The organism is Streptomyces sp. NPDC059002, from assembly GCF_042740435.1.
In the GTDB taxonomy this organism is placed as follows: domain Bacteria; phylum Actinomycetota; class Actinomycetes; order Streptomycetales; family Streptomycetaceae; genus Streptomyces.
Genome location: NZ_JBHYJI010000001.1, coordinates 67,245 through 123,972, shown reverse-complemented (window position 1 = coordinate 123,972; position 56,728 = coordinate 67,245). Strand labels below are relative to the sequence as shown.

Genomic DNA, 56,728 nt, shown 5'->3' with positions numbered 1-56,728 from the left:
CTGACCTCCCTCGCCACCGACGAGCAGAAGCGGCGCTGGCTGCCCGGCTTCTGTTCCGGCGAGACCATCACGGCCATCGCGATGACCGAGCCGGGCGCGGGCTCCGACCTCCAGGGCATCCGCACCAGCGCCGAGGACCGGGGCGACCACTGGGTCCTGAACGGATCCAAGACGTTCATCTCGAACGGCATCCTCGCCGACCTCGTCATCGTCGTCGCCAAGACGTCCCCCGAGGGCGGCGCGCACGGCCTGTCCCTGCTGGTCGTCGAGCGCGGCATGGCGGGCTTCGAGCGCGGCCGCAACCTCGACAAGATCGGCCAGAAGTCCCAGGACACCGCCGAGTTGTTCTTCAACGACGTACGCGTCCCCAAGGAGAATCTGCTCGGCGAGCTCAACGGCGCCTTCATCCACCTGATGACGAACCTCGCGCAGGAGCGCATGGGCATCGCCGTCGCGGGGATCGCCGCCGCCGAGCACCTCCTGGAGATCACCACGACGTATGTGAAGGAGCGTGAGGCCTTCGGGCGGCCGCTCGCCAAGCTGCAGCACGTCCGGTTCGAGATCGCGGAGATGGCCACCGAGTGCGCCGTCACCCGCACGTTCCTCGACCGGTGCATCGTCGATCACTCGAACGGGGAACTCGACGCGGCGCACGCGTCGATGGCGAAGTGGTGGGCCACGGAGCTGCAGAAGCGGGTCGCCGACCGGTGTCTCCAACTGCACGGGGGCTACGGCTACATGAGTGAGTACCGCGTGGCCAGGGCCTTCACCGACGGACGCATCCAGACCATCTACGGAGGCACGACCGAGATCATGAAGGAGATCATCGGTCGTTCCCTCCTCGGCTGACCCTCCAGAACCCCGCGGAATCCCGCTGAACCCGCTGAACCCGCAGAACCCGCTGAACCCGCTGAACCCGCTGAACCCGCTGAAGACTCCGAAAGGCTCACGCGTGACCACCGAAGCGTACGTATACGACGCGATCCGCACCCCGCGCGGACGCGGCAAGGCCAATGGGGCCCTGCACGGCACCAAGCCGATCGACCTCGTCGTCGGCCTGATCCACGAGATCCAGGCCCGCTTCCCCGGCCTCGACCCGGCCGCCATCGACGACATCGTCCTCGGTGTGGTCGGTCCCGTCGGCGACCAGGGCTCCGACATCGCGCGCATCGCCGCCATCGCCGCCGGACTGCCGGACACGGTCGCGGGCGTCCAGGAGAACCGCTTCTGTGCCTCGGGCCTGGAGGCCGTCAACCTGGCCGCGATGAAGGTCCGTTCGGGCTGGGAGGACCTCGTGCTCGCGGGCGGCGTCGAGTCGATGTCGCGGGTGCCGATGGCCTCCGACGGCGGCGCCTGGTTCAACGACCCGATGACCAACTGGGACACCGACTTCGCGCCCCAGGGCATCGGCGCCGACCTGATCGCCACCATCGGGGGCTTCAGCCGCCGTGACGTCGACGAGTACGCGGCGCTCTCCCAGGAGCGCGCGGCCGCCGCCTGGAAGGACGGGCGCTTCGACCGGTCCGTCGTCCCGGTCAAGGACCGCAACGGCCTGGTCGTCCTCGACCACGACGAGCACATGCGGCCCGGCACCACCGCGGACTCCCTCGCGAAGCTGAAGCCGTCCTTCAAGGACATCGGCGACATGGGCGGCTTCGACGCGGTCGCGCTGCAGAAGTACCACTGGGTCGAGCAGATCGACCACGTCCACCACGCGGGCAACTCCTCCGGCATCGTCGACGGCGCCTCGCTGGTCGCCGTCGGCACGAAGGAGGTCGGCGAGCGCTACGGCCTCACCCCGCGCGCGCGGATCGTCTCCGTGGCCGTCTCCGGATCCGAGCCGCTGATCATGCTCACCGGGCCCGCGCCCGCCACGCGCAAGGCGCTCGCCAAGGCGGGGCTCACCATCGACGACATCGACCTCGTCGAGATCAACGAGGCGTTCGCCGCGGTCGTCCTGCGCTTCGTCAAGGACATGGGGCTGTCCCTGGACAAGGTCAACGTCAACGGCGGCGCGATTGCGTTGGGGCATCCGCTGGGCGCGACCGGGGCGATGATCCTGGGCACGCTCGTCGATGAGCTGGAGCGGCGGGACCTCCGGTACGGGCTGGCCACGTTGTGCGTGGGCGGGGGCATGGGCATCGCGACGATCGTGGAACGGCTGTAGGGCTTCTCGCCGTAGGGGTCCGGGGTGCGTCGCCGACCGCGGGTGCGTCGTGGTTGCTCGCGCAGTTCCCCGCGCCCCTGAAGGGCGCACTCCGTGCGCCTCATGAGGCGCGGCGCAGCCGCATGCCTCAGGGGCGCGGGGAACTGCGCGACCAGCCCCCACCGGCGGTCAACCGGCGATGAGACCCCGCCGCCCTCCCCAGCTTCCGCCTGCCACAGACTTCACGGAGACACAGACATGACCGAGAGCACGACCATCCGATGGGAACAGGACGCCACCGGCGTCGTCACCCTCGTCCTCGACGACCCCAACCAGTCCGCGAACACCATGAACCAGGCGTTCAAGGACTCCATCGCGGCGATCGCCGACCGCGCGGAGGCCGAACAGGGCTCGATCCGCGGCATCATCTACACGTCCGCCAAGAAGACCTTCTTCGCGGGCGGCGACCTCAAGGACATGATCAAGGTCGGCCCGGAGAACGCCCAGGAGGCGTTCGACACCGGCACCGCGATCAAGAACTCGCTGCGCCGCATCGAGACCCTCGGCAAGCCGGTCGTCGCGGCCATCAACGGCGCGGCGCTCGGCGGCGGTTACGAGATCGCCCTCGCCTCGCACCACCGCGTCGCCCTCGACGCCCCGGGCTCCAAGATCGGCCTGCCCGAGGTCACCCTGGGCCTGCTGCCCGCGGGCGGCGGCGTCACCCGCACCGTACGCCTCATGGGCATCACGGACGCGCTCCTGAAGGTGCTCCTCCAGGGCACCCAGTACAACCCGAAGCGCGCCCTGGAGAACGGCCTGGTCCATGAACTGGCCGCGACGCCCGAGGAGATGATCGAGAAGGCCCGCGCCTTCATCGACGCCAACCCCGAGTCGCAGCAGCCCTGGGACAAGCCCGGCTACCGCATCCCGGGCGGCACCCCGGCCCACCCGAAGTTCGCGGCGAACCTGCCCGCCTTCCCCGCCAACCTCAAGAAGCAGACGGCGGGCGCCCCCTACCCGGCCCCGCGCAACATCATGGCGGCGGCCGTCGAGGGCTCCCAGGTCGACTTCGAGACCGCGCTGACCATCGAGGCCCGGTACTTCACCGAGCTGGTCACGGGCCAGATCGCCAAGAACATGATCCAGGCGTTCTTCTTCGACCTCCAGGCCGTCAACTCCGGCGCCAACCGCCCCAAGGGCATCGAGCCCAAAACCGTACGCAAGGTCGCCGTGCTCGGCGCGGGCATGATGGGCGCGGGCATCGCGTACTCCTGCGCGCGCGCGGGCATCGAGGTCGTCCTCAAGGACGTCTCCGCCGAGGCCGCGGCCAAGGGCAAGGGCTACTCCGAGAAGCTCTGCGCCAAGGCGGTCGCCAAGGGGCGTACGAGCCAGGAGAAGGCGGACGCGCTGCTCGCCCGCATCACGCCCACCGCGGACCCGCAGGCGCTCGCGGGCTGTGACGCAGTGATCGAGGCGGTCTTCGAGGACACCTCGCTCAAGCACAAGGTGTTCCAGGAGATCCAGCACGTCATCGAGCCGGACGCGCTGCTCTGCTCCAACACCTCGACGCTGCCGATCACCCTGCTCGCGGAGGGCGTCGAGCGTCCGGTCGACTTCATCGGACTGCACTTCTTCTCGCCCGTCGACAAGATGCCGCTCGTCGAGATCATCAAGGGCGAGCGGACCGGGGACGAGGCGCTTGCCCGCGCCTTCGACCTGGTGCGCCAGATCAACAAGACGCCGATCGTCGTCAACGACTCGCGCGGCTTCTTCACCTCGCGCGTCATCGGGCACTTCATCAACGAGGGTGTCGCGATGGTCGGCGAGGGCATCGAGCCCGCGTCCGTCGAGCAGGCGGCGGCCCAGGCAGGTTACCCGGCGAAGGTCCTCTCGCTGATGGACGAGCTGACGCTCACACTGCCCCGGAAGATCCGCAACGAGACGAAGAAGGCCGTCGAGGAGGCGGGCGGCAGCTGGCCGGGCCACCCCTCGGACGTCGTCATCGACCGCATGGTCGACGAGTTCGAGCGTCCCGGCAGGAGCGGGGGAGCGGGCTTCTACGAGTACGTGGACGGCAGGCGCGCCGGTCTCTGGCCGGGCCTGCGCGAGCACTTCACCAAGCCCGGGCACGAGATCCCGTTCAAGGACATGCAGGAGCGGATGCTCTTCTCCGAGGCGCTCGACACCGTGCGCCTGATCGAGGAGGGCGTCCTGACGTCGGTGGCCGACGCGAACATCGGCTCCATCTTCGGCATCGGCTTCCCCGGCTGGACCGGCGGTGTGCTCCAGTACATCAATGGCTACGAGGGCGGCCTGCCCGGCTTCGTGGCACGCGCGCGTGAGCTCGCCGAGCGCTACGGCGACCGGTTCCTGCCGACCGCGCTGCTGGTCGAAAAGGCCGAGAAGGGCGAGAAGTTCAGCGACGCCTGATCCGTGCTGGGGCCTTCGGTTCTGCCTGGTCAGGGGTGGAACCGGAGGCTCTTCCACCGCGTCGTATTCTGCCGTACGGCATGATCACGACAAGTGGAAGGTGGCCGCAGTGCGGTTCACGACTGGGGGAACGACGCGGGCAGTCGGCGTCGGAGTGCTGGTTCTCTCGCTGGCCCTGACGGGCTGCGGGGGCAAGAAGGACAAGAAGAAGCACAAGCGCGGCTCGTCGAGTTCGCACAGCCGCACCATCGGCGGCACGACGGGCGGCGGCACGAGCAGCGGATCCGCGGGCAAGGGGAAGGGCGCGGGTTCCCTGAGCGGCGCCCAGGAGGCCGAGGCCATCCTGCCGCCCCGCGACACCATGCCCGCCGCCCTGCGCGACGTCGGCACGGAGCTGCACAGCCGCGCCAAGGCGCCCTCGGTGTGCAAGGACCCGGGCGGCAAGTGCAAGGGCGCCGTCGCCAACGGACAGGTCGGCTACCGCAGCAACGACAAGGCCGAGGGTGCCAGTTACGACCTGATCGTGTACCGCAACGACCGCGCCGCGCAGCGCGCCTTCACCGCCTGGGACAGCTACGTGCGCAACAACAAGCACGAGCTCACGATCCTGGCCGGGCCCCACCGGGGCGCCGACAGCGTCGCCTACACGTACAAGACGCCCGCCAAGAAGAACACGCAGACGATCGTGATCTTCCAGGGGCGCTACGTCGGCACGCTGGAGGTCCGGGACACCGCCGCCAAGGCCTCGACGCAAGGGGACCTGAAGAAGCTCTCCGAGGTGTTCGCCGTGCGGCTCGCGCAGGCCACGAAGGGGCAGGAGCCGACTGCCTCCGGTGCCGACATCACGGTGGCGTAAGGCGGTTGAGGGGGTGGCTCACCCCTCCTTGAGCCACCCCCGCAGCTCCTCCTTGAGCGAGCGCTGGAACGCGGTCACCAGCGCCTGCACCACCATCGGCTGCATATGGGCCGAGAGCGACCGCATCGCCGCCACGTGCTCCGGGTCCGACTCGCGGTCCCGGTAGGGGCCCCACACCTCGTCGCGGAAGAGCCGGGACAGCTCGTGCGCGGCCGAGCGCGTGTGCTCCATCAAGACCGTGCGGGCCGCCAGGATCGTCTCGTGCGCGATGGGTACGTCGAGGAGCTGCACCCCGAGGCGCAGCAGGCCCGGATCCACGCGGTACGTCCCCGGGGCCGGGGTCCGCGCGGTCACGCCCATCGCCGTGAGCCGGTCCAGATCCGCCTCGTCCAGCGCCCGGCCCGCCCTGCGCTCCAGCTCGGCCCGCGAGACGTCCTCGGCCGCGTCCGGCGCCCAACTCGCCACCAGGGCGCGGTGGATGGCCAGATCGTGCGCGCTCAGATCCGCGGGCAGCTGCTCCAGATAGCGCTCGATCGCGGCGAGCGTCATGCCCTGGTGCTGCAGCTCCTCGATGAGCGCGAGCCGGGACAGGTGCTCCGGGCCGTAGTGCCCCACGCGGCGCGGGCCGATCACCGGCGGCGGCAACAGGCCCTTGGTGCTGTAGAAGCGGATCGTGCGGACCGTGACGCCCGCGCGCGCGGCCAGTTCGTCGACCGTGAACGTCGGCTCATCGGCGTTCGCCGGCACGCTCTCGGTGCCCGTCGTCATGGCGGCGCCCTCCCTCCCCGGTCGGCTCCGGACGTCTCCCCGTTGGCGCGCGATCCGGTGCCTCCCCGGCTGTGCACCAATCCGGTGCAACAGTATTGCTGGCACACCAGTGTTGTGAAACCCTCCGGGCCAGTCACTTGCTCCTCACGCACGCATCCGCTCACGCTCAGCCGATGGCGCCAGGAGGCGGTCATGACCACGATCCCGCGACTTCCCGGGGACCTCACCGACGTCACGCTCCCCGCTCTGCTGCTCCGCAATGCCGAGGACCACGGAGATCTTCCCGCTCTTTCCTGGCGGTCGGGGGAGGAGTGGACGACGCTCACCTGGCGCGAGGTGCGGCGCAAGGTCGGCGTCCTCGCCGCGGGTTACCAGGCGCTGGGCGTCGAACGCGGCGAGCACGTCCTGATGATGATGGGCAACCGCCCCGAGCACTGGCTGAGCGACCTCGCCCTGACCCATCTCGGTGCCGTCCCCGTGACCGTCTACGGCACCGCGGCTCCCGAACAGGTCGCGCACATCGTCCGGCACAGCCGCGCCCGTTTCGCGATCGTCGAGGGCGCCGCCGAACTGCCGCGCTGGGAGCCCCTGTTGGCCGACGCCACGGCCCCCCTGGAGCGGCTCGTCGTGGTGGAGGCGGCCGCGGCGGGCACCCACCGTACGTACGGCTCCCCGCACGCCACCGGCGGCCGCCTGTTCAACCCCGACGCCTTCGAGAAGGCATGGCGCTCGATCCGCGCCACCGACCCGCTCACCGTCGTCTACACCTCCGGCACCACAGGCGACCCCAAGGGCGTCCAGCTCACCCACCGCAACATCGTCCTCGACGGCGTCGCCCTGGACGCCGTCGCCCAGTTCCCCGAGCACGCGGGCCACATCTGCTACCTGCCCTTCGCGCACATCGCGGAGCGCATGCTCGGCATCTACCTGCCGGTGCTCCGGGCCGCGCACGCCTACCTGTGCGCGGACCCCGCCCAGGTGGCCGCCACCGTGCGCGAGCTGCACCCCTTCCAGTTCTTCGGGGTCCCGCGCGTGTGGGAGAAGCTCTCCGCATCCGTGAAGGCCGTGCTCGCCGGGCTGCCCGAGGAGCAGCGGCGGACCATCGAGGCGGCGAACGAGACGGCACGCGCGCGTGTCGCCTGCCGCGAGCGGGGCGAGGAACCGTCGGCCGAGCTCGCGGCGGCGTACCAGGAGGCCAAGGAGAAGGTGCTCGACCCGCTGCTCACGCTCGCCGGGTTCGACCGCCTGGTGTGGGCCGCGAGCGCGTCCGCGCCGATGCCGGTGGACGTCGCCCGCTTCTGGGCGGGCTTCGGCCTGGTGATCATGGATGCGTGGGGCCTGACCGAGACCGCGGGTGTCGTCACGTCCAACGGCCCCGACGCGTTCCGCCTCGGCTCGGTGGGCCGCCCCGTCGAAGGCCTTGAGGTGCGCATCGCCGAGGACGGCGAGATCCTCGTGCGCGGTGCGACGGTCTTCGACGGCTATCTGCGGCCCGACGGCGGCGTCGACGGCGCCTGTGACGCGGAGGGCTGGTTCGCCACCGGCGACATCGGGCGGATCGACGAGGACGGCTTCCTCTGGCTGACCGACCGCAAGAAGGAAATGATCGTGACCTCGACGGGCAAGAACGTCTCACCCGCCCTCGTCGAGAACACGCTCAAGGAGCACCCCTTGATCGGCCAGGCCCTCGTGCACGGCGACGGCCGCTCCTATCTGGTCGCGCTGCTCGTCCTGGACCCGGAGATGGCGCCCGTCTGGGCCGCCGCGCGCGGGATCACCGGCGATCTGACGGCCAGCGCGGCCGTACAGGAAGAGGTGGCCCGCGCCGTCGAGGCGGCCAACGCGCGCCTGAACCGCACCGAGCAGATCAAGCGCTACCGCCTCCTCGACGAGGAGTGGGGACCGGCGACCGGCGAGCTGACACCGTCCCTGAAACTGCGCCGCCGCGTCATCCGCGCAAAGTACGAGCAGGTCATCAATTCCCTGTACACCCCTTGACCACCATGTGAGAAGTGCCGCTATGTGACGTGCGCCACCGCGTGCGAGGTGATCTCTGGGGGAAGGTGTCCCGTCGGTCCGCGCGCGTCAGGGGTGTCGCGGGCCGGAGCACATCCGGACCCCGGAGCTCTTCCGGGCACCAGAGAGTAGATCCACCACGTGAGCAAGGAAGCCGTAGATTCGGCCGCCCTGGACGCATCCCGCACGGATGCGTCGCAGGCCCCCGCGGACGCGGGAGACGCCGGATACAGCAAGGACCTCAAGGCCCGCCACGTCAACATGATCGCGATCGGTGGCGCGATCGGTACCGGCCTCTTCCTCGGGGCCGGCGGGCGCCTCAACTCGGCGGGCCCCGCACTCGCCGTCGCGTACCTCGTGTGCGGAATCTTCGCGTTCTTCGTCGTCAGGGCGCTCGGCGAGATGGTGCTCTACCGTCCGTCGTCGGGTTCCTTCGTCTCGTACGCGCGTGAGTTCCTCGGGGAGAAGGGCGCGTTCTTCGCCGGTTGGATGTACTTCCTCAACTGGTCGACCACGTGCATCGCCGACATCACGGCGATCGCCCTGTACACCCACTACTGGAGCTTCTTCACCGACATCCCGCAGTGGCTGCTCGCGCTGATCGCCCTCGGAGTGGTCCTCGCGGTGAACCTCATCTCGGTGAAGTACTTCGGCGAGATGGAGTTCTGGTTCGCGATCATCAAGGTGGCCGCGCTGACCGCCTTCATGATCATCGGTATCTTCCTGCTGGCCAGCCAGCACAAGGTGGGCGGCGAGACGCCGGGTCTGAACATGATCACCGACCACGGCGGCTTCATGCCGAACGGCATCATGCCGGTCGTGATCGTGATGCAGGGCGTCGTCTTCGCGTACGCCTCCCTCGAGCTCGTCGGTGTCGCGGCGGGCGAGACCAAGGACCCGCAGAAGGTCGTCCCGCGCGCGGTGAACTCGATCATGTGGCGCGTGGGCCTCTTCTACGTCGGCTCCGTCGTGCTGCTCGCGCTGCTGCTGCCCGGCTCGCTGTACTCGGCCGACCAGAGCCCGTTCGTGACGGTCCTCTCCAAGATCGGCGTTCCGGCCGCCGGTGACGTGATGAACTTCGTGGTGCTCACCGCGGCCATGTCGTCGCTGAACTCCGGTCTGTACTCCACCGGACGCATCCTGCGCTCCATGGCGATGTCGGGCTCCGCCCCGAAGTTCACCGCCAAGATGAACCGCAGCCAGGTGCCCTACGGCGGCATCCTGCTCACCGCCTCGATCGGCGTGCTCGGCGTCGGCCTGAACCGCATCGTGCCGGACCAGGCCTTCGAGATCGTCCTGAACGTGGCATCGCTCGGCATCATCGGCACCTGGATCATGATCATGGTCTGCCACCTGGCCTTCGTGCGCCGCGCGAAGGAGGGCGTGATCACCCGGCCGAAGTTCCGCCTCCCCGGCAGCGGCGTCACGGAGTACGTGACGATCGCGTTCCTGCTCGCCGTCCTCTGCCTGATGTGGAAGGACGCCGAGGTCGGCCGCAAGACGCTCTTCCTGATCCCGATCGTGGGCGCGGCGCTCGTCGCCGGCTGGTACGCGAGCCGGCGCAAGGTCGACCGCGAGACGCAGGACCTCATGAAGAGCGGACCCGACGCGAAGTAGCGGGTCCAGAGCCACTGTCAGTGGCAGCGCCTACGGTGGCGTCATGTCGGAGATCACATATGTCCGGGGTGACGCCACCGCGCCGTTCGGCAAGGGCGTCAAGCTGATCGCCCATGTCTGCAACGACCTCGGGGGCTGGGGCAAGGGCTTCGTCCTCGCCGTCTCACGCCGCTGGCCCGAGCCGGAGAAGGCGTACCGAACGTGGCACCGTGAGCGTGCACAGAACGACTTCGGCCTCGGCGCCGTCCAGTTCGTGGACGTCGGCCGCGGCCTGTGGGTGGCCAACATGATCGGCCAGCGCGGCATGCGGACGGGCAGCAAGGGGGTCCCCGTCCGGTACGAGGCGATCGACACCGCCCTGAGGGCCCTCGCCGACAAAGCCGTTGAACTCGGCGCCTCCGTGCACATGCCCCGCATCGGCTGCGGCCTCGCGGGCGGCAAGTGGTCCCGAATAGAGCCGCTGATAACCGAGCGCCTCACGGCACGCGGGATCGCCGTGACGGTGTACGACTTCGGGGACTGAGCTCCCGGCGTCAGCCCCTGAGGCTTTCAGGAGGATGCTCGTGATGTGCTTGGCGACGGCCGCGTCGGTGACGGCCAGGGCGCGGGCGATCGCGGAGTTCGAGCGGCCCTCCGCCATCAGCCCGAGCACCTCGCGCTCGCGCGGTGTGAGGCGCTCCAGAGGGTCCCTTCGGCGGGCGAGGAGCTGACGCACCACCTCGGGGTCGACGACCGTCCCGCCGTCCGCGACGCGCGCCACCGCCGCCATGAACTCCTCGACGTCGCCCACCCGGTCCTTGAGCGGATAGCCGGTGCCCGCGCGGCTCGCGCTGCGGGGCGGGTCCTGTGGGGTGCGGGCGTGACCGGGCCCACTCAACTGCCGTGCAGATGTGCGTTGTTGTGCACGGATGAGCGGGTAGGGCTCTGGCATGCAGCTCATTCCCATGAAACTCGGACCGCTCAACCCCGAGATCGAGCAACTGGCGGTCGCCGCCGTCCTGTTGGGCGTCGTCCACGTCTTCATCGGACGGCTCCTGCCCCGTATCGACCGCGTCCTCGAGGAGCGGGCGATACTCATCGGGGGCGTCACCGGAGGCCCCGCCGCCGAGCTCAGACGAGCGGCCGAGCAGGTCCGCGGCGAGCACGAGGCGCTGCTCGCCGAGGCCCGCCGCGAGGCCGCGCGCGTGCGCCAGACCGCCCGCGAGAAGGGCGCCGGGCTGATCGTTGCGGCCCGCGACGACGGCCTGCGCGAGCGCGCCGAACTCGTCGCCACCGGGCAGGCCAGGGTGGAGGCGGAGCGGGCCGAGGCCGAGGCCGAACTGCGCGGCCGGGTCTCCGAGGCGGCCTCCGAGCTGGCGAGCAGGATCGTCGGCGAGCCGATCCCGGCACCCGCCACGAACCCGGGGCTGCTCGCGGGGCCGGACGCCAGGGGCAACCCCGGGGGAGACACCGCACCCGGCACGGGGCCGACGGGTTCCGGCCGCTAGGGCCTGTCCGGCGGATCAGGTCGCGTGCGGGTGGCGCCCACCCTGCGCCGCAGATGTGCGTGCAAGACCCCGCGACGTCGCCCGTGCACCCCAAGGCCGCGCCATCAGGCACGCCCCGCGCCCGCGCCGTCCCCACGCTCCGGTGCGCTGCGGCGCATGCGCGGCTTCGTCGGAATCCACCCTGGCGGCGCCGCCCGAGCCCCTGGAGACTCGGGGCATGGACGTCATGGTGTCGGTGAAGGACGGCGAAGTGTGGGCGCAGGACTCGGGCGCCCCGGACGGCACGGGCGGCGACGCGCTCCCGCTGGTGCTGCTGCATCCCGGGGTCGGCGACTCCCGGATCTGGGACGGCATCCTGCCGCGCCTCACGGAGCGGCACCGGGTGATCCGCTTCGACGCGCGCGGCTACGGCAGGTCGCCCGCCCCGACCGCGTCGTTCTCCCTGGTGGAGGACCTGATCGCGGTCCTCGACCACTTCGGCGTCGCCCGCGCGGTCCTTGCCGGGTCGAGCATGGGCGGCGCGACGGCCATCAGTCTCGCGCTGCGCGACCCCGCGAGGGTGGCGGGCCTCGCCCTGGTGGTCCCGACCGTCACCGGCGCCGACGAGCCGCTCACGCCGGAGTTCATGGCCGAGGTCGGCAGGCTCGGGCAGGCCGGTGACATGGAGGGCATCGTGTCCTTGCTGAAGAGCGCCTCCGCCACGATGGGCACCGGGGACGACCCCGAGGTGACGGCGTATCTCAGGGCGGTGGTCCCCGTGTGGTTCGCCGTCGTCCCGCACCAGGTGCCCGACCCGCCCGCCTACGACCGGCTCGGGGAGCTGGACGTGCCGTGCGTCCTCGCCGTCGCGGAGCACGACCAGCCCGGAGTGATCAGGGTGTGCGAGACGATGGCGGAACGCATCCCGGGCTGCCGTCTGGTGCGTCTCGCGCACAGCGACCACTTCCCGACGGTGCGCGAACCGGACGCGGTGGTGGACGTCATCCTGGACGCGTACGCGGCCGCACGCTGACGGGCCGGCCACCCCGACACCGCGGTGTTCCCTAAAGCCCGAAACTCTTCCCGATGATGTCCCGTTGGATCTCGCTCGTGCCGCCGTACACCGTCGACACCACGGCGGCCCGCAGATGCCGTTCCATGTCGTACTCGGTGGCGTAGCCGTAGCCGCCCATCATCTGCATGCCTTCCAGCGCGGCCCGCTTCGCGGTCTCGGTGGCCTTCAGTTTGGCCATCGACGCCTCGCGTGGGAACAGCCGCTCCGGCTCGGCGTCGCACCGCGCGGCGACGTCGAAGACGAGCAGCCGTGCGCACTCGATCTCGGTGGCGAGGTCGGCGATCCGGTGCCGCAGCGCCTGGAAGGAGCCCACCGGGCGGCCGAACTGCTCACGTCCGCGCACATAGGTGACGGTGTCGTCCAGGATCCGCTCCGAGAGCCCCAGCATGTTCGCCGCGAGGAACAGCCGCTCCGCGTTGAGCCCCGCCATCAGCTGCGGCCACGCCCGCCCCGCGGCGCCCACCACCGCGTCCGCGGGCAGCCGTACGTCCGTGAAGTGCACGTCGTTGACCTCGCGGCCGCCCATCGTGTCGATGCCCCGCACCTCGATCCCCGGTGTGTCCGCGGGCACATGGAACATCGTCAGGCCCTCGTGCCTGGGCCCGCTCGCGTCGGTGCGGGCGACCAGCAGGATGTACGAGGCCAGGTGCGCGTTGGAGATCCAGGTCTTGTGGCCGTTGATCAACCAGGCGCCGTCCGGGGCCCGTTCGGCCCGGCAGCGCAGTGCCGCCACGTCCGAACCCGCGTCCGGCTCCGACATCGCGATCGACAGGACCTGCCCCGCGACGGCGCCGCCCACCGCGGCCTTCTTCTGCGCCGCCGAGCCGAACCTGTCGTACGCCTTCGCGGTGATGACGGAGGTGACGAAGCCGCCCGCGGGGACGAGTCCGCGCGCCGTCCCGCGCAGGAACAGGCAGGCGTCCGTCATGCCGCCGCCCGCCCCGCCGTACTCCTCGGGCAGACACACCCCCAGCCAGCCGAGCGCGGCGAGCTTCGCGTACAGGGCGGGGGAGTGGCGGCCCGCCGACCCGGCGGTCAGGGCGTCGCGCTGCTCGCGCGTGCCGCACTCGCGCTGGGCGAAGTCCCGCAGCGCCGTCTCGAAATCACGCTGCTCCGGGGTGAGGCCGACCGTCATGAAACCCTCCTGGACTGGGCGTAGTTACAAAGTGATTGAGTTAGTGTCTGTGTAGCCGCGGCGGTGGCTGTGGTTGAGTGGGCGGGACGAGGGGGAGGGCCCATGGATTCGATGATGGAGCGCGCGCTGGACCCGGCGGCGCCGGCCGACGCCCTGACCGAGCAGATACTGGACGCGGCGCGCGAGCAGTTCACGACGTTCGGGCTGCGCCGCTCGACCGTCGACGACGTCGCCAAGCGCGCCCGGGTCTCCCGCGTCACGGTGTACCGCCGCATCGGCAACAAGGACGCCCTGGTCTCCGCCTGCCTGCTGCGCGAGTACCGCCGCTTCGTGGCCGAGGTCGACGAGGCCGTCGCCCCGCTGCCCTCGATGGAGGACCGCATCGTCGAGGGTTTCGTGGTCGTCCTGCGGCACATCCGCGAACACCCGCTCATCGGCGGCCTGATGCGGCTCGAACCGGAGACGATGCTGCCGTTCCTGACCCTGGAGAGCGGCCCCGCCTTCCTCGCGATGCGCGGATATCTGACCGACCGGCTGCGCCGCGCCCGGCGCGCGGAGGGCAGGGCGACGGGCGACCCGACGCCGGTCGCCGAGCTGATGGTGCGGATCACGGTCTCCTTCCTGCTCAACCCCGTGAGCTGCTTCGAGCTCGAAGAGGAGGCGCACGTACGGGACTTCGCACGGCGCTATCTGGTGCCGCTGCTCGACAGCTGAGCCCGCGCCCGTCCGGCGGGCGGCGCCTCAGAACCTGGCGTGCAGCCTGCGCGCCAGCTCCACCGCCCGCGCCGCCCGCGCCGGATCCGTGGCGAACGACGTCAGATCGGCGTACGGCGCGAACCGCTTGACCGTCACCGCGCGCGGCACCGCGAACGCCCGCAGCCCCTCCGCACCGTGGATCCGCCCGTACCCCGACTCGCCCGTGCCGCCGAACGGCAGCGAAGGAACGGCCGCGAAGCCGAGGACGGAACCCACCGACACCGCACCGGAGTCGAGCCGCTGCGCCACCGCGCGGCCGACGGCGCGCGAGCGGGTGAAGACCGCCGCGCCCAGCGCGTACGGTGACGCGTTGGCCCGCTCCACCGCCTCGTCCAGGTCCCGCACCCGGTTCACCGCCACGACGGGGCCGAAGGTCTCCTCCGTCATCGCGGGCGAGTCCTCCGGCACGTCCACCAGGACCACCGGATGCACGAACGGCGCCGCGACGGACTCGGGGCCGCCGAGCGGTGCCCGCGCACCGGCCGACAGGGCCTCCTTCATATGGCGTTCCACGACGCCGAGTTGGGTGGGCAGCGTCATCGGGCCGTAGGTCTGCCCCGCGGTCAGGTTCCGGGCCTTGGCGACGATCAGCTCGCACAGCCGCTCGTGCACCGACGCCACCGCGTACACCCGCTCCACGCCCGCGCAGGTCTGGCCCGCGTTCGCCATCGCGCCCCACACGACCGCCTCCGCCGCCGCGTCCAGGTCCGCGCCCTCGCCCACGAGCACCGCGTCCTTGCCGCCGCACTCGGCGAGCAGGGGCGTGAGCGAGCGTGCACAGACCTCGGCGACCTTGCGCGCCGTCCGGGGCGACCCGGTGAAGGCCAGCTTGTCGACCCCGGACTCCGCGAGCGCCCGCCCCGTCGAACCGGGACCGGTCACCGTGCGCAGCAGCCCCGCGCAGTCCGGCACGGCGTCGGCGAACGTCGAAGCGAGCAACTCACCGGTTCCCGGCGTCAGTTCGGACGGCTTGAAGACGACGGCGTTCCCGGCGGCGAGCGCGTATCCGATCGAGCCCATGGGTGTGTAGACGGGGTAGTTCCACGGCCCGATGACGCCGACGACGCCCAGGGGACGGTGGCCGAGCAGCGCGCGCTGATGGACGGCGAGCGGCCCGGACGGCACCCGGCGCACCCGGAGGACCCGGCGGGCGTTGCGCGCGGCCCAGTCCAAGTGGACCAGGGCGAGCAGCACTTCGGACCGCGCGTCGGGCATCGGCTTGCCGGTCTCCGCCGCGACGGCGTCGGCCACCTCGTCCATGCGCCGCGCGAGCGACCGCTTCCACGCGAGCAGCCGGGTCCGCCGCCCCGCCCAGCCGACGCGCGCCCAGTCGGCGGCCGCCGCCCTGCCGTGCGCGACCGCGTCGGCCACCTCTTCGGGGCCGTGCACCGGATGCTCGCCGAGCAGGTCGCCGGTGGCGGGGGAACGTACGGCGAACGTGGCCATGAGTCAGCTCTCCAGGGGTACTTCGTCGGGCAGCGGCCGCACCGGCCGGCTCCGGGCCCAGTGCGGACCCAGGTCGTCGAGGGTGTAACCGAAGGGATACGACCGGGGCTTGGGCAGCGCGGGCCACCGGTGGGGCCGCGCGGGCAGCAGTCGTACGAAGGCCGAGCGGGCCCGGATCGCCCGCCCGGCGGCGGCCCGCACCCAGCGGGGCTGCGCCCGGAACCCCAGCGCGTCGAGCAGGGGCCCGTCGAGCAGCGCGAGGGAGAGCCGGGCCACGAGGGGACGCAGGGGGCGCGGGTACCAGGAGGCCATCACGCGGAACGTCGCCGTGGCGACCCGGCGGTTGGCCGGGTCGTAGGCGAACATCTGCGCCTCGTAGTCGTCGAGGAGCTTCTCGAACCCGGCGTACGTCGACGGGGCGCCGTCGATCGCCAGCATCCCCGCCATCTTGTGCCCCACCAGCGCGAGCGCCTCCGCCTCGGTGGCGCACAGCGGACGCCAGCCGAAGCGGTCGATCCAGCGCTTCGGCCCGACGACGGTGGTGGCGAGGACGTACAGGAAGTCCTCGTTCGGTATCGGGTACTTGTCGTGGATGCGGTTGAGGTGGCGGGCGGCGGCCCGGCCCCGCTCGGAGTCGAAGCCGTCCTGCGCCATCTCGAACCCGAACAGGAGCGTGTCGTCGTACCGCTTCTGTCCGGCCCGCTCGAACTCCTGGGTGCGGTCGAGGAGTTGGGAGATGCGCGGCACGCCGTAGTCGCGCAGGAAGGCGATGCTGACGCCCTGTGCGTAGTCCCACGGGAACTCGTACTGCGAGATCAGTTTGTGGATGTGCTCGTAGTCGCGGGCGGGATCCATCCGGCGGATCTCGCGGAGCCTGCTGTAGCGGCCCATGGACGCCTCCTAACGGCGTGGCGCGCTGCTGAGAACGGTGTAGCGCACATCGGCGGCGTCGACGAGGACCTGACCGGCCGTCACCGGCGCCATGGTCAGCTCGGGGAGCCGGACGGCGACCGGCAGATTGGCGGGCACGACATCCGCGCCGACGCAGATCTTCGGGGTCTTGACCTTGAGGAACGGGATCTCGACGGCGCCCGACAGATACGTCGCGTAGACGTCGACGTTCCGGATGTCGAGCTGTACGTCCAGGACGTGCGTCGACCCGTCGGGGCCCGTCACCTCGAAGTGGTAGTCGCGGGCCACGATGCGCTCCGCGTGCACCCACAGCACCTTGATCCGCCCGCCGCCGACCGTCGGCAGATACGTCGCGCCGTGGATGACCGCGTCGGTGGCGGTGAGCCGCGTGGCGCCGACGGTCGGGTGGTACGGGGTGACCGGGTACGTCGCCCTGCCGGGGCCCGGCTGGTCGCCGACGACGAGCGGGGGCCTGAGCGCGGTGAGATCGTCCGGCTCGCCGACCTCACCGGGCTTCGCCGACTCGGAGGGCGGCTTCCCGGTGGGCGGCGGATTGTCGGCACCGCCGGTGTCGATGCCGGAGAGGCAGCGGGAGGTGACGGGGGCTGAGGGATCTGAGGGATCTGAGAGGTCTGAGGTGTCTGAAGGGGCAGAAGGGGGCGAAGGGTCCGCGGGGCCGTCGTCGGCGCGCTCGCCGGTACGCCGCCCCGCATCCGGCCCCGTGTCCGTACCGGGCTCCGTCACCCCACCGGATCCCCCCGGCCCCGCCCCACCCTCAGCGCAGTGCACCCCCGCGGAAACCCACGGCAGCTCGACCCTCCCCAACCACCCCAACGGCCAAGGCAGTTCACCGCCTTCCGACCCCACGCACCGGTCCGCGGCCACGCTCCGTTCCGGTGCGCCGACGGTCAGCGCCGCCGTGAGCACGAGGACGAGGGTGAGAGCCGCACCCGTACCGGCCCGGGCGGCCGCACGGCTCTCACGCGCTTTTGGGCGGGCCTCCCGCACCGGCTCGCCCGCGCGGTCCCGCGCCGCATGGGGAAGCCAGCCGAACGCCATCGACGAGCCGAGGAGACCGAGCCCCACGCCGATCCCGAAGCCGCCCAGATTCGTGGTGGCGAGGGACACCAGCGAGGCGATCGCCGTCACGAACGACACGAACATCCGCTGCGCGGGCGCGAAGACGAAGAACAGGCCGCCGACGATGAGGACGAGCCCCACGCCGATGGCGGACATCGCGCCGATGCCGACCTTGAGCATCAGCGGCAGCGGCGCGAGCGGCAGGAAGATCATCTCCAGGCCGCCGAGCACCGTCCACACGCCCGCCCAGAAGGGCCTGCGCCGGCGCCAGGACCGCAGCGCCGCCCGCAGCCGGGGCGCGGGCAGCAGCCGGTCGAGCCACGCCCCGGTCTCCTTGGCCAGCTCGGCGCCGAAGCCGAGCACGAGTGGGATCACGATGCGGCCGCCCTCTCGGTAGCCATGTCATCGGTAGCCATGTCAGTAGCACTCCTTGCCGGTGCGGCTCAGCTCGATGTCGACCTTGTCGAGCGTGAGCGAGCCGCCGTTGGAGGCCCAGGCCGTGGACTTCACGTCGCGGGCGACCGCGCCCGACGCCTGGACGCCGAAGAGCCCCTTGGGGCCGCGCACGCCGGGCGCCCCGTCGAGGGTCGAGGCGTCGCGTCCCGCCTGGACGCCGGTGACGCGGCCGCCGCCGCTGGTGAGCGCGTCGGCGTTCACGACGAGGTTCTCGCCCTTGATCGGCTTGTCGTTGCCCGACCGGACGATCAGTGAGACCTCGCCGACCAGCGGCAGCTTCTGCTTCATCGACAGACAGACGCCCTTCGCCGTGCCGCTCTCGATGCCGGCGAGCAGGACGGCGTGTCCCTTGCCGTCCGTCGTGCCGATCGAGGACGGGAAGCTGGAGATCCCCCGGCCGGTGATCTCCTCGGCGGAGACCTTGAAGTTCTTGCCCGACACCGCGAAGGAGGCGGCCATCGCGCCCTGGGCGAGGGCGATCACCACGGCGCCGACGGCGGCCACGCCGGGCACGAACATGACCGCGGATCTCCGCCAGTGCGTGCGTCCTTCCGGGCCGGGTCGTTCCCCGTTCATGTTCAACTCGCGCTGTTTCAGAGCCATATGACGGCCCCTCTCCTCCAGTGAGTCAAAGTTACAAGGACTATTGACTTGTTTCATCGGTCGCGTCAACACTGCTGACGCAGATTCGATGAAGGGAGCCGTGAGAGCCGTGACGAGCGAAATCCGTGCCCCGCGGAGGGGCGGCGCCGCCTGGCGGTACTTCGGAGACACGCGGAACTTCCTGATCGCCCCCCAGCTCCTGCTGCTCCAGGTCGCGCACCCGGTCGTCGGCGCCGGTGTCGAGCAGCACTCCGACTTCCGTGCCGCGCCCTGGCAGCGGCTGTGGCGCACGGTCTCCTCGCTCGCCACCGTGATCTACGGCGGGCAGGCGGCGGCCACCGCCGAGGCGGACCGGATCCGCGCGCTGCACCGGCACCTGAGCGGGGTCGACGCCCAGGGCCGCCGCTATCACGCGCTCAACCCGGAGGCGTACCACTGGGTGCACGCCACCCTCGTGCGCGGCGCCCACGACGGCCACCGGGTCTTCGGCAGGGGCATGACGGACGCCGAGACCGAGGAGTACTACCGCGAGATGCGGGACGTGGGCCGCGTCTGGGGCCTCAAGGACCACCATCTGCCGCCGGACTGGGCGTCCTTCCTCGCGTACTACGACGAGATGGTCGCCCGGCGCCTGGAGTCGAACCGGTCCGTGCGGGACGTCCTCGACGAACTGGCCCGCCCGCAGAAACCCCCGACGCGATGGATCCCGGGCCCGCTCTGGCGCCCGTTCGCCGCGCTGTCCGCGCGCTGGGCGCTCCTTGTCACCGTCGGCACGCTGCCGCCGGTGCTCCGGGAGCGGCTCGGTCTGACCTGGACCCCGCGCCAGGAGCGAGCCCTGCGCCGCTTCGTGCGCCTGGTCCGCCTCCTGATGGCGCTGGTGCCGCCGCCCCTCCGTATCGCGGGGACACTCGCGGTCGCATACTGGAATACGCACAAACCAGGCACAAGCCCGCAAAATAGGCAGCCCCTGGGAACTCCCGGCCCGGACCGGGTCCCGCCCCCGCGCACGGCGAAGGAGCACGTCGCATGAAGACCGACGACGGAGCCGACGCCCCCGCCCCCTCCCGGCGGGCCGCCGCGCCCGCCCCCGAGCCGCCCCCGCCCGGCGGCATCCTCTGGAGCATCGCGGGCGACGTCCGCGTCTTCCTGTCCCTGCCGCCCGCGCTCGCCCTCCAGGTCGCACACCCGGCCGTCGGGGCGGGCGTGGACGACCACTCGGTGTTCCGCACCGACCCGTGGGGGCGCGGCGAGCGTTCCCTGCGGTCGGTGCTGCTGTGGGTCTACGGGGGAGAGGAGGCCGCGGCGGAGGGGCGGCGGCTGCGGGAGGTGCACAAGAGCATCCAGGGGACGGACGCGCGGGGGCGGCCCTACCACGCGCTGACGCCCGCGAACTACGCCTGGGTGCACGCCACCGGCTTCCCCGTCTACCGGCACGCGCAGCGCTATCTGGGCCGCCCCTTCACCGCGGCGCAGGAGCGGCAGCTGTACGCGGAGTGGCTCCGGGTCGGCCGGATCCTCGGCATCCACGACCGGGACATGCCGGGCACCGTCGAGGAGTTCTGGCCGTACTACCGCAGGATCCTGGCCGAGGAGCTCGACCTCACGACGGTCGCCGCGGAACTGGTCGCGGTGGACCGCTCGCTGCCGCCGCCCGACCGCGGCCCGCGTGCCGTCCGCCTCGTGGCGCGCGCCCTGTGGCCCGTCCTGCTGCCCCCGCTGGCCCGCTTCCGCCGCTTCGTCACGATCGGCCTGATGCCGCCCGACGCGCGCGAGGCGATCGGCCTGCCGTGGACGGCCGCGCAGGAGCGGCGGCTGCGCCGGTTCGGCCGGGTGGTCCGCGTCGTGGTGCCCCTGCTGCCGGAGCGGCTGCGCTATCTGCCGATCGCGCGCAGGGCGCGGGCGGCCCACCGCACGGCGCCCGCCCGTTCGGCCCGTGGTGCGGGCTGAACGGACGGGCGCCGGTGCTGCCGTGGTGCCTGGGCCCGTGGCTCAGTGACCGTGCTCGTGGTCGTGGATCCCGTTCGTCGCGGCGATCTCCTTCCACGACTTGGGCGCGGCCGGGGCCGCCGCCGACCTGGCGACCTTGGCCTGCTTGGCCGCGGGTGCCGCCGGGCGCGACGGCTGGTACAGCCAGGTGTCGAAGAGCCCGGCGAGCGGCTTGCCCGAGACCTTCTCGGCGTACTTCACGAAGTCGTTCACCTTCGCGTTGCCGTACGCGTGCTCCTGCGGCCAGCCCTTGAGGATCGCGAAGAACGTGTCGTCGCCCACCTTGTTGCGCAGCGCCTGCAGGGCGAGCGCGCCCCGGTCGTAGACCGCGCCGTGGAACTGGTTGTCCGGGCCCGGGTCGCCCGGCTTGACCGTCCAGAACGCGTCGTCGGCCGGGTGCTGCGCGTACACGTAGTCCGCGAGCTCCTGCGCCGTGCCCTCGCCCTCCTTCTCCGACCACAGCCACTGGCTGTAGCGGGCGAAGCCCTCGTTGACCCAGATGTCCCGCCAGCCGTCCACGGAGACGCTGTCGCCGTACCACTGGTGGGCGATCTCATGGACGACGATCGACGCGTTGGAGCCGTTCGCGAAGGCGGCCGGGCTGTAGAACGGCCGGGTCTGGGTCTCCAGGGCGTAGCTGCTCTTCACGTTCGGGACGTAGCCGCCGAGCGCGTTGAAGGGGTACTTGCCGAAGACCGTCTCCAGCCACTCGGCGACCTCGGTGGTCCGCTCGATGCTGGCCCGCGCGGCGCCCGCGTTGTCGCCGAGGTCCTTGCTGTAGGCGTTGAGGACCGGAAGGCCGGACTCCGTCTTGTCGGTCGTGATGTCGAACTTGCCGACCGCGAGCGTGGCGAGATAGCTGGCCTGCGGCTTGTTGGACCGCCAGTTGTAGCGGGTCCAGCCCAGCTTCGAACTCTGCGACTGCAGCACGCCGTTGGAGATCGCCTGGGTGCCGTCGGGCACGGAGACCGACACGTCGTACGTCGCCTTGTCCAGCGGGTGGTCGTTGGACGGGAACCACCACACGGCCGCCTCGGGCTCCTGCGCCGCCACGCCGCCGTCCGGGGTGCGGTGCCAGGCCGTGTAGCCGTTGATCTTCAGCTCGGAGGGCTTGCCCGCGTACCGCACGACGACGGTGATCGCCGTGCCCTTGGCGAGACCGGCGGGCGGGGTGATCTCCAGCTCCTGGTCGCCGGTCTTCGCGAACTTCGCCTTCTTGCCGTTGACCCGCACCTCGGAGACCTTGAGGCCGAAGTCGAGGTTGAACCGCGAGAGGTCCTGCGTGGTGCGGGCGTTGATCGTCGCCGTGCCTTCGAGGAGGTCGGTCGTGGGCTGGTACTTCAGCCGCAGGTCGTAGTGCGAGACGTCGTATCCGCCGTTGCCGCTGGCCGGGTAGTAGGGGTCGCCGATGCTCGGGGCCCCGGGGGAGAAGTCGGCGGCCGATGCCGGGATCGCCAGCAGAAGGGAGGCCGCGAGTGCGCCCGGGGCGATGAGTCTGCGGTGCACGGAAGCTCCAAGTCGTAGGGCCACAAGTACAGGTGGTGCGAGACCTGTTCGCACAGGATCCGTTGATCGTCGACCCTATTCAGCACTGTCCGCACGCGTCATGTCCATGGCCCCGGACGTCACACGATCGCCATTCGGCCGACATGTGTCTCCGCGCCCCACGGACCTGTCGTGACGTACTGCCGCCCTCTGTCGCACGGGAGTTCACCGGTGTACCTTCCGCGCCATGCCGATACGTGCGCGACGCATCCGTCTCCTCTGGAGAACTCTCCTGGCGGCGTCCCTTGCCGCCCTGATGGCCACACTCATGTCCCCGGGCGCAGCGCAGGGAGCCGCACAGGCCCCGCGCACACCGGGCGAGAGCAGACCCGTGTACTCGTACGAGGACGCGATACGCGAATCCGTATGGGTCGACACCGGCATCGACGGCGACGCGGACGGCAGGACCGACCGCGTCGCCGTCGACATAGTCAGGCCCCGCGAACTGGACCGCAGGGGCCGCCAGATACCCGTGATCATGGACGCGAGCCCGTACTACGCCTGCTGCGGGCGCGGCAACGAGAGCCAGAAGAAGACGTACGACGCGAACGGGAACCCCGTCCAGCTCCCGCTCTACTACGACAACTACTTCGTGCCCCGCGGCTACGGCTACGTCGCCGTGGACCTCGCGGGCACCAACCGCTCGGACGGCTGCGTCGACGTCGGCGGCCGCTCCGACGTCCAGTCGGCCAAGGCCGTCGTGGACTGGCTGAACGGCCGCGCCCGCGGCTACACCAGCCGCACCGGCCAGGAACGCGCGGAGGCCTCCTGGTCCGACGGAAAGACCGGCATGATCGGCAAGAGCTACGACGGCACCATTGCCAACGGCGTGGCTGCCACTGGAGTGCGGGGGCTCAAGACCGTGGTGCCGATCGGCGCCATCTCCTCCTGGTACGACTACTACTTCGCCAAGGGCGCCCCGCTCTTCAACAGCGGCCCCGACGGCCTCTCGGAGTACGTGATGAGTCCCGAGGCCCGCACCCGCTGCGGCGCCGTGCAGCAGCGCCTGGTCGACGGGGCGCCGCGCACCGGCGACTGGACCCCTCTGTGGAGCGAGCGCAACCACGTCCCCGACGCCGACAAGGTGAAGGCCAGCGTCTTCGTCGTGCACGGCATGCAGGACCTCAACGTCCGCACCAAGCACTTCGGCCAGTGGTGGGACGCCCTCGCCGAGAACGGCGTCGACCGCAAGATCTGGCTCAGCCAGACCGGACACGTCGACCCCTTCGACTTCCGCCGCGCCGACTGGGTGCGCACCCTGCACCGCTGGTTCGACCATGAACTCCTCGGCTACGACAACGGCATCGACCGCGAGCCGATGGCCGACATCGAACGCGCCCCCGACCGCTGGACCACCGACCGTGTCTGGCCCCCGAGCGGCACGGACACCGTCAAGCTCCGCCCCGCCAAGGGCACTTCACCCGGCGTCGGCACCCTCGGCGTGAAAGCGGGCTCCGGCACCGAGACCTTCACCGACGACCCGAGGCTGAGCGAGACGGACTGGGCAGCCCGGATCGACACCCCGACGCCCGCCAAGGCCGGGTTCATCAGCCGGCCTCTCGCCCGCGACCTGCGCCTCTCCGGCTCCTCCACGGTGACCGTCACCGCGACCCCGAACACCCGCACCGCCCACCTCAGCGCGGTCCTCGTCGACCTCGGCCCCGACACCATCCGCGACTACGCAGCGTCCGGCGAGGGCATCAGCACGCTCCCCGAGCGCACCTGCTGGGGCGCGAGCACCACGGGTGACAGCGCCTGCTTCAAGGAGACCCGGGCGAAGACCGCCGACGTCGACTACACGATCTTCAGCCGCGGTTGGGCCGACCTCGGCAACTGGGCCGACGCGGAGCACGGCCGCCCGCTCACTCCCGGCAAGCCGCACACCATCACGCTCGACCTCGCCGCGAGCGACCACGTCGTACCGAAGGGGCACCGCCTCGCGCTGATCGTCGCGGGCACCGACAAGAACCTCATCGTCCCGCCCGCCGACACCCCGACGCTCGGCATCGACCTGTCCCGCACCTCCGCCGATGTGCCGCTGGTCGGCGGCGCGGGAGCGTTCGGCACCACCTCCGCATCCGTCACCCCCCGCGAAACCCGTCTCGACGGCGTGGCCCCGCCGCGTCCGCTCAACCCCGTCCCGGGAGGCAGTACTTCATGAGACCCCGCATCCGCACCCTGGCGCTCGCCTGCGCCGCCGCCGCGCTCGCCGCACCCCTGGTGACCGCGCCCGCGCAGGCGACATCGACCCCACCCCGTACCGGATTCGAGGAGACCAACGGCGCCCGCTGGACGACGCAGCCCGAGGAACAGGAGCTCCTGGCCACCGTCGACAAGGCGAGCGACCGGGTCTCCGTGTCCCGCATCGGCACCACCCAGCAGGACCGGCCCCTGCAACTGGTCCGCATCGGTGAACGCCCCACGAAGAACACCGTGTTGCTGATCTGCAGCCAGCACGGCGACGAGCCGTCGGGCCGCGACGCCTGTCTGTCGACGATCCGCGACCTGGCGTACGCGCAGGACAAGAAGACCGAGCGGTTCCTCGAGCGCACCACGCTCCTGGTGGTCCCCACCGCCAACCCGGACGGCCGCGCCGCCGACACCCGCGGCAACTCCGACGGCGTCGACATCAACCGCGACCACATCTCCCTCAGGACCGCGGAGGCCCGCGCCATGGCCGCCGTGATCCGCGACCGGCAGCCCGACGTCATCTACGACCTGCACGAGTACGGCGCCACCCCCAAGTACTACGACAAGGACCTCTTCGACCTCTGGCCGCGCAACCTCAACACCGACGAGGCCGTGCACCAGGAGGCGCAGACCCTGTCCAAGGAGTACGTGCGCCCGGCCGCCGAGCACGACGGATACACGACGGGCACGTACGGCATCTGGACCGATCCGGTCACCGGCGAGCCCGTCAAGCAGACCGCGGGCGACGGCCAGGAGCGCATCCTGCGCAACGTCTCCGGGATCAAGCACGCGGCGGGCCTGCTCATCGAGAGCCGCGTCGACCCCCTCACCGAGGCCGAGAAGAACGACGAGGCGCTGAACAACCGCCGCAGGGTGTCGTCCCAGACGGCGGCGCTCGGCGGGCTCTTCGGCTACACCGACGCGCGGCGCACCCGCCTGGAGCGGGCCACGGCGGCGGCCCGCGTCGAGGGCTTCCGCGACCGCGGCCCGGTCTACCTCGGCGGCGCCGACAACGACCCCGCGGAGCCGTCCGAGATCATCCAGGACCCGCCCTGCGGCTACCGCCTGGACGCCGCCCAGTACGGCGACATCAAGGACGAACTCGCCCTGCACGGCGTTACGGTGAAGCCCCGCAAGCACGGCGCCTACGTGCCGCTGCGGCAGTCCGCACGCGCCCTCGTGCCGCTGCTTCTGGACGAGCGCGCTCCGTATCACCTCGTCAAAGCGGCGCCCGACATGAGCTGTTGATGGGGTGAGATGTGCGTCACATGTGGTAGGGGGTATCGGAGAACAAAGTCTCGACGTAATCGACCCCTTGAAAGGTGTCACTTGTGACGCAGGATCATCGGAAAGCGGACGACGGGGGAGGATCGCCGGACATCATGGCGACCTCTCCCGCCGGCCGGCATCCCCAGACGGACCGGGTGGTGTTCGGCGTCACCGCCGTGCTCACCCTGGCGTTCGTGGTCTGGGGCGGGGTGGCGACGGACTCGCTCGAGAACGTCTCCACCGACATGCTCAACGGCCTGATGCACAACGGCGGTTGGTTCTTCATGCTGACCGCCACGGGTTTCGTGGTCTTCGCGCTCTGGCTGGCCGTCAGCCGGTACGGGAAGATCACCCTCGGCCAGGAGGGCGAGGAGCCCGAGTTCAGGACCGTGTCCTGGGTCGCGATGATGTTCAGCGCAGGCATGGGCATCGGCCTGATGTTCTACGGCGTGAGCGAGCCGCTCTCCCACTTCATGTCGCCCCCGCCGGGCACCGATCCCTCGGACTCCGCGGCGAAGATGGAAACGGCCATGGCCACGACCCTCTTCCACTGGACGCTCCACCCGTGGGCGATCTACGCCGTCGTCGGCCTCGCCATCGCGTACAGCACGTTCCGGCGCCGCCGCAGGCAGACCATCAGCGCCGTCTTCGAGCCGCTGATCGGCGAGAAGCACGCTCGCGGCTCCTGGGGCCGGGTCATCGACATCCTCGCCATCTTCGCCACGCTCTTCGGCTCGGCCGCCTCCCTCGGCCTCGGCGCCCTGCAGATCGGCAGCGGCATCGAGGTGCTCGACTGGATGGACGACGCGGGCACCGGACTCCTCGTCGTCATCATCGCCGTCCTGACCCTGGCCTTCGTGGCATCCGCCGTCTCCGGTGTGGAGAAGGGCGTGCAGTGGCTCTCGAACATCAACATGGTGCTCGCGGGGCTGCTCGTGGTCTTCGTCTTCATCGCGGGCCCGACCGTCATCATCCTCGACATGGTGCCGACGTCGCTCGGCGCCTACCTCGACGACCTGCCGCAGCTGATCGGCCGCACCGAGGCCTCCAGCGGCAAGGGCGTCGCTGACTGGCTGAGCGCCTGGACGGTCTTCTACTGGGCCTGGTGGATCTCCTGGACGCCCTTCGTCGGCATGTTCATCGCGCGCATCAGCCGCGGCCGTACGATCCGTCAGTTCGTCGGCGGCGTCATCCTGGTGCCCAGCACGGTCAGCCTCATCTGGTTCGCCGTCTTCGGCGGCACCGCCATGACCGTCGCCGACCGGGGCGGCCTCGAGGGCGAGACGACGCCGGAGGCCCAGCTCTTCGGCCTGCTGCACGAGTACCCCATCGCCACCGTCACCAGCCTGCTCGTGATGATCCTCGTGGGCATCTTCTTCGTCTCGGGCGCGGACGCCGCGTCCATCGTGATGGGCACGCTCTCGCAGAAGGGCGCGCTCGAACCCAGCAGGTTCGTCGTGATCTTCTGGGGCATCGTGACCGGCGCCGTCGGCGCGATCATGCTGCTGATCGGCGACGGCTCGGACGATGCGCTCACGGGCCTGCGCAACCTCACGATCCTGGTCGCGGCACCCTTCACCATCGTGATGATCGGCATGTGTGTGTCGCTGATGCGGGACCTGCGCCACGACCCGCTGATCGTGCGCGGCGAGCACGGCACGGAGGCCGTCGAGAAGGCCGTGATCGCGGGCCATGAGCAGTACGACGGCGACTTCGAGATCCGGATCGGTCCCGCCCAGGACGAGGACGGGCCCGAGAGCGACAACGCCCAGGCCGGGACCCGCTGACCCGGGCTCCCACCCGCGGCCTCAGGAGGCGGCGGTCGCCAGGCGCGCCGCCTCCTGGGCGCACCCCCAGGCCACGGTCACCCCGGCGCCGCCGTGCCCGTAGTTGTGCACGAGGACCCCGCCGCCGGCCGTCTCGCGCTCAAGGCGCACCGCGCTCCTGCCCGGCCGCAGCCCCACCCGGTGCTCGATCACCCGCGCCCCCGCCACCTCGGGACGCACCCGCGCGCACCGCCGCACGATGTCCGCGGCCTCCACCGGATCCGGCACCGTGGACCAGTCGCCCTCCCGTGACGTCCCGCCGAGAATGAGCCCGCCGGGCTGCGGCAGCAGATACGTGACCTCGTGCGAGGTGGCGTCCACCCGCCCGTACCACGTGCTCACCCCCGGGTTCTCCACGATCACCAACTGCCCCCGCACCGGGCGCACATCGTCGTCCGGTACGAGGGTGCGGGCGCCGATCCCCGAGCAGTTGACGACGACGGGCGCCTCGGCGAACGCCTCTCCGAGACCGCCGACCGTCCGCTCCTGGACCACCCCGCCCGCGGCCACCAGACGCTCCCGCAGCCACGCCAGATGCGTCGGCATGTCGATCAGCGGCAGCCTGGCCCACAGCGCGGGCCCCGCGCACTCCTCGGGCGTCGCGGCCCGCAGCCCCGGCACCCGGGCCGCCCACGGGCCCAGCTCGTCCAGTCGCGTCTGCGCCTGTACGCCCTCGACCATGCGTACGCCGGTCCGCCCGCCGTCGTGCGCCAACTCCCGGTAGACATCGAGGGTATGCAGGGACCACGCGCCGACAAGGTCGTCGGGTTCGATCCGGTACGGCCACCACAGCCCACCCGCAACAGCCGAGGTGGTGCCCTCCGCGGGCTCCTTCGCCCACACCCGCACCCGCCGCCCGCGCTCCGCGAGCACGACGGCGGTGGTCAGACCTATGACCCCACTGCCCACCACGACCACATCGTCATCGCCCATCCCAGGAACGTAGCGGAATGTGCCATGCCGTGCTCACATCACACATCAGGTGGGGATACTCACAGCATGTCTGCCGAGTACGCGACCTTCGGTCTGGCACCGGCCATGCGAGCCGGTGGGGTTCTCGCCGACGGTGGCTATCAAGTGCACCGCGATTTCGTCGACTTCATCGTGAACGGGCGTCCCCTGCTCTTCCAGCTCTCCGACCTCGACGCGGTCTCCCCGCTGGCCTCGGACATCCCGCCCGCCATCTTCACCGCGCACGTCCGCAGGCTGCTCCTGGAAGCCCAGGCGCCGCTGCGCGACGGCCGGTACGTCATCTACGGCTGCCCCGAATGCGAGGGCCTGGAATGCGGTGCCGTCACCGCCGTCATCGAGCGGGCCCCCGACGGCGCCGACGACTTCGTCTGGCGCGACTTCGCCTGGCAGACCGCCGAACCCGCCGATCTGGCGCTCAACGGCTACCACGGCATAGGGCCGTTCCGCTTCCGCGGCGCCGAATACCGCGAAGCGCTCGGCCAGTTGCTCACCGCCGACGAGCCGCCCGCCCGCCGCCGGGTCCTGCTCATCGGCGCCCGCGTGGCGGTCCTCGCCAGGCTGGCCGCGGCCCTGCGCACCATCGGCATCGGCGCGGAGATCGCGGCGGACGCGGCGGGGGTGCCGCCGGACGAGCTGCGCACGTACGGGGCGGTCGCCTTTGGACGGGCCGTCCCCCGGGCCGACCGCGACGCCGTGCGCGCCGCGTTCGACACGGCGGGCGTCGGCGTCGCCTACGTGGACGGGCTCGCGCCGATCATCCCCCTCCTCGTGGCCCAGATAGAGCACGCCCTGGACCGCAGCCCCGCCGAGCTGCGCCGCCTCACCCGGCTCGCGGCCACCCCCGGCGCGGCATCGGTCGAGGTCACGTCGACCTGCCGGGTCAAGCTCATCGCGTACCGCCTCGACCGCCTCTACCGCACCCACACCCGCGAACTCTTCGACGCCGTCCTCGAACCCGGCGAGCACCGCCTGCCGCTCGACGCGAAGGCGACCAAGGGCGAGTCGTACGTGGTGGCCCGCACCTCCGGAAGCGTGCTCGTCGCCCCGACCTCGGCCTGACGCGAGACGACCCGGACGCCCAGGACCCCGGCGTCCCGACGGAAACCCGGCAGCTTAGGCCGGGGAGCCTCGCCTAGAATCACCTCCCTGATGACCGCAACTCTCGTCGCCAAAGACCTCGCCGCCGGCCACGGCGACCGCACCCTGTTCGCCGGCCTTGAGCTGGTCGTCGCCCCCGGCGACGTCATCGGCCTGGTGGGCGCCAACGGAGCGGGGAAATCCACCCTCCTGCGGCTGCTCGCGGGCCTGGACACCCCCGAGGGCGGGGAACTGAGGCTCTCGCCGCCCACCGCCGCCGTCGGGCACCTGCCGCAGGAGCCGGACCGCCGCCCGGGCGAGACCGTCCGCGCGTTCCTCGCCCGCCGCACCGGAGTCGCCGAGGCGCAGCGCGTCATGGACGAGGCCACCCAGGCGCTCGTCGACGGCACCCCCGGAGCCGACGACGCCTACGCCGACAGCCTGGAGCGCTGGCTCGCCCTCGGCGGCGCCGACCTGGACGAGCGGGCCGAGGAGGTCACCGACTCGCTCGGCCTCGCCGTCGGCCTCGACCAGCCGATGACCTCGCTCTCCGGAGGCCAGGCGGCCCGCGCGGGCCTCGCCTCGCTCCTCCTCTCCCGCTACGACGTGTTCCTCCTGGACGAGCCGACCAACGACCTCGACCTGGCGGGCCTGGAACGCCTGGAGAGCTTCGTCCGCGGCCTGCGCGCGGGCACCGTCGTGGTCAGCCACGACCGCGAGTTCCTCACCCGCACCGTCACCAAGGTCCTCGAACTGGACCTCGCCCAGCAGCAGATCAACCTCTACGGCGGCGGCTACGACGCCTACCTGGAGGAACGGGAGACGGCACGCAGGCACGCCCGCGACGACTACGAGGAGTACGCGGACAAGAAGGCCGCGCTCCAGGGCCGCGCCCAGATGCAGCGCTCCTGGGCGGACAAGGGCGTCAAGAACGCCCGCCGCAAGGCCGCCAAGGCCGGTGGCGGCGACAACGACAAGATCGGCCGCAACTTCCGCAGCGACGCCAGCGAGAAGCAGGCCGCCAAGGCCCGCCAGACCCAGCGCATGATCGAGCGCCTCGAAGTGGTCGAGGAGCCCCGCAAGGAGTGGGAGCTGCGCATGGAGATCGCCGCGGCACCGCGCTCCGGCTCGGTCGTCGCGTCGCTGCGTGACGCGGAGGTGCGCCGCGGCGCGTTCACGCTCGGCCCCGTCACCCTGCAGATCGACTGGGCGGACCGGGTCGCGATCACCGGCGCCAACGGCTCGGGCAAGTCGACGCTGCTCGGCGCCCTGCTCGGACGCGTCCCACTGGACGCGGGCCACGCGGCCCTCGGCTCGGGCGTCCTGGTCGGCGAGGTCGACCAGGCCCGCGCGCTCTTCCACGGCGAGGAGTCGCTGCTGGACGCGTTCTGCGCGGCCGTGCCCGACACCGAGCCCGCCGAAGTCCGCACGCTCCTCGCCAAGTTCGGCCTGAAGGCGGACCACGTCCTGCGCTCCGCCGCGACGCTCTCACCGGGCGAACGCACCCGCGCGGCCCTCGCGCTCCTCCAGGGCAGGGGCGTCAACCTCCTGGTCCTCGACGAGCCGACGAACCATCTGGACCTGCCCGCGATCGAGCAGCTGGAGTCCGCCCTGGACGCCTACGAGGGCACGCTGCTCCTGGTCACCCACGACCGCAGGATGCTCGACGCGGTGCGGGTGACGCGGCGCCTGGAGGTGGCGGAGGGCAAGGTGACGGAGCTGTCACTGTGAGGTGACCGCGCCCCGCCCCCTGCCCCCACCCTCTGCTCAGCGCCGCTTCGGGTCGACCAGACCGGCCCTGCGCAGCGCCTCGGCCATCGCGTCGTTGGCCGGCGGCGGCGCCTGGCGCTGCGGCTTCTGCCCGCGCTGGCCGCCGCTCCGCTGACCGCCACCACGCTGGCCACCGCGCTGCCCCTGGCCGCCCTGCCGCTGCTGCGGCGGACGCCCGCCGCCCCGCTTGCCCGGGGCGTCACCCGCGGGCGCCGCCTCGTCGTCCAGGCGCAGCGTCAGCGAGATCCGCTTGCGCGGGATGTCGACGTCCATCACCTTGACCTTGACGATGTCGCCGGGCTTCACGACGTCCCGCGGGTCCTTGACGAACGTCTTGGACATCGCGGAGACATGCACGAGCCCGTCCTGGTGCACGCCCACGTCCACGAAGGCACCGAAGGCGGCCACATTGGTGACGACGCCTTCCAGGACCATCCCGGACGCCAGGTCGGAGATCTTCTCCACGCCGTCCTTGAAGGTCGCCGTCTTGAAGGCGGGACGCGGGTCGCGCCCCGGCTTCTCCAGCTCCTTGAGGATGTCCGTGACCGTGGGCAGTCCGAAGACCTCGTCCACGAACTCGTCGGCCTTCAGCGAGCGCAGCGCCCCCGTGTTGCCGATCAGCGAGGAGACGTCGGCGCCCGACGACTGCACCATCTTGCGCACCACGGGATACGCCTCCGGGTGCACGCTGGAGGCGTCCAGCGGGTCGTCGCCGCCGCGGATGCGCAGGAAGCCCGCGCACTGCTCGTACGCCTTCGGGCCGAGCCGCGCCACGTCCTTGAGGCCCTTGCGGTTCTTGAACGGGCCGTTCGCGTCGCGGTGCGCCACGATGTTCTCGGCGAGGCCCGCGCCGATGCCGGAGACCCGGGCGAGCAGCGGGGCCGAGGCCGTGTTCACGTCCACGCCGACGCCGTTCACACAGTCCTCGACGACCGCGTCGAGCGAGCGCGACAGCTTCACCTCGGAGAGGTCGTGCTGGTACTGGCCGACGCCGATCGACTTCGGGTCGATCTTCACCAGCTCGGCCAGCGGGTCCTGGAGGCGGCGCGCGATGGAGACCGCGCCGCGCAGCGACACGTCCATGTCGGGCAGCTCCTGCGAGGCGAAGGCGGAGGCCGAGTACACGGAGGCGCCCGCCTCGGAGACCATCACCTTCGTGAGGTTCAACTCCGGGTGCTTGGTGATGAGTTCACCCGCGAGCTTGTCCGTCTCGCGCGAGGCCGTGCCGTTGCCGATCGCGATCAGGTCGACCGCGTGCTCCTTGGCGAGCTTCGCGAGGGTGGCCAGGGACTGGTCCCACTTGTTCGCCGGGACGTGCGGGTTGATGACGTCCGTCGCGACGACCTTGCCGGTCGCGTCCACGACGGCGACCTTCACGCCCGTACGGAAACCGGGGTCGAGGCCCAGCGTCGCGCGCGTGCCCGCGGGCGCCGCGAGCAGCAGGTCGCGCAGGTTCGACGCGAAGACGCGCACGGCCTCGTCCTCGGCGGCCGTCCGAAGGCGCAGCCGCAGATCGATGCCGAGGTGCACGAGGATGCGGGTCCGCCAGGACCAGCGCACCGTGTCCTGGAGCCACTTGTCGGCGGGGCGGCCGCGATCGGCGACACCGAAGCGGTGGGCGACGATCCCCTCGTACGAAGAAGGGACCCCGGGCTCGGCGGGCGTCTCCTCGGGCTCCAGGACGAGGTCGAGGACCTCCTCCTTCTCGCCGCGCAGCATCGCGAGGATGCGGTGCGAGGGGAGCTCCTTGAAGGGCTCGGCGAAGTCGAAGTAGTCGGCGAACTTGGCGCCCGCCTCCTCCTTGCCGTCGCGGACCTTGGCGGCAAGACGGCCGCGCACCCACATCCGCTCGCGCAGCTCGCCGATCAGGTCGGCGTCCTCGGAGAACCGCTCGGCGAGGATCGCGCGGGCCCCGTCGAGGGCGGCCTGCGGGTCCGCGACGCCCTTGTCGGCGTCCACGAACGCGGCGGCGGCCGCCTGCGGCTCCACCGACGGGTCGCCGAGCAGCCCGTCGGCCAGCGGCTCCAGGCCCGCCTCACGGGCGATCTGCGCCTTGGTGCGCCGCTTCGGCTTGAACGGCAGATAGATGTCTTCAAGGCGCGCCTTGGTGTCCGCCTCGCGGATCCGCGCCTCCAGCTCGTCGGTGAGCTTGCCCTGCTCACGGACCGATTCGAGGATCGCGGCGCGCCGCTCCTCCAGCTCGCGCAGATACCGCAGCCGCTCCTCGAGCGTGCGCAGCTGCGCGTCGTCGAGCATCTCGGTCGCTTCCTTGCGGTAGCGCGCGATGAAGGGCACCGTCGAGCCGCCGTCGAGCAGGTCGACGGCGGCCTTCACCTGCCGCTCCCGTACGCCGAGTTCCTCGGCGATCCTGCCTTCGATGGACGCTGGAGTGGACGTCGTCAAAGCTGCCACGTTCCGGTACCGCCTTCTCACTGAGGTTGCCGGGCAATTGTGGCAGGTGGCGCCGACAACGCATGATCAGACCCGGCGCGCCCGTCCGCCGCGCCCCGTGGAACGGGAGGCTCCGCCGAACAGCCGGGCCACCGCCCGGAACGGCAGGGTGACGACCGTCGCGATGGCGGCGGCGATCTGGCGCAGAACGTCCGCGATGGCACGGAACATACGAATTCCCCTTTCGTCGCCCGGTCCGGCCAGGGGCGGCGGGGCCGGGAGACGAACGGGTACCTCGGAGCGCGACGGCCATGCCGTGCGGGCGCGCCGGTGCGCTCAGGCCTTGCCGAACAGGTCCGCCGGGTACGCCCCGGCCTGCAGCGCTGCCCCGGTGAACACCGTGCCGAGCTCGGTGAGGCGCTCGACGCCCGCCGCGCCCAGGTGCTCGTACGGCGCCCGGTCGAGGCGGTCCGTCTCGGCCTCGATGTCCCGGCGCAGCGCCACGCCGTCCTCCGTCAACTCGCCCTCGCCGTCGATGAGTCCGCGCCCGCGCAGCCGGTCGGTGGCGGCGTCCCACTCCTGCTGGTTCCAGCCGCGCGTCGCGAAGTTCCACTTGGGCCGCAGGCCCTTGCCGGTCGCGGTGTGGCTCACCAGCGCCTCGATGCCGTCGAGTTCGGCGCCGAGCAGCACGGTCAGATGCCCGTCGCCGCGGTGCTCGCGCAGCAGCGTCGCCGCGTGCCAGTACGCCAGGTGCGGCGCGTCGGGCACCGGCAGATCGGCGTGGGCCGAGTACAGCGGGCGCGCGGAGCGGGAGCAGGCCTCCGTGGCGCGCAGCGCGAGTTCGGCGGCCTCGGCCATCTCGGGCGAGGCGATGAGCTCTTCGCCCAGGAGTCGGCGCAGTGTCGTGTCGACGGCGCGCAGACGTGCCGCGAGGACGTCCTCCGGAGAGGCCGTCTGCCACACCGCGGGCACGTGCTCGGCGACGAGGGCGTGCTTGTAGTTGTAGAACGTGGCGGTCACGACCCCGGCGCCGACGGCGCCCAGCGCCGCCGCGCGCACGGCGAAGTTGACCGCACTGGGGTGGGATATCCCGAGCTTGGCCATCTCCTGCGTCACGTCCGGCGAGAAGTAGTGCGTGGAGTGCAGCGAGTTGAGCACGTTGTGACAGCGGCGTCCCGCGCGCGGGGGCAGCGCGGCGTCCGTGGGCGAGGTCGGCGTAGTGGTCATGGGAGCACGCTACCTACTGACTGGTATGCCGGTCAGGGGGTCACCGCCGATGGCAGGAAAGGTGGGCAACTCGTCATTGCGGCCATCGTGGCCCCCGTCAAGAATCGTGGGCATGGAGCAGCGAACCGTCCTGGTCGTCCTCTTCGAAGGAATCCAGAGCCTTGATGTCAGCGGCCCCGTGGAGGTGTTCGCGGGCGCGGGTCACGCCCTGGGCGACCCCGGCCGCGGCTACCGCATCCACACCGCCTCGGTGGACGGCGGTCCGGTACGCACATCGGGCGGGCTCACCCTGCTCCCGGACTCCGCGCTCGCGGACGCCCCCGCCCCGCACACGCTGCTCGTGCCGGGCGGCTCGGGCACCCGCCCGCCGGACCCGGGCCTCATCGACTGGCTGCGCGAGCACGGCCCGCGCGCGGAGCGCCTCGTCTCGGTGTGCACGGGGGCCGTCCGGCTCGCCGAGGCGGGCCTCCTGGAGGGGCGCAGGGTGACCACGCACTGGGCGTACTGCGACCGGCTCGCCAGGGACTACCCGGGCATCGAGGTCGACCCGGACCCCATCTACGTACGCGACGGCCATGTGGCGACGTCCGCCGGGGTCACCGCGGGCATCGACCTCGCCCTCGCCCTGGTCGAGGAGGACCACGGCCGTGAGGTGGCGCTCACCATCGCCCGCTACCTCGTCGTCTTCCTGCGCCGCCCGGGAAACCAGGCGCAGTTCAGCGCCCAGCTCGCCGCGCAGACCGCCCGGCGCGAGCCGCTGCGGGAGGTCCAGCAGTGGATCGTCGAGCACCCGGCCGAGAACCTCTCGGTCGATTCGCTCGCCGACCGCGCCCGCCTCTCGCCCCGCCACTTCGCCCGGGCGTTCCACGCGGAGACCGGCATGACGCCCGGCAAGTACGTCGAACGGGTCCGGGTCGAACACGCGCGCAGACTCCTCGAAGACACCTCGGACGGGGTGGAGGAGGTCTCGCGCGCCTGCGGATACGGCACTCCGGAGGCGATGCGCCGCTCCTTCGTCAAGACGCTCGGCGCCTCGCCCGCCGAGTACCGGCGCCGCTTCCACCGCACACCGAACGTCACACTCACCACTCACCGATAGGGACACCATGCAGATAGCCATCGCCCTGTACGAGCGCTTCACCGCTCTGGATGCCATCGGTCCGTACCAGACGCTCAGCGGCCTGCCCGGCGCGGAGACCGTCTTCGTCGCCGAGCAGGCGGGCCCGGTGCGCGACGACAGCGGCAGCCTCGCGCTCGTCGCCGACAAGACCTTCGCGCAGGTGCAGCGCCCCGACATCGTGGTCGTGCCCGGCGGCCCCGGGCAGAGCGACCAGATGGAGAACGAGGCCCTCCTCGGCTGGCTGCGCACCGTCGACGCCACCACGACCTGGACGACGTCGGTGTGCACGGGTTCCCTCGCACTGGCCGCCGCGGGTCTCCTCAAGGGCCGCCGCGCCACCTCGCACTGGCTGGCCCTGACCGAACTGGACCGGCTCGGCGTCGAGTCGACGGGGGAGCGGGTCGTCTTCGACGGCAAGTACGTCACGGGCGCCGGTGTCTCCGCGGGCATCGACATGGGGCTCACCCTCGCCGGCAAGATCGCGGGCGACGAGCACGCGCAGACCGTACAGCTCCTGACCGAGTACGACCCCCAGCCGCCGTACGACGCCGGGTCCCCGGAGAAGGCGCCCGCGCACATCGTGGCGAAGTTCCGCGAAGGGAGCCGCTTCGACCAGTAGGGGCTGAGCGGGCGGCCGGGCCAGCAGGGGCTCAGTCGAAGCCCGGGCTCCAGGTGAAGCGCGGCTGCCTGCGCTCCAGGAAGGCGGCGACACCCTCGGCGGTGTCGTCGCTGCCGCGCGCCTGCTCCGCCCAGTACGCGTCCCGGTCCGTGCGGCCCGCCGCGAACTCCTTCGCCGCCACCTGCGTCAGCTGGGAGCGCGCGGCGAGCACCCGGGTGAACTCCGCGACCCGCTTGTCGAGTTCGCCCGCGGGCAGCACCTCGTCCACCAGGCCGGTGCGCAGCGCCCGCGCCGCATCGATCAACTCGCCCGAGAAGAGCAGGTACTTGGCGGTGGCGGGCCCCACGAGCGACACCAGGCGCCGGGTGGACGACGCCGCGTAGACGATGCCGAGCTTGGCGGGGGTGATGCCGAAGGAGGCGTCCTCGTCCGCGAACCGCAGATCGCACGCCCCGGCCAGCTGGCAGCCGCCGCCCACGCAGTAGCCGCGGACCACGGCGAGCGTCGGCTTGGGGAAGGCCGCCACCGCCTCCTCGGCCCGCACCGCGAGGTCCTGCGCCGACCGGGCCGACTCCCGCAGCGAGGAGATGTCGGCGCCCGCACAGAAGGTGTCGCCCGCCCCGGTGAGCACGACGGCGCGTACGGCCGGGTCGGTCGCGAGCCCCGCGAACAGCGGCGGCACCTGCTCCCACATGCGCGCGGTCATGGCGTTGCGCTTGGCTGGATGATCGATGACGACGGTGGCGACGCCGTCCGTGACGGTGTGCCTCAGCTGCGGCTCCATGCGCCGGATGCTATCCGCACCCCTCGAACGTAAGATCAAGTAGGGGGCGGCCCGCAAGGCCCGCACGGCCCGCGGCTCGAAGGCTCTGCCGAGCGAGACGGAGACGCTGATGGCCAGAACCAAGGACACCGGTGCCACCCGGCCGGAGAACGGCGACGCCGCGGCCCAGGGCGCCAAGCTCAGCCGCAGCTTCGGCTGGCTCGCGCTGCTCGGTGCGATCCTGGCGGTGGCCGGACTCATCGGCCTCGTCTACGCCGGCCTCGCCACGCTGACCTCGATGCTCCTGTTCGGCTGGCTGCTGCTCGTCGGCGGCTTCGTCGGGCTGCTGCACGCCGTTCAGTCGCGCGGCAGCAACTTCTTCTGGCTGGGCGTCGTGGTCGCCGCGCTGAACCTCGCGGCGGGCGTCGTGATCATCCGCAGGCCCGATGTGGCGGCGGAGGCGCTGACCATGTTCGCGGCCCTGCTCTTCCTCACCGGCGGGGTGTTCCGCCTGGTCGGCAGCCTGGTGGTGCGCGGCCCGCAGTTCGGCTGGACCCTGGTCCAGGGCGCCTTCGGCCTGCTGCTCGGCATCCTCGTGCTCGGCGGCTGGCCCAGCAACAGCCAGTACGTGATCGGCTGCTTCTTCTCCCTGGCGCTGCTCTTCGACGGCCTCGGCCTGATCGCCACGGGGGTCGGCGGCCGCCGCATCGTCAGCCTCGTACAACCTGATGAAACCTTGAAGACAGAACAAGAAGGGCAGGACCAGTCGCACAACTGACGCTGTCATACGCCGCCGATCAAATCCCGTCGATAGTCGCTGACTTCTGGTCAGTAGCGCGGCCTGGACCTGAGCATTCCCAACACTCGATGTGTGGTGACAATCGAGCGCAAGGGCGGCGACCGGACGATGGAGAACGACGGGAGGGGGTCCGGCCCACTTCCCACGGGTGACGGAACAGTGCCGTACGAGGGCGTATGGCGCTTCACCGCCCCCGCCGTCGACGCCTCCGTGCCCCAGGCGCGGCACGCGGTGCGTGATCTGCTCGCCCGGCAGGGCGTACCGGCACCGGACGACACCGTGCAGGGCCTGCTGCTCATCGTCTCCGAGCTGGTCACCAACGCGGTGCGGCATGCCGCCCTGCTCTCCCCGATGCTCGCCGTGGAGGTCGCGGTGGGCGCCGAATGGGTGCGGGTCTCCGTCGAGGACAACCATCCGTACCGCCCCACGGCCCTGGTGGCGGACCACGGTCAGACGGGCGGGCGCGGACTGCTCCTGGTCCGCGAGATCACCGCGGAGGCCGGCGGCGCCTGCGACGTCGAGCACACCGCGAGCGGGGGCAAGGTCATCTGGGCGGCCCTGCCCCTCAAGCCCGACGGAGAGTAGCTACCAGCCCGCGGAGGGGCCGGTCAGCTCCTTGATCGCGGGGCGTGCCGCGTCGAGCACGGTCATGAACCACGCGGAGAACGGCCCCTGTTCGTGCCGCACCGCGAGCTCGTCGGCCGTCACGAACGCGGTCGCCCCGACCTCGGAGGGGTCGGGGCGCAGCGGCGACTGGACCATGCCGACGAAGAGGTGGTTGAACTCCTGCTCCACCAGGCCCGAGTCAGGGTCCGGGTGGTTGTAGCGCACCGTGCCCGCCTCGGCGAGCAGCGACGGCGAGACACCCAGCTCCTCGTACGTACGCCGGGCGGCCGCCGCGAACGGTGCCTCGCCGGGGTAGGGGTGCCCGCAGCAGGTGTTCGACCAGACGCCGGGGGAGTGGTACTTGCCCAGGGCGCGCTGCTGCAGGAGCAGCCGCCCCTGCTCGTCGAAGAGGAAAACGGAGAACGCCCGGTGCAGCTGCCCGGGCGCCTGATGCGCGGAGAGTTTCTCCGCTGTGCCGATCGTCCTGCCGTCCTCGTCGACGAGTTCGAGCAAGATCGCTTCTCCGGTGCCGTTCGACGAGCTGTTCGCCGCGGTGGCAGGTGTGATCGGCATACCCATCCTTCGCTTCGGTCTTCGAACCTCAAGTCTGCCGTACGTTTCGGACACTCCCGGCACCCCCGGGGCCCGCATGTCCGCCGTGCGAGGGGCACGGCGGACATGCGGAGGGCGTCCTGGACGCGAACGCCCGGGGTGTGTCAGACGCCGAAAGCGGCCGGATACTTGATCGTGCCCTGCGGTACGCACGAAGAATCGTCCGAACCGTTCAGGACGAGCACCATCATGGCCTCGTCGGGCACCTCGAACCCTGGCCGGATTCCATACCGGGAAGCGGGCTTGAAACCGAACCTCGGGTAGTACGCGGGATGCCCGAGCACGAGGACGAGACGCTCCCCACGCGCGCGTGCCGCTTCGATGACCGCGCGGACGACGGCCGAACCGGCCCCGGTCCGCTGGTACTTCGGCAGCACGGCGACCGGGGCGAGGGCCAGCGCGGGCGCCCCGTCCACCCGGCAGCGGGTGATCAGGGCGTGTGCCGCGACCTCGCCGTCCGGCGCCTGCGCGACGTACGAAAGACCCGGCAGCCAGGCGTCGGCGTCGGTGCGCAGCGCGTCGACCAGGTCGGCCTCGCCCGCGGTCTCGAAGGCCGCGGTGTGCACGGCGTGCACGGCGGCGACGTCCGACACGGTCTCGGGCCGGCACGGCCAGGAGGCCACCGGACGCAGGACGTAGCCGGTGTAGCCGTATTCGGTGCCGTGCTCGCGGCGCACGGCGATCTCCTCGCGCGTGGCGGCGAGCGCCTCGGGCGTGCCGGGTGCGTCCGGCTCCGCCGCATCCGCGCGGGCCCCCAGCGGCCCGTAGTACTCGTCCCAGTCGGACTCGGGCTGCGCATGCACGCCGAGCACGGAGTATCCGGCGCCGGTGGCGGCCCGGAGGTTCTCCTCGCCCGTGCGCAGCGCGTAGTGCCGGTCCCAGAACGCGCGTACCGCCGCGGACGGCTCGGCAGTCGTCCACTCGCACTCGGTGAGCACGAGCGCCCCACCGGGAGCGAGCAGTCGGCGCCAGGTGCGCAGGGCGGTGTCGAAGCCGATGCTGTAGGCCGAGGACTCGGCCCAGATCAGGTCGAACGAACCATCCGAAAAGGGGAGTTCGGCCATGTCGGCGTTGACGGTGGTGATCGATCCGGCGAGCCCGCGGTCGTGCGCGGACGCCCGGAGCTCGTCGAGGAACGGCTGGTGCAGATCGACGGCGGTCACCTCGGCGCCGGCCTCGGCGGCGAGGAGGAGCGCGGCCCTGCCGGGGCCGCAGCCCAGGTCGAGGACGCGCGGACGCTCCGGCAGGGTCCCCGCGAGGGAGAGCAGCCGCCGGGTGGTGGCGTCGGAGCCGGGGCCCTGCCGCGGCAGACCGTGGTGCAGGGCGAAGAAGGCGTCAGTGATGGAAGCGTTGTCGGTCAACGTGGAAATCCTTGAGTGAAGGACCCGCGGACCTGACGTACGAGTGGCGTACGGAGGTCAGACGCGCGCCCGGAAGGTGGGGATGCACGTGTCGCCGCGCAGAGCAGCGCTCGTCACGACAGTCATCAACCCACCTCCTCAGGAACTCAAGAACGCAAAAACTCTGCCCACCATAACACCGTCTGTTACGGCGATGCCCGGCTAGCCGTCGGCGAAGCTGTTCTCTACCACGACCTGCTGCACCCCGTTCTCATCGTTCTGCAGGCGCTTGACCTGCATCAGGACCGTGTTGTCCTCGGTCGTCCTGAAGCAGTAGGACTGCCCGATCTCGATGATCGCCGACGTCATCTCGTTGCTGGAGACGCGCTTGCGGCACTCCTCGACCGTCGGTTTCCCGCGCTCGGTGATGACCGCCATCGTCGCGCCGTTCAGCACCGCGAGCGTGTTCCGGTCGCTGCCGACGACCTGCACGTCCGAGCCGGAGGCCCGCGGGTCGGCGTGCGCCCACGGGCTGTCCAGGTCGTAGGGCTGTGCGGGCACGTTGAGGAAGAACTCGTTGCCGGACTTCCACGGCTGGGCCGGCTTCGGCCTCGACACGGGCGGAGTGCTCTGTGACGAGGCGGTCGTCTTCTCGTCGTCCTCCGCGGAGAGCTTGACCCCGATGACGGCCGCTGCGACCGCTCCGAGGGCTCCGATGACGGCGGTGGTGATCTGCCAGATCGGCCGCTGTCGCACCACGGAATCAGGATCGTGGCCGGGCCGCGGTGGGCCCGGCGGTACAGGAGGCTGTGGATGTGACACTGCTTTCCCCCGGAGCAAGTGCGTTTGTGAACTCTCCCGTCGACTGTCCCACAAGGTCGCATATGGGTGAAGAGGAATCCGGTCACACCGGAGGGGTGCGCGCTCCCTCGGCGGGGCCCGTCAGTGGCACAGCTTCGCCTCGTGCTCGGCGTGCCCGCTCGGCTCCAGCTGGAAGGTGCAGTGCTCCACGTCGAAGTGGTCGCCGAGGCAGCCCTGGAGCTCGTGCAGCATCTTCTCGTGGCCGATCGCGTCGAGCGTCCCCGAGCTCACGACCACATGCGCGGAGAGCACCGGCATGCCCGAGGTGATGGTCCATGCGTGCAGGTCGTGGACGTCCTCGACGCCCGGCAGGTCGAGTATGTGGGCCCGCACCTCGCTCATGTCGACGCCCTTGGGCGCCGATTCGAGCAGTACGTTCAGCGTCTCCTTGAGCAGCTTCACCGTCCGCGGGACGATCATGAAGCCGATGACGAGCGAGGCGATCGGGTCGGCGGCCTGCCAGCCGGTCAGCATGATCACGGTCGCCGAGACGATGACCGTGACGGAACCCAGGGTGTCCGCGAGGACCTCGAGGAAGGCGCCGCGCACATTGAGGCTGTCCTTCTGGCCGCGCATCAGCAGCGACAGCGAGATCAGATTCGCCACGAGGCCGAAGGCACCGAAGAAGACGGCCACCGTGCCCTGGGTCTCCGCGGGAGTGATGAACCGCTCGACCGCCTCGTAGAGCACATAGCCGCCGACGCCGAGCAGCAGGAGGCAGTTGGCGAGCGCGGCGAGGATCTCGGCGCGCGCGTAGCCGAAGGTGCGGTTCGCGGTGGGCGGTCTGTTCGCGAAGTGGATCGCGAGCAGGGCCATGCCGAGCCCCAGCGCGTCCGTCGCCATATGCGTCGCGTCCGCGATGAGCGCGAGCGAGTCCGCCATGATGCCGCCGATGATCTGGGCGAACATCACGGTGATCGTGATGGTGAGCGCTATGCGCAGCCGCCCCTTGTAGGCGTTGGCCGCCGTGCCCGTGGTCGGTGCCCCGTGCGTGTGTCCGTGATCGTGCCCAGCCCCCATGGAGCCGCCCTCCCGCGTCGGTCATCGGTCTGCTGTTCGCTGGTCGCGCGACGACAGTGAACTACGGGTGGGGGGTATCTTGCAACGCGGCACTGAACACCGTTGTCATGTGCCCTGACCTGCGAAAATGGCAACGATTGCCGGTAGTGGAAGGGGTGCAGGTCAGGGCCTCGCGACGATCAGTGGCGAGCCGCTCCCGGGTGGTGCAGACACCATCCGGCCCACGCCGAATCGACCATCTCCCGCACCCCGCGCCGGGCGGTCCAGCCCAGCTCCTTGGCGGCCAGCGAGGCATCGGCGACGGCCCGCGGCGCGTCCCCGGCGCGCGGCGCCTCGACCACGGCGGGACGGCGGTCGCCGCTCACCTCACCGATGAGGGTGACCAGTTCGCGTACGGAAACGCCTTCACCCCTGCCGATGTTCACCGTCAGATCGCCCCCGTCGCCGCGGTCGAGCCTGCGGGCCGCCGCGAGGTGCGCGTCGGCGAGGTCGGACACATGGATGTAGTCCCGCACGCAGGTGCCGTCCGGCGTCGGGTAGCTGTCGCCGAAGATCCGCGGCGACTCGCCGCGGGTCAGCCGGTCGAAGACCATCGGGATCACGTTGAAGACCCCGGTGTCCGCGAGCTCGGGGCTCGCCGCGCCCGCCACGTTGAAGTAGCGCAGGCACACGGTCGACATGCCGTGCGCCCGCCCGGCCGCCCGCACCAGCCACTCACCGGCGAGCTTCGTCTCGCCGTACGGGCTGACCGGTACGCAGGGGGCGTCCTCCGTGACCAGGTCCACGTCCGGCGGATTGCCGTACACCGCCGCCGACGAGGAGAACACGAACCGTCCGACGCCGGCCTCGGCCGCCGCTTCGAGCAGCGTCGTGAGGCCGCCGATGTTCTCCCGGTAGTAACGCAGCGGCTGCTCCACGGACTCCCCGACCTGCTTGCGGGCCGCGAGGTGCACCACACCCGTCACACCGTGCCCGGCGAAGACCCGGCGCAGCAGGTCCCCGTCGAGCGAGGAGCCCTCGATGAGGGGGATCTCCCGCGGCAGCCGCTGCGGCACCCCCGAAGAAATGTCGTCAAGAACGACGACGTCCTCCCCGGCGGCACTCATGACCCGCGCCACATGTGCCCCGATATATCCCGCTCCGCCTGTGATCAGCCATGTCATGGGCGCCCACCCTAAGCGAACGCTATGCGGGCAAGACGGGCGCGGTTTGTGGGGGCGGCCCCCCATCGACCATGATGATCGCGAACGCCGAGGCCCTCGCAGGTCGCGTTGATCGGGCCGTGAACGGGTGGTGAATTCCCGCTTCCCAGCATCCGATAGCCTCTGCCGACGTGCCGCCCGGCCGCCCATGGCCTGGGGCGCCCCCCTTCACGCATGCGCCCGGCGCGCCAGCCGCGCCGGGACTCAAGGAGTGAGTTCGTCTGTCGACCGCCATCCTCACCGGACAGCCGGTCCCCGGGTCGCCGCTCGAAGGTGATCTGCGGTCCCTCGGCTTCGACGTGCGGGTCGCCTCGGACGCGGCGGACGCGCAGACGCTGCTCGCCGCCGTGCCGGCCGACCAGCGGGTCGCGGTCGTCGACGCGCGCTTCGTCGGTCACGTCCACGCCCTGCGCCTCGGTCTCACCGACCCCCGCTTCGCCGCGTCCGCCGTGCCCGGCGCCGTCACCGCGCAGCCCCAGGCCCGCAAGGACCTGACCAGCGCCCTGCGCGCGACGGCAGGCACCGCGGGCGGCGTCGTGACGCTCGACGCGCTGCCGGACGACATCGCCTCGGCCATGGAGTCCGCCGCTACGGACGTGCACCGCCCCGACCTCGGCAGCCTCGTCGCCACCGTGCCCACCGATCCGCAGGCGCGGAACGAAGCACGCCAGGCCGTCGCCGCCGTCGACGACGAAGCAGTCCGCCTGCGCACCGCGGTCAAGTCGCGGGACGGCTTCTTCACGACGTACTGCATCAGCCCCTACTCGCGCTACATCGCCCGCTGGTGCGCCCGCCGGGGCCTGACCCCGAACCAGGTCACCACCGCCTCGCTGCTCACCGCCCTGATCGCGGCGGGCTGCGCGGCGACCGGCACCCGCGGCGGCTTCGTCGCGGCGGGCCTACTGCTGCTCTTCTCCTTCGTCCTGGACTGCACGGACGGGCAGCTCGCCCGCTACTCCCTGCAGTACTCGACGCTCGGCGCCTGGCTGGACGCGACGTTCGACCGCGCCAAGGAGTACGCGTACTACGCGGGCCTCGCGCTCGGTGCCGCGCGCGGCGGCGACGACGTGTGGGCCCTGGCCCTCGGCGCGATGGTCCTGCAGACCTGCCGGCACGTCGTGGACTTCTCCTTCAACGAGGCGAATCACGACGCGACCGCCAACACCAGCCCCACCGCGGCCCTTTCGGACAAGCTCGACAGCGTCGGGTGGACGGTCTGGGTGCGCCGGATGATAGTGCTGCCGATCGGCGAGCGCTGGGCGATGATCGCTGTGCTCACTGCGCTCACCACCCCGCGCATCACCCTCGTCGTCCTGATCATCGGCTGCGCCCTCGCCGCCTGCTACACCACGGCGGGCCGCGTCCTGCGCTCGCTGACCCGCAAGGCGACCCGCACCGACCGCGCCGCCGGGGCGCTCAGCGACCTCGCCGACAACGGCCCGCTGGCCTCGGCGTTCGCCGCGCTCAAGCGCGGCGGATGGCCGCTGCCCGCGCCGGTCGTCGCCTTCGTCGGCGGCGCCGCGGTCGTCGGTGCGGCCGCCTTCACGTCCTACGGCAGCTCGTGGGTGGTCGTCGGCGCGGTGATCTACGTGATCGCGTCCGGCCTCGCGCTCTCGCGCCCCCTCAAGGCCCCCCTGGACTGGCTGGTTCCGCCGTTCTTCCGCGCCGCCGAGTACGGCACGGTCCTGGTCATCGCGGCCAAAGCCGATGTGAACGGAGCGCTGCCAGCGGCTTTCGGGCTCGTGGCCGCGGTCGCCTACCATCACTACGACACGGTGTACCGCATCAAGGGCGGCACCGGCGCGCCCCCGCGCTGGCTGGTGCGGACGATCGGCGGCCAGGACGGCAGGACCCTCGTGGTCGCGCTGGCCGCGGCCCTGCTGTCCGCCACAGATTTCACCGTCGCGCTCACGGCACTCGCCGTGGCCGTGGCACTCGTGGTGCTCGTCGAGAGCATCCGCTTCTGGGTCTCCTCTGGAGCACCCGCCGTACACGATGAAGGAGAACCCGCATGATCGGCCTCGTCCTGGCCGCCGGCGCCGGCCGGCGTCTGCGCCCCTACACCGAAACGCTGCCGAAGGCGCTGGTGCCCGTCGTGGGCGAGGGAACCGAGAACGAGCTTGCTGTCCTCGACCTCACCCTGAAGAACTTCGCCGAGATCGGCCTGACCGAGGTCGCGATCATCGTCGGCTACCGCAAGGAAGCCGTGTACGACCGCAAGGAGGCGCTTGAGGCGAAGTACAACCTCAAGCTGACCCTGATCGACAACGACAAGGCCGAGGAGTGGAACAACGCCTACTCCCTGTGGTGCGGCCGTGACGCGATCAAGCACACCGTGATCCTCGCCAACGGCGACACCGTGCACCCGGTCTCCGTCGAGAAGACGCTGCTCGCCGCCCGCGGCGACGGCAAGAAGATCATCCTCGCCCTCGACACGGTGAAGAACCTCGCCGACGAGGAGATGAAGGTCATCGTGGACCCCGAGAAGGGCGTCCAGAAGATCACCAAGCTGATGGACCCGGCCACGGCCACCGGTGAGTACATCGGTGTCACCCTCATCGAGGGCGAGGCGGCCGACGAGCTCGCCGACGCGCTGAAGACGACCTTCGAGCGCGACCCCGACCTCTACTACGAGGACGGCTACCAGGAGCTCGTCAACCGCGGCTTCAAGATCGACGTGGCGCCGATCGGCGACGTCAAGTGGGTCGAGATCGACAACCACGACGACCTCGCCAAGGGCCGGGAGATCGCGTGCCAGTACTGACGAGGCTCATCCCCTCGCCGGTCGTCGTCGACATCCGGCCGGGGGCGCTGAACGACCTGGCCGGTGTCCTCGCCGACCAGCGGATCTGCTCGTCGACCGGCAAGCTCGCCATCGCCATCAGCGGCGGCTCCGGAGCGGTCCTGCGCGACCGCCTGATGCCGTCGCTGCCCGGCGCCGAGTGGTTCGAGGTGGGCGGCGGCACCCTCGACGACGCCATCAAGCTCGCCGACGCCATGAAGAAGGGCCGTTACGACGCTGTCGTCGGCCTCGGCGGCGGCAAGATCATCGACTGCGCCAAGTTCGCCGCGGCGCGCGTCGGCCTGCCGCTGGTCGCCGTCGCGACGAACCTGTCGCACGACGGCCTCTGCTCGCCCGTCGCGACCCTCGACAACGACGCGGGCCGCGGCTCGTACGGTGTGCCGAACCCGATAGCGGTCGTCATCGACCTCGACGTCATCCGTGAAGCGCCGGTCCGCTTCGTCCGCTCCGGCATCGGTGACGCCCTGTCCAACATCTCCGCGATCCGGGACTGGGAGCTCGCCGCCCGCGAGCGCGGCGAGGACATCGACGGCCTCGCGGCCGCCATGGCCCGCCAGGCCGGCGAGGCCGTGCTCCGCCACCCCGGTGGCGTCGGCGACGACGGCTTCCTGCAGGTCCTCGCCGAGGGTCTGGTCCTCACGGGCATCGCGATGTCGGTCTCGGGCGACTCCCGTCCGGCCTCCGGCGCCTGCCACGAGATCAACCACGCCTTCGACCTCCTCTTCCCCAAGCGCGCCGCGAGCCACGGCGAGCAGTGCGGTCTTGGCGCGGCCTTCGCGATGCACCTGCGCGGTGCGCACGAGGAGTCGGCGTTCATGGCCTCGGTGCTGCGCCGCCACGGACTGCCCGTGCTGCCGGAGGAGATCGGCTTCACCGTGGACGAGTTCGTCCAGGTCGTGGAGTTCGCTCCGCAGACCCGTCCGGGCCGCTACACGATCCTCGAACACCTCGACCTCTCCACCGACCAGATCAGGGACGCATACGCCGACTATGCCAAAACCATCGGTAGCTGAGCTCCGCCCGGTTGTTCACCCCCCGGGGGTGAAGGACCGGCGAAGCGGCGAACACTGGGCCGGCCGGCTCTACATGCGCGAGGTCTCCCTGCGCATCGACCGGCACCTGGTGAACACGCGGGTCACGCCCAACCAGCTGACCTACGTGATGACCGTCGCCGGCGCCCTCGCCGCCCCGGCCCTGCTGGTGCCGGGCATCACGGGTGCCGTGCTCGGCGTGCTCGCGGTCCAGCTCTATCTGCTGCTCGACTGCGTCGACGGCGAGATCGCCCGCTGGAAGAAGCAGTACTCGATGGCCGGTGTCTACCTGGACCGGGTCGCCGCCTATCTGTGCGACGCCGCGGTCCTGGTCGGCTTCGGCCTGCGCGCCGCCGACCTGTGGGGCAGCGGACGCATCGACTGGCTGTGGGCCTTCCTCGGCACCCTGGCCGCGCTCGGCGCCATCCTGATCAAGGCCGAGACGGACCTCGTCGGCGTCGCCCGCCACCAGCAGGGGATGGCGCCGGTCAAGGAGTCGGCGTCCGAGCCGCGCTCCTCCGGCATGGCGCTCGCCCGCAGGGCCGCCGCCGCGCTGAAGTTCCACCGGCTGATCCTCGGGGTCGAGGCGTCCCTGGTGATCCTGGTCCTCGCGATCGTGGACTCGGCCCGGGGCGACCTGTTCTTCTCGCGCGTCGGTGTCGCCGTCATGGCGGGCATCGCGCTCCTGCAGACCCTGCTCCACCTCGTGTCCATCCTCGTCTCGAGCAGGTTGAAGTGAACACCCCGGCACAGAAGCTCAAGGTCGGCGCCGTCATCATCACGATGGGCAACCGTCCCCAGGAGCTGCGCGCCCTCCTCGACTCGGTCGCCAAGCAGGACGGCGACCGCGTCGAGGTGGTCGTCGTCGGCAACGGCGCCCCGGTACCGGACGTCACGGAGTTCTCGTCGGTCGTACGCACCGTCGAACTGCCCGAGAACCTCGGCATCCCCGGCGGCCGCAACGTCGGCATCGAGGCCTTCGGCCCCGGCGGCACCGACGTCGACATCCTGCTCTTCCTGGACGACGACGGCCTGCTCGCCAACACGGACACGGCCGAGCTGTGCCGTGAGGCGTTCACCGCCGACCCGGCGCTCGGCATCATCAGCTTCCGCATCGCGGACCCGGACACGGGGGAGACCCAGCGCCGCCACGTGCCGCGTCTGCGCGCCTCCGACCCGATGCGCTCCTCGCGCGTGACGACCTTCCTGGGCGGCGCCAACGCCGTCCGTACGAAGGTCATCGCCGAGGTGGGCGGCCTGCCCGACGAGTTCTTCTACGCCCACGAGGAGACCGACCTCGCCTGGCGTGCGCTGAACGCGGGCTGGATGATCGACTACCGCGCCGACATGGTGCTCCTCCACCCGACGACCGCCCCGTCCCGGCACGCGGTCTACCACCGGATGGTCGCCCGCAACCGTGTCTGGCTGGCCCGCCGCAACCTGCCCGCCCTGCTGGTCCCCGTCTACCTCGGGGTCTGGCTGCTCCTGACGCTGGCCCGGCGCCCCTCGCGGCCCGCGCTCAAGGCGTGGTTCGGCGGCTTCAAGGAGGGCTGGAGCACGCCCTGCGGGCCCAGGCGTCCCATGAAGTGGCGTACGGTGTGGCGGCTGACCCGACTGGGCCGACCTCCCGTCATCTGACAAGCTCGGGTCTGAGAGCATCTGGGCCATACCCCGGTCCCTGGCCCACGCCTACGCCCGACCGGCTGCGCTTCTGAAGACGAAAGTTTCCACTCGTGAGTGAGACAACGCATGACGGCGGAGTCGCGGTGACAGCCTCGCCGTCGACCCCGTCGCCCGATGACGGGCTCTCCCGGGCCGACCTCGCCGCCAAGTACGGTCTGACCGTCAGCGGCGCCCGGCCCGGACTTTTCGAGTACGTCCGCCAGCTCTGGGGACGGCGCCACTTCATCCTCGCCTTCTCCCAGGCGAAGCTGACCGCCCAGTACAGCCAGGCCAAGCTCGGCCAGCTGTGGCAGGTGGCGACGCCCCTGCTGAACGCGGCGGTCTACTTCTTCATCTTCGGACTGCTCCTCGGTGCGAGGAAGGGCATCCCGCACGAGATCTATGTGCCGTTCCTGGTGACGGGCGTGTTCGTCTTCACGTTCACGCAGAGCTCGGTGATGGCGGGCGTACGGGCCATCTCGGGCAACCTCGGCCTGGTGCGTGCGCTGCACTTCCCGCGGGCCTCGCTGCCGATCTCCTTCGCGCTCCAGCAGCTCCAGCAGCTGCTCTTCTCGATGATCGTGCTGGTCCTGATCATGGTCGGGTTCGGGATCTTCCCGACCTGGTCCTGGCTCCTCGTGGTGCCCGCGCTCGCCCTCCAGTTCGTCTTCAACACCGGCCTCGCGCTGATCTTCGCCAGGATGGGCAGCAAGACGCCCGACCTGGCGCAGCTGATGCCGTTCGTGATGCGCACCTGGATGTACGCGTCGGGCGTCATGTTCAGCATCCCCGCGATGCTCGCCGACAAGGAGGGCGTGCCGGGCTGGGTCGGGGACGTGCTCCAGTGGAACCCGGCCTCCATCTACATGGACCTGATCCGCTTCGCCATGATCGACGACTACGGGTCCTCGTATCTGCCGCCGCACGTCTGGGCCTTCGCCGTGGGCTGGGCGGTCGTGATCGGCGCGGTCGGGTTCGTGTACTTCTGGAAGGCTGAGGAGCGGTACGGCCGTGGCTGACGAAAAGATCGACCAGAATGCCGGCAAGGGGCACATCCCCACCGTCATCGCCGACGAGCTGCACATCGTCTACCGCGTCAACGGCGCGAAGACCGGCAAGGGCAGCGCCACCTCCGCCCTGAGCCGCATCCTCAAGCGCGGCGAGGAGCGCGGCGTCCGCAAGGTGCACGCCGTGCGCGGCGTCAGCTTCACCGCCTACCGCGGCGAGGCCATCGGCCTGATCGGCTCCAACGGCTCCGGCAAGTCCACGCTCCTGCGCGCCATCGCGGGCCTGCTCCCGGCCGAGCAGGGCAAGGTCTACACCGACGGCCAGCCCTCGCTCCTCGGTGTGAACGCGGCCCTGATGAACGACCTCACCGGCGAGCGCAACGTCATCCTCGGCGGTCTCGCGATGGGCATGTCCCGCGAGCAGATCAAGGCGCGCTACCAGGAGATCGTCGACTTCTCCGGCATCAACGAGAAGGGCGACTTCATCACCCTGCCGATGCGCACCTACTCCTCCGGCATGGCGGCCCGCCTGCGCTTCTCCATCGCGGCCGCCAAGGACCACGACGTCCTGATGATCGACGAGGCCCTGGCGACCGGCGACCGCAAGTTCCAGAAGCGCTCCGAGGCACGTATCCGCGAGCTCCGCAAGGAGGCCGGCACGGTCTTCCTGGTCAGCCACAACAACAAGTCGATCCGCGACACCTGCGACCGGGTCCTCTGGCTGGAGCGCGGCGAGCTGCGCATGGACGGGCCGACCGACGAGGTCATCAAGGAGTACGAGAAGTTCACGGGCAAGTAGCCCGATCGCACCACCGGGCGACACCCGTTCGGCAGCAGGGCCCCACCGGGATGATCCCGGTGGGGCCCTGTCGCGTACTGGCCGAACGACGCCCCAGGAACCACTCAACTCACCTGAGTTCAGGGAAGCTTGACGCCAATCGGTGTGTTGTTGTGACGTGCGGAACACCCCGACGATGCGCGCTGGGTTGTACAACGTAAGCTGTACCGGTGCTGATTCGCGGCAAGTGGGGCGATATCGCGCGGCGCCCCGGTGCCGGGCACGGTCCCCCTGGGGGAGGGCTGGGCGGCGTGTCCGAAATAGGATGTATTGGGTCGGCAGTGTAGAACGGGAGATGTGACGGCAATGGCTACGGATGATCTCCAGCTCCGCGATGCATCCGCCGTCCTCGACAAGGCTGCGGACGAGAACTTCCCCGTGGCGCCCTTCTTCCTGCCCCGGGCCTGGCGCGACGACCTCATGGCCGTGTACGGCTTCGCCCGCCTCGTCGACGACATCGGCGACGGCGACCTGGCCCCCGGCGGCGCCGACGCCCGCTACCTCGGCCTCGACCCGGCGGCCGCCGACGACCGGCTCGCCTTCCTCGACGCCTTCGAGGCCGATCTGCACCGCGTCTTCGACGGCACCCCGCACCACCCGCTGCTGCGCGCGCTGCAGCCCACGGTGCGCCGCCGCGGCCTCACCCCCGAGCCGTTCCTCGGCCTGGTCGAGGCCAACCGCCAGGACCAGCTCGTCACGCGCTACGAGACGTACGACGACCTCCTGGCGTACTGCGAGCTCTCCGCGAACCCCGTCGGCCGTCTTGTCCTCGCCATCACCGGGACGGCCACCCCCGAACGCATCCGCCGCTCCGACGCCGTCTGCACCGGGCTGCAGATCGTCGAGCACCTCCAGGACGTCAGTGAGGACCTCGGCCGTGACCGCATCTATCTGCCCGCCGAGGACATGAAGCGATTCCATGTCCAGGAGCGGGATCTGGCCGCACCGACCACAGGCGCGTCGGTGCGCGCACTGGTCGCGTACGAAGCGGAACGCGCCCGCTGCCTCTTGAATGAAGGGACCCCCCTGGTGGGTAGCGTCCACGGCAGGCTCAAGCTGTTGCTGGCCGGGTTCGTGGCAGGGGGGAGGGCGGCGGTCCAGTCGATCGCCGCAGCCGGATACGACGTACTGCCAGGACCACCCAAGCCCACCAAGCCCCGAATGCTGCGTGCGGCCGGGGCGGTTCTGCGAGGAGAGGGGTGAGCCGCACCGTGGAGTCAGTTCCGCAGGTGTCCGCGCCGGTACTCGCCGCGTACAGCTACTGCGAGGCCGTGACCGGACAGCAGGCGCGAAATTTCGCGTACGGCATCAGGCTGCTGCCGACGCCCAAGCGGCGCGCCATGTCCGCGCTCTACGCGCTCTCGCGGCGCGTGGACGACATCGGCGACGGCGCGCTCGCGCCGGACGTCAAGGCGGACCGGCTCGAGGACACCCGGGCGCTGCTCGCCCGGATCCGCGAGGGCGCCGTGGAGGAGGACGACACCGACCCGGTCGCGGTCGCCCTCGCGCACGCCGCCGCCCACTTCCCCATCCCGATGGGCGGGCTCGACGAACTCATCGACGGCGTCCTGATGGATGTGCGCGGCGAGACGTACGAGACGTGGGAGGACCTGAAGGTCTACTGCCGCTGCGTGGCCGGCGCCATCGGGCGGCTCTCGCTCGGCGTGTTCGGCACGGAGCGGGGGGCGCTTCACGCCGAGCGTGCGCCCGAGTATGCCGACACGCTCGGCCTGGCGCTCCAACTGACCAACATTCTCCGGGACGTTCGCGAGGACGCGGAGGGCGGACGGACCTATCTGCCCGCCGAGGACCTCGCCAAGTTCGGCTGCTCCGCCGGGTTTTCCGGCTCCGAGCCGCCCGCCGGATCCGACTTCGCGGGCCTCGTCCACTTCGAGGTCCGGCGCGCCAGGGCCCTCTTCGCCGAGGGCTATCGGCTGCTCCCGATGCTGGACCGGCGCAGTGGTGCCTGCGTGGCGGCCATGGCCGGGATCTACCGGCGTCTGCTCGACCGCATCGAGCGCGAACCGGAGGCGGTGCTGCGCGGCCGTGTCTCCCTGCCCGGCCGCGAGAAGGCGTACGTCGCCGTGCGCGGTCTGTCCGGACTCGACGCGCGGAACGTCTCACGAGGGACCGTCAGGAGGCGTGCGTGATGCGCGCCCTGAAGGATCGTGGGGCGGCTGGGACGACCACGACCAAGCGGCGGGCAACCCTCCGCTCTATGGTCGCGTCACAGACTGCAACGGCCGAAAAGGAGGGTGCGTGAACAGCGAGAACATGCAGCCCGCGGGGCTGATCACGGATGCCGAGGGCCGCCCTGGTGGGGCGGCCGCCGTAGTGGTCGGCGGCGGGCTCGCCGGCATCACCGCCGCCCTCTCGCTCGCCGACGCGGGACTGCGCGTCACCCTGCTCGAAGGCCGGCCGCGGCTCGGCGGCCTCGCGTTCTCCTTCCAGCGCGGCGACCTCACCGTCGACAACGGCCAGCACGTCTATCTGCGCTGCTGCACCGCCTACCGGTGGTTCCTCGACCGGGTCGAGGGGGCGCACCTGGCACCCGTGCAGGAACGTCTCGACGTGCCCGTGCTCGACGCCGACCGCCATCGCCTCGGACGGCTGCGGCGCACCGCGCTGCCCGTGCCGCTGCACCTGGCGGCGAGCCTCGCCACCTATCCGCATCTGTCGGTCGCCGAACGCGCCAAGGTGGGGCGCGCGGCGCTCGCCCTCAAGGGACTGGATCCGGCCGATCCCGTGCTCGACGGCCAGGACTTCGGCAGCTGGCTGGCCAGGCACGGCCAGTCGGCGCGCGCCATCGAGGCCCTCTGGGACCTGGTGGGCGTCGCCACGCTCAACGCCGTCGCGGGCGACTCCTCGCTGGGACTCGCCGCGATGGTGTTCAAGACCGGGCTGCTCTCGGACCCCGGCGCCGCCGACATCGGCTGGGCCAGGGTGCCCCTCGGTGATCTGCACGACGGACTCGCCCGCAAGGCGCTCGACGCCGCGGGAGTCCGTACCGAACTGAGGACACGAGTCACCTCCATCTCCCGTACGGAGAACGGCGGTTGGAGCGTGGAGGTTCCCGGCGAGCGGATCGAGGCCGACACCGTGGTGCTCGCCGTGCCGCAGCACGAGACCCACGACCTCCTGCCGGACGGCGCCCTCGACGAGCCCGACCGGCTGCTCGACATCGACACCGCGCCGATCCTCAACATCCACGTCGTGTACGACCGCAAGGTCCTCAAGCGGCCCTTCTTCGCCGCGCTCGGCACGCCCATCCAGTGGGTCTTCGACCGCACCGAAGCGTCCGGCCTCGCCTCGGGGCAGTACCTGGCGCTCTCCCAGTCGGCCGCCCAGGACGAGATCGACGCGCCCGTCGCCGCGCTGCGCGAACGCTATCTGCCGGAGCTGGAGCGGCTGTTGCCCGCCGCGCACGGCGCCGAGGTGCGGGACTTCTTCGTGACCCGCGAGCGCACCGCCACCTTCGCGCCGACGCCCGGCGTCGGCAAGCTCAGGCCCGGGACCCGCACCAAGGCGCCGGGCCTGTACCTCGCGGGCGCGTGGACCGCCACCGGCTGGCCCGCGACCATGGAGAGCGCCGTACGCAGCGGCATCAGCGCGGCCGAGGCCGCCCTCTCCACTCTCGACCGCCCCCGTGATCACCTCTTCGCATTCGAGGAGGCGGCGGCGTGAAGCTCGACCTTCTGGGGTCAGGTCCCCAGAACACCAGCACCGGAACAAGAGGAGAAACTGTGCCGACTGTGCCCTCGGCCGAAACGGCTGCCGACACGGTGGACGTGACCTCACTGCTCGAGCGCGGAAGGACGCTGGCCACCCCGGTGCTGCGGGCCGCGGTGGACCGCCTCGCGCCGCCCATGGACACCGTCGCCGCCTACCACTTCGGGTGGATCGACGCCGCGGGCAACCCGTCCGACGGCGACGGCGGCAAGGCGGTGCGCCCCGCGCTCGCCCTGCTCTCCGCCGAGGCCGCGGGTGCCGCCCCCGAGGTCGGCATCCCCGGCGCGGTAGCCGTCGAGCTCGTGCACAACTTCTCGCTGCTGCACGACGATCTGATGGACGGCGACGAGCAGCGCCGCCACCGCGACACCGTGTGGAAGGTGCACGGCCCCGCGCAGGCCATCCTCGTCGGCGACGCGCTCTTCGCGCTCGCCAACGAGATCCTCCTGGAGCTCGGCACCGTCGAGGCGGGCCGCGCCACGCGCCGCCTCACCACCGCCACGCGCGCACTGATCGACGGCCAGGCGCAGGACATCTCCTACGAGCACCGCGAGCGGGTCACCGTCGAGGAGTGCCTGGAGATGGAGGGCAACAAGACCGGCGCCCTGCTCGCCTGCGCGGTCTCCATCGGCGCCGTGCTCGGCGGCGCGGACGACCGCACCGCCGACACCCTGGAGAAGTACGGCTACCACCTCGGCCTCGCCTTCCAGGCCGTGGACGACCTGCTCGGCATCTGGGGCGACCCGGAGGCCACCGGCAAGCAGACGTGGAGCGATCTGCGCCAGCGCAAGAAGTCCCTGCCGGTCGTCGCCGCGCTCGCCGCGGGCGGACCCGCCTCCGAGCGGCTCGGCGAGCTGCTCGCCGCCGACGCCAAGAGCAGTGACTTCGAGAACTTCTCCGAGGAGGAGTTCGCCGCGCGCGCCGCCCTGATCGAAGAGGCCGGCGGGCGCGAGTGGACCGCCGAGGAGGCCCGGCGCCAGCACACCATCGCCATCGAGGCGCTGGACACCGTCCAGATGCCGGACCGGGTACGGGCGCAGCTCGTCGCGCTCGCGGACTTCGTCGTCGTACGAAAGAGATGATCACTATCGCGCGGATATCCGGGTTTTCTGGGGGGTGACCCCCAGAACCCCAGGCAGTCGCCGGCCGGCGCTTCGCGTCGGCCGACGGCGGACCCACAGCAGACGTAGCCACCGCACTGCACGAAGGGGAAGCCATGACAGCGACGACCGACGGAAGCACCGGAGCGGCCACGCCCCGCGCAGCCTCGGCCAGCCATCCCACCGACAACACCGACACCACCGCCGCGACGGCAGGCACCCATGACGCCGCCGCGCGCGCCATACAACGCTCCACAGATTTCCTGCTCTCCCGACAGGACGCCGAGGGCTGGTGGAAGGGCGACCTCGAGACCAATGTGACGATGGACGCCGAGGACCTCCTCCTGCGGCAGTTCCTCGGGATCAGGGACGAGCCGACCACGCGCGCCGCCGCGCTCTTCATCCGCGGCGAGCAGCGCGACGACGGCACCTGGGCCACGTTCTTCGGCGGGCCCGGCGAACTCTCCACCACCATCGAGGCGTACGTCGCCCTGCGCCTCGCGGGCGACGCGCCCGACGCGCCGCACATGGTGAAGGCCTCCGCGTGGATCCGCGACCAGGGCGGCATCGCCGCGAGCCGGGTCTTCACCCGCATCTGGCT

At 71.2% G+C, this 56,728-nt stretch carries 50 protein-coding genes and 1 pseudogene (2 of these 51 only partly in view); 33 read left to right on the top strand and 18 right to left on the bottom strand.

What is annotated here, in order from left to right; translation table 11 throughout:
- The 4 genes from ACFWZ2_RS00535 to ACFWZ2_RS00520 all read left to right on the top strand — a co-directional run.
- A protein-coding gene (locus ACFWZ2_RS00535; protein ID WP_384539574.1) for an acyl-CoA dehydrogenase family protein crosses the window boundary here: on the top strand, positions 1-849 show its 3' portion. 294 nt of this gene lie to the left of the window's left edge; 849 of the gene's 1,143 nt are visible here — the last part of the coding sequence; the start codon falls outside the window, past its left edge; the stop codon is at positions 847-849.
- Positions 850-952: 103 nt separating this feature from the next.
- Entirely contained in the window at positions 953-2,167 is a 1,215-nt protein-coding gene (locus ACFWZ2_RS00530; RefSeq protein ID WP_384539571.1) for an acetyl-CoA C-acetyltransferase, read from the top strand.
- 237 nt (positions 2,168-2,404) lie between these two features.
- Positions 2,405-4,576 carry a 3-hydroxyacyl-CoA dehydrogenase NAD-binding domain-containing protein gene (locus tag ACFWZ2_RS00525; RefSeq protein WP_384539568.1) on the top strand — a complete coding sequence of 724 codons (2,172 nt, stop codon included), beginning with the start codon at positions 2,405-2,407 and terminating at the stop codon, positions 4,574-4,576.
- A 109-nt stretch (positions 4,577-4,685) separates the two neighbouring features.
- Positions 4,686-5,432 carry a hypothetical protein gene (locus tag ACFWZ2_RS00520; protein WP_384539565.1) on the top strand — a complete coding sequence of 249 codons (747 nt, stop codon included), beginning with the start codon at positions 4,686-4,688 and terminating at the stop codon, positions 5,430-5,432.
- Between the two features lie 18 nt (positions 5,433-5,450).
- Here ACFWZ2_RS00520 and ACFWZ2_RS00515 read toward each other — a convergent pair whose 3' ends face one another.
- Positions 5,451-6,200 carry a MerR family transcriptional regulator gene (locus ACFWZ2_RS00515; RefSeq protein WP_384539562.1) on the bottom strand — a complete coding sequence of 250 codons (750 nt, stop codon included), beginning with the start codon at positions 6,198-6,200 and terminating at the stop codon, positions 5,451-5,453.
- Positions 6,201-6,392: 192 nt separating this feature from the next.
- Between ACFWZ2_RS00515 and ACFWZ2_RS00510 the strand changes: the two genes are divergently transcribed.
- The 3 genes from ACFWZ2_RS00510 to ACFWZ2_RS00500 all read left to right on the top strand — a co-directional run bounded on the left by ACFWZ2_RS00510 (position 6,393) and on the right by ACFWZ2_RS00500 (position 10,356).
- A complete protein-coding gene (locus ACFWZ2_RS00510) occupies positions 6,393-8,198 on the top strand; it encodes an AMP-dependent synthetase/ligase (protein ID WP_384539559.1) in 1,806 nt (601 codons plus the stop codon).
- Between the two features lie 159 nt (positions 8,199-8,357).
- Positions 8,358-9,833, top strand: a complete 1,476-nt coding sequence (locus ACFWZ2_RS00505; RefSeq protein WP_384539557.1) for an amino acid permease — start codon at positions 8,358-8,360, stop codon at positions 9,831-9,833.
- A gap of 43 nt (positions 9,834-9,876) precedes the next feature.
- On the top strand, positions 9,877-10,356 hold the full coding sequence (locus tag ACFWZ2_RS00500) for a macro domain-containing protein (protein ID WP_384539554.1): 480 nt from the start codon (positions 9,877-9,879) through the stop codon (positions 10,354-10,356).
- A gap of 24 nt (positions 10,357-10,380) precedes the next feature.
- On the opposite strand, the pseudogene ACFWZ2_RS00495 reads toward ACFWZ2_RS00500, so the two are convergent.
- Positions 10,381-10,650, bottom strand: a pseudogene (locus ACFWZ2_RS00495) (response regulator transcription factor); the annotation flags it as partial.
- A gap of 112 nt (positions 10,651-10,762) precedes the next feature.
- Here ACFWZ2_RS00495 and ACFWZ2_RS00490 point away from each other — a divergent pair.
- Entirely contained in the window at positions 10,763-11,320 is a 558-nt protein-coding gene (locus ACFWZ2_RS00490; RefSeq protein WP_384539552.1) for a hypothetical protein, read from the top strand.
- Positions 11,321-11,537: 217 nt separating this feature from the next.
- Complete coding sequence (locus ACFWZ2_RS00485) at positions 11,538-12,332, top strand: alpha/beta fold hydrolase (RefSeq protein ID WP_384539549.1); 795 nt, start codon at positions 11,538-11,540, stop codon at positions 12,330-12,332.
- Between the two features lie 31 nt (positions 12,333-12,363).
- Here the strand turns inward: ACFWZ2_RS00485 and ACFWZ2_RS00480 are convergent, their stop codons facing one another.
- Complete coding sequence (locus ACFWZ2_RS00480) at positions 12,364-13,509, bottom strand: acyl-CoA dehydrogenase family protein (RefSeq protein ID WP_384539547.1); 1,146 nt, start codon at positions 13,507-13,509, stop codon at positions 12,364-12,366.
- A gap of 102 nt (positions 13,510-13,611) precedes the next feature.
- On the opposite strand from ACFWZ2_RS00480, the gene ACFWZ2_RS00475 reads away from it, so the two are divergent.
- On the top strand, positions 13,612-14,223 hold the full coding sequence (locus tag ACFWZ2_RS00475) for a TetR/AcrR family transcriptional regulator (RefSeq protein WP_384539544.1): 612 nt from the start codon (positions 13,612-13,614) through the stop codon (positions 14,221-14,223).
- Between the two features lie 27 nt (positions 14,224-14,250).
- Here ACFWZ2_RS00475 and ACFWZ2_RS00470 read toward each other — a convergent pair whose 3' ends face one another.
- Genes ACFWZ2_RS00470 through ACFWZ2_RS00455 form a run of 4 tightly spaced genes read right to left on the bottom strand, consistent with a single transcriptional unit; the run spans position 14,251 to position 18,762 of the window.
- Entirely contained in the window at positions 14,251-15,711 is a 1,461-nt protein-coding gene (locus ACFWZ2_RS00470) for an aldehyde dehydrogenase family protein (protein ID WP_384539541.1), read from the bottom strand.
- 3 nt (positions 15,712-15,714) lie between these two features.
- Positions 15,715-16,602 carry an oxygenase MpaB family protein gene (locus ACFWZ2_RS00465; protein ID WP_384539539.1) on the bottom strand — a complete coding sequence of 296 codons (888 nt, stop codon included), beginning with the start codon at positions 16,600-16,602 and terminating at the stop codon, positions 15,715-15,717.
- 9 nt (positions 16,603-16,611) lie between these two features.
- Positions 16,612-18,078, bottom strand: coding sequence for a DUF6114 domain-containing protein (locus ACFWZ2_RS00460; protein ID WP_384539536.1), 1,467 nt, complete (start codon positions 18,076-18,078; stop codon positions 16,612-16,614).
- Between the two features lie 42 nt (positions 18,079-18,120).
- The gene (locus tag ACFWZ2_RS00455) at positions 18,121-18,762 is read right to left on the bottom strand and encodes a DUF6230 family protein (RefSeq protein WP_384539534.1); all 642 of its coding nucleotides are present in this window, start codon (positions 18,760-18,762) and stop codon (positions 18,121-18,123) included.
- A gap of 109 nt (positions 18,763-18,871) precedes the next feature.
- On the opposite strand from ACFWZ2_RS00455, the gene ACFWZ2_RS00450 reads away from it, so the two are divergent.
- Positions 18,872-19,792 carry an oxygenase MpaB family protein gene (locus ACFWZ2_RS00450; protein WP_384539532.1) on the top strand — a complete coding sequence of 307 codons (921 nt, stop codon included), beginning with the start codon at positions 18,872-18,874 and terminating at the stop codon, positions 19,790-19,792.
- Entirely contained in the window at positions 19,789-20,709 is a 921-nt protein-coding gene (locus ACFWZ2_RS00445) for an oxygenase MpaB family protein (protein ID WP_384539529.1), read from the top strand. Before ACFWZ2_RS00450 ends, ACFWZ2_RS00445 begins: the two co-directional genes overlap by 4 nt.
- Positions 20,710-20,751: 42 nt before the next feature.
- Here ACFWZ2_RS00445 and ACFWZ2_RS00440 read toward each other — a convergent pair whose 3' ends face one another.
- Positions 20,752-22,254, bottom strand: coding sequence for a M1 family metallopeptidase (locus ACFWZ2_RS00440; RefSeq protein WP_384539527.1), 1,503 nt, complete (start codon positions 22,252-22,254; stop codon positions 20,752-20,754).
- A gap of 226 nt (positions 22,255-22,480) precedes the next feature.
- Here ACFWZ2_RS00440 and ACFWZ2_RS00435 point away from each other — a divergent pair, with 226 nt between their 5' ends.
- The 3 genes from ACFWZ2_RS00435 (at position 22,481) to ACFWZ2_RS00425 (ending at position 27,539) form a co-directional block, all read left to right on the top strand.
- Entirely contained in the window at positions 22,481-24,454 is a 1,974-nt protein-coding gene (locus tag ACFWZ2_RS00435) for a Xaa-Pro dipeptidyl-peptidase (RefSeq protein ID WP_384539524.1), read from the top strand.
- Entirely contained in the window at positions 24,451-25,731 is a 1,281-nt protein-coding gene (locus ACFWZ2_RS00430; RefSeq protein WP_384539521.1) for a M14 family metallocarboxypeptidase, read from the top strand. Before ACFWZ2_RS00435 ends, ACFWZ2_RS00430 begins: the two co-directional genes overlap by 4 nt.
- Positions 25,732-25,865: 134 nt before the next feature.
- Complete coding sequence (locus ACFWZ2_RS00425) at positions 25,866-27,539, top strand: BCCT family transporter (RefSeq protein ID WP_384539519.1); 1,674 nt, start codon at positions 25,866-25,868, stop codon at positions 27,537-27,539.
- 21 nt (positions 27,540-27,560) lie between these two features.
- Here ACFWZ2_RS00425 and ACFWZ2_RS00420 read toward each other — a convergent pair whose 3' ends face one another.
- A complete protein-coding gene (locus tag ACFWZ2_RS00420) occupies positions 27,561-28,511 on the bottom strand; it encodes an FAD-dependent oxidoreductase (protein WP_384539517.1) in 951 nt (316 codons plus the stop codon).
- A 66-nt stretch (positions 28,512-28,577) separates the two neighbouring features.
- On the opposite strand from ACFWZ2_RS00420, the gene ACFWZ2_RS00415 reads away from it, so the two are divergent.
- Together ACFWZ2_RS00415 and ACFWZ2_RS00410 are read left to right on the top strand one after the other, a co-directional pair.
- Positions 28,578-29,609, top strand: coding sequence for an oxidoreductase (locus ACFWZ2_RS00415; RefSeq protein WP_384539514.1), 1,032 nt, complete (start codon positions 28,578-28,580; stop codon positions 29,607-29,609).
- Positions 29,610-29,699: 90 nt separating this feature from the next.
- Entirely contained in the window at positions 29,700-31,358 is a 1,659-nt protein-coding gene (locus ACFWZ2_RS00410; protein WP_384539512.1) for an ABC-F family ATP-binding cassette domain-containing protein, read from the top strand.
- A 36-nt stretch (positions 31,359-31,394) separates the two neighbouring features.
- On the opposite strand, the gene ACFWZ2_RS00405 is transcribed toward ACFWZ2_RS00410, so the two are convergent.
- From ACFWZ2_RS00405 to ACFWZ2_RS00395, 3 genes are all read right to left on the bottom strand, one after another.
- Positions 31,395-33,809 carry a Tex family protein gene (locus tag ACFWZ2_RS00405; RefSeq protein WP_384539510.1) on the bottom strand — a complete coding sequence of 805 codons (2,415 nt, stop codon included), beginning with the start codon at positions 33,807-33,809 and terminating at the stop codon, positions 31,395-31,397.
- A gap of 66 nt (positions 33,810-33,875) precedes the next feature.
- On the bottom strand, positions 33,876-34,019 hold the full coding sequence (locus ACFWZ2_RS00400; RefSeq protein WP_384539508.1) for an LPFR motif small protein: 144 nt from the start codon (positions 34,017-34,019) through the stop codon (positions 33,876-33,878).
- 105 nt (positions 34,020-34,124) lie between these two features.
- The gene (locus ACFWZ2_RS00395) at positions 34,125-35,015 is read right to left on the bottom strand and encodes a hypothetical protein (RefSeq protein ID WP_384539505.1); all 891 of its coding nucleotides are present in this window, start codon (positions 35,013-35,015) and stop codon (positions 34,125-34,127) included.
- A gap of 112 nt (positions 35,016-35,127) precedes the next feature.
- Here ACFWZ2_RS00395 and ACFWZ2_RS00390 point away from each other — a divergent pair, with 112 nt between their 5' ends.
- Positions 35,128-36,114, top strand: coding sequence for a GlxA family transcriptional regulator (locus ACFWZ2_RS00390; RefSeq protein ID WP_384539502.1), 987 nt, complete (start codon positions 35,128-35,130; stop codon positions 36,112-36,114).
- A gap of 7 nt (positions 36,115-36,121) precedes the next feature.
- On the top strand, positions 36,122-36,754 hold the full coding sequence (locus tag ACFWZ2_RS00385; protein ID WP_384539500.1) for a DJ-1/PfpI family protein: 633 nt from the start codon (positions 36,122-36,124) through the stop codon (positions 36,752-36,754).
- A 31-nt stretch (positions 36,755-36,785) separates the two neighbouring features.
- On the opposite strand, the gene ACFWZ2_RS00380 is transcribed toward ACFWZ2_RS00385, so the two are convergent.
- Positions 36,786-37,538, bottom strand: a complete 753-nt coding sequence (locus ACFWZ2_RS00380) for an enoyl-CoA hydratase/isomerase family protein (RefSeq protein WP_384539498.1) — start codon at positions 37,536-37,538, stop codon at positions 36,786-36,788.
- Positions 37,539-37,647: 109 nt separating this feature from the next.
- On the opposite strand from ACFWZ2_RS00380, the gene ACFWZ2_RS00375 reads away from it, so the two are divergent.
- Positions 37,648-38,295 (top strand): HdeD family acid-resistance protein, encoded by a 648-nt coding sequence (locus tag ACFWZ2_RS00375; protein ID WP_384539496.1) that lies wholly within the window; start codon positions 37,648-37,650, stop codon positions 38,293-38,295.
- A gap of 129 nt (positions 38,296-38,424) precedes the next feature.
- Positions 38,425-38,901 (top strand): ATP-binding protein, encoded by a 477-nt coding sequence (locus ACFWZ2_RS00370; RefSeq protein ID WP_384540342.1) that lies wholly within the window; start codon positions 38,425-38,427, stop codon positions 38,899-38,901.
- Here the strand turns inward: ACFWZ2_RS00370 and idi are convergent, their stop codons facing one another.
- The 5 genes from idi to galE all read right to left on the bottom strand — a co-directional run bounded on the left by idi (position 38,902) and on the right by galE (position 43,918).
- Positions 38,902-39,495, bottom strand: coding sequence for an isopentenyl-diphosphate Delta-isomerase (gene idi / locus ACFWZ2_RS00365; RefSeq protein WP_384539494.1), 594 nt, complete (start codon positions 39,493-39,495; stop codon positions 38,902-38,904).
- Between the two features lie 143 nt (positions 39,496-39,638).
- The gene (locus ACFWZ2_RS00360) at positions 39,639-40,895 is read right to left on the bottom strand and encodes a GNAT family N-acetyltransferase (protein ID WP_384539491.1); all 1,257 of its coding nucleotides are present in this window, start codon (positions 40,893-40,895) and stop codon (positions 39,639-39,641) included.
- Between the two features lie 201 nt (positions 40,896-41,096).
- Entirely contained in the window at positions 41,097-41,633 is a 537-nt protein-coding gene (locus tag ACFWZ2_RS00355; protein ID WP_384539488.1) for a hypothetical protein, read from the bottom strand.
- Between the two features lie 183 nt (positions 41,634-41,816).
- The gene (locus tag ACFWZ2_RS00350) at positions 41,817-42,755 is read right to left on the bottom strand and encodes a cation diffusion facilitator family transporter (protein ID WP_384539485.1); all 939 of its coding nucleotides are present in this window, start codon (positions 42,753-42,755) and stop codon (positions 41,817-41,819) included.
- A 179-nt stretch (positions 42,756-42,934) separates the two neighbouring features.
- Positions 42,935-43,918 (bottom strand): UDP-glucose 4-epimerase GalE, encoded by a 984-nt coding sequence (gene galE / locus ACFWZ2_RS00345; RefSeq protein WP_384539482.1) that lies wholly within the window; start codon positions 43,916-43,918, stop codon positions 42,935-42,937.
- A 260-nt stretch (positions 43,919-44,178) separates the two neighbouring features.
- Here galE and ACFWZ2_RS00340 point away from each other — a divergent pair, with 260 nt between their 5' ends.
- From ACFWZ2_RS00340 to shc, 12 genes are all read left to right on the top strand, one after another.
- Positions 44,179-45,972, top strand: a complete 1,794-nt coding sequence (locus tag ACFWZ2_RS00340; RefSeq protein ID WP_384540339.1) for a DUF5941 domain-containing protein — start codon at positions 44,179-44,181, stop codon at positions 45,970-45,972.
- Positions 45,969-46,721, top strand: coding sequence for a sugar phosphate nucleotidyltransferase (locus tag ACFWZ2_RS00335; RefSeq protein ID WP_384539480.1), 753 nt, complete (start codon positions 45,969-45,971; stop codon positions 46,719-46,721). Before ACFWZ2_RS00340 ends, ACFWZ2_RS00335 begins: the two co-directional genes overlap by 4 nt.
- Entirely contained in the window at positions 46,709-47,773 is a 1,065-nt protein-coding gene (locus tag ACFWZ2_RS00330; protein ID WP_384539477.1) for an iron-containing alcohol dehydrogenase family protein, read from the top strand. Before ACFWZ2_RS00335 ends, ACFWZ2_RS00330 begins: the two co-directional genes overlap by 13 nt.
- Positions 47,751-48,530, top strand: a complete 780-nt coding sequence (locus ACFWZ2_RS00325) for a CDP-alcohol phosphatidyltransferase family protein (RefSeq protein WP_384539473.1) — start codon at positions 47,751-47,753, stop codon at positions 48,528-48,530. The genes ACFWZ2_RS00330 and ACFWZ2_RS00325 overlap by 23 nt, the downstream gene beginning before the upstream one ends.
- A 44-nt stretch (positions 48,531-48,574) precedes the next feature.
- A complete protein-coding gene (locus ACFWZ2_RS00320; protein WP_384540337.1) occupies positions 48,575-49,429 on the top strand; it encodes a glycosyltransferase family 2 protein in 855 nt (284 codons plus the stop codon).
- Positions 49,430-49,524: 95 nt separating this feature from the next.
- On the top strand, positions 49,525-50,472 hold the full coding sequence (locus ACFWZ2_RS00315) for an ABC transporter permease (protein WP_384539470.1): 948 nt from the start codon (positions 49,525-49,527) through the stop codon (positions 50,470-50,472).
- Positions 50,465-51,259, top strand: coding sequence for an ABC transporter ATP-binding protein (locus tag ACFWZ2_RS00310; RefSeq protein ID WP_384539468.1), 795 nt, complete (start codon positions 50,465-50,467; stop codon positions 51,257-51,259). The genes ACFWZ2_RS00315 and ACFWZ2_RS00310 overlap by 8 nt, the downstream gene beginning before the upstream one ends.
- Positions 51,260-51,604: 345 nt before the next feature.
- Positions 51,605-52,501 (top strand): squalene synthase HpnC, encoded by an 897-nt coding sequence (gene hpnC / locus ACFWZ2_RS00305; protein WP_384539465.1) that lies wholly within the window; start codon positions 51,605-51,607, stop codon positions 52,499-52,501.
- Positions 52,498-53,448, top strand: a complete 951-nt coding sequence (gene hpnD, locus ACFWZ2_RS00300) for a presqualene diphosphate synthase HpnD (RefSeq protein ID WP_384539462.1) — start codon at positions 52,498-52,500, stop codon at positions 53,446-53,448. Before hpnC ends, hpnD begins: the two co-directional genes overlap by 4 nt.
- Before the next feature lie 124 nt (positions 53,449-53,572).
- The gene (gene hpnE, locus ACFWZ2_RS00295) at positions 53,573-54,982 is read left to right on the top strand and encodes a hydroxysqualene dehydroxylase HpnE (RefSeq protein ID WP_384540334.1); all 1,410 of its coding nucleotides are present in this window, start codon (positions 53,573-53,575) and stop codon (positions 54,980-54,982) included.
- Positions 54,979-56,109: a polyprenyl synthetase family protein gene (locus ACFWZ2_RS00290; protein ID WP_384539460.1), complete on the top strand. Its 1,131-nt coding sequence runs from the start codon at positions 54,979-54,981 to the stop codon at positions 56,107-56,109. The genes hpnE and ACFWZ2_RS00290 overlap by 4 nt, the downstream gene beginning before the upstream one ends.
- Positions 56,110-56,243: 134 nt before the next feature.
- Positions 56,244-56,728: the start of a squalene--hopene cyclase gene (shc, locus tag ACFWZ2_RS00285; RefSeq protein ID WP_384539457.1), read on the top strand. It continues 1,519 nt past the right edge of the window; 485 of the gene's 2,004 nt are visible here — the first part of the coding sequence; its start codon is at positions 56,244-56,246; its stop codon lies off the right edge, out of view.

Bases quoted from the DNA above. Each gene is read 5' to 3' on its own strand.
- ACFWZ2_RS00465 (WP_384539539.1), bottom strand. From the start codon at position 16,602: ATGGGCCGCTACAGCAGGCTCCGCGAGATCCGCCGGATGGATCCCGCC.
- ACFWZ2_RS00325 (WP_384539473.1), top strand. From the start codon at position 47,751: ATGCCAAAACCATCGGTAGCTGAGCTCCGCCCGGTTGTTCACCCCCCG.
- hpnC (WP_384539465.1), top strand. From the start codon at position 51,605: ATGGCTACGGATGATCTCCAGCTCCGCGATGCATCCGCCGTCCTCGAC.
- ACFWZ2_RS00390 (WP_384539502.1), top strand. From the start codon at position 35,128: ATGGAGCAGCGAACCGTCCTGGTCGTCCTCTTCGAAGGAATCCAGAGC.
- ACFWZ2_RS00370 (WP_384540342.1), top strand. From the start codon at position 38,425: ATGGAGAACGACGGGAGGGGGTCCGGCCCACTTCCCACGGGTGACGGA.
- ACFWZ2_RS00420 (WP_384539517.1), bottom strand. From the start codon at position 28,511: ATGGGCGATGACGATGTGGTCGTGGTGGGCAGTGGGGTCATAGGTCTG.
- ACFWZ2_RS00335 (WP_384539480.1), top strand. From the start codon at position 45,969: ATGATCGGCCTCGTCCTGGCCGCCGGCGCCGGCCGGCGTCTGCGCCCC.
- ACFWZ2_RS00480 (WP_384539547.1), bottom strand. From the start codon at position 13,509: ATGACGGTCGGCCTCACCCCGGAGCAGCGTGATTTCGAGACGGCGCTG.
- ACFWZ2_RS00385 (WP_384539500.1), top strand. From the start codon at position 36,122: ATGCAGATAGCCATCGCCCTGTACGAGCGCTTCACCGCTCTGGATGCC.
- ACFWZ2_RS00500 (WP_384539554.1), top strand. From the start codon at position 9,877: ATGTCGGAGATCACATATGTCCGGGGTGACGCCACCGCGCCGTTCGGC.
- ACFWZ2_RS00455 (WP_384539534.1), bottom strand. From the start codon at position 18,762: ATGGCTCTGAAACAGCGCGAGTTGAACATGAACGGGGAACGACCCGGC.
- ACFWZ2_RS00430 (WP_384539521.1), top strand. From the start codon at position 24,451: ATGAGACCCCGCATCCGCACCCTGGCGCTCGCCTGCGCCGCCGCCGCG.
- ACFWZ2_RS00525 (WP_384539568.1), top strand. From the start codon at position 2,405: ATGACCGAGAGCACGACCATCCGATGGGAACAGGACGCCACCGGCGTC.
- galE (WP_384539482.1), bottom strand. From the start codon at position 43,918: ATGACATGGCTGATCACAGGCGGAGCGGGATATATCGGGGCACATGTG.
- ACFWZ2_RS00435 (WP_384539524.1), top strand. From the start codon at position 22,481: ATGCCGATACGTGCGCGACGCATCCGTCTCCTCTGGAGAACTCTCCTG.
- ACFWZ2_RS00350 (WP_384539485.1), bottom strand. From the start codon at position 42,755: ATGGGGGCTGGGCACGATCACGGACACACGCACGGGGCACCGACCACG.
- ACFWZ2_RS00510 (WP_384539559.1), top strand. From the start codon at position 6,393: ATGACCACGATCCCGCGACTTCCCGGGGACCTCACCGACGTCACGCTC.
- ACFWZ2_RS00485 (WP_384539549.1), top strand. From the start codon at position 11,538: ATGGACGTCATGGTGTCGGTGAAGGACGGCGAAGTGTGGGCGCAGGAC.
- ACFWZ2_RS00470 (WP_384539541.1), bottom strand. From the start codon at position 15,711: ATGGCCACGTTCGCCGTACGTTCCCCCGCCACCGGCGACCTGCTCGGC.
- ACFWZ2_RS00400 (WP_384539508.1), bottom strand. From the start codon at position 34,019: ATGTTCCGTGCCATCGCGGACGTTCTGCGCCAGATCGCCGCCGCCATC.
- ACFWZ2_RS00425 (WP_384539519.1), top strand. From the start codon at position 25,866: ATGGCGACCTCTCCCGCCGGCCGGCATCCCCAGACGGACCGGGTGGTG.
- ACFWZ2_RS00490 (WP_384539552.1), top strand. From the start codon at position 10,763: ATGCAGCTCATTCCCATGAAACTCGGACCGCTCAACCCCGAGATCGAG.
- ACFWZ2_RS00475 (WP_384539544.1), top strand. From the start codon at position 13,612: ATGGATTCGATGATGGAGCGCGCGCTGGACCCGGCGGCGCCGGCCGAC.
- ACFWZ2_RS00395 (WP_384539505.1), bottom strand. From the start codon at position 35,015: ATGACCACTACGCCGACCTCGCCCACGGACGCCGCGCTGCCCCCGCGC.
- ACFWZ2_RS00445 (WP_384539529.1), top strand. From the start codon at position 19,789: ATGAAGACCGACGACGGAGCCGACGCCCCCGCCCCCTCCCGGCGGGCC.
- ACFWZ2_RS00415 (WP_384539514.1), top strand. From the start codon at position 28,578: ATGTCTGCCGAGTACGCGACCTTCGGTCTGGCACCGGCCATGCGAGCC.
- ACFWZ2_RS00375 (WP_384539496.1), top strand. From the start codon at position 37,648: ATGGCCAGAACCAAGGACACCGGTGCCACCCGGCCGGAGAACGGCGAC.
- ACFWZ2_RS00320 (WP_384540337.1), top strand. From the start codon at position 48,575: ATGGGCAACCGTCCCCAGGAGCTGCGCGCCCTCCTCGACTCGGTCGCC.
- ACFWZ2_RS00515 (WP_384539562.1), bottom strand. From the start codon at position 6,200: ATGACGACGGGCACCGAGAGCGTGCCGGCGAACGCCGATGAGCCGACG.
- hpnE (WP_384540334.1), top strand. From the start codon at position 53,573: ATGCAGCCCGCGGGGCTGATCACGGATGCCGAGGGCCGCCCTGGTGGG.
- idi (WP_384539494.1), bottom strand. From the start codon at position 39,495: ATGCCGATCACACCTGCCACCGCGGCGAACAGCTCGTCGAACGGCACC.
- ACFWZ2_RS00410 (WP_384539512.1), top strand. From the start codon at position 29,700: ATGACCGCAACTCTCGTCGCCAAAGACCTCGCCGCCGGCCACGGCGAC.
- ACFWZ2_RS00380 (WP_384539498.1), bottom strand. From the start codon at position 37,538: ATGGAGCCGCAGCTGAGGCACACCGTCACGGACGGCGTCGCCACCGTC.